The organism is Streptomyces flaveolus (genome assembly GCF_044765825.1).
Taxonomy (GTDB): domain Bacteria; phylum Actinomycetota; class Actinomycetes; order Streptomycetales; family Streptomycetaceae; genus Streptomyces; species Streptomyces flaveolus.
In genome coordinates this window covers 57020-111743 of record NZ_JBIWKU010000014.1, presented here as the reverse complement: position 1 = coordinate 111743, position 54724 = coordinate 57020, and the positions used below count along the sequence as shown (strand labels likewise).

Sequence of the window (54724 nt, the reverse complement as noted above, 5' to 3'; positions counted from 1 at the left end):
CCGACGGCCCGGGCGACGGGCAACGCCGCGCTTCCCGCGCCCGACGCCCCACCGGCGCGCGCCCGGGTCCGCATGCCCCGCTCCGTGCACGCCCTCTACACCTCCCTCGCCCTCCAGGGCGCGATGTTCGGGGCCTGCCAGGCGGGGATCACCGCGTTCACCGAGCGGCTCGGACAGGGCGACCAGGCCGGGCTGGTGTACGCCGCCATGGGGGTGATGAGCGCGGGCGCGGGGCTCGCCATGGCCGCCGTACCCGCCCGTGTCGGCCTGCGGACCCGCCGGCGGGCGGCCACCGCGACGGCGTGCGTGCTGTCGCTGCCGCTGCTGTGGACGGACACCCTGGCCGGCCTGTACGCGGTCGTCACCGTCCTCGGCATCGCCTACGCACCCCACCTGATCACCGTCCTGGCGCTGACCGAGCGGACGGTGCCGCGCGCCCGGCTCGCCGAGGCGATGGCCTACGCGACCAGCGCGATCGTCGGCGGCCAGGCCCTGGCGGTGGCCGTCACCGGCCGCCTCGCCGAGTCCCACGGTCCCGCGGCGGCCTTCACGGCGGCGACCGCGACCGCCGGTCTGGCCTTCGCGATCGCCCTGGCCGCCCGCCCCGCGTCGTACGCCGCGCACAGCGGAGCGGTCCGCCACGCGCGCGTGGCGGACCGTTCCGGCGACACGGCGTCCTAGACGGGCCGCTGCAGGACCGTCAGGCTCCGGTCCACCAGCGTCAGCCGGTCCCCGGCCTGTACCTTCGCCCCCGTCCGGGCCGGTACCCCCTCGGTGCGGGCGGTGTCGACCACCACCTCCCACTGCCGGCCGTGGTCCACGGGCACCACGAAGTCCAGGGACTTCGGCGAGGCGTTGAACATCAGCAGGAACGAGTCGTCGGCGATGCGTTCCCCGCGCGCGCCCGGCTCGGAGATCGCGTTGCCGTTCAGGAACACCGTCAGGGCCGACGCCCGCGCCGAGTTCCAGTCCCGCTGGGTCATCTCCGCGCCCTCCGGGGTGAACCAGGCGATGTCCGACAGATCGTCGTGGGTGCCCTCCACGGGCCGGCCGTGGAAGAAGCGCCGCCTGCGGAAGACCGGGTGGTCCTTGCGGAGCCACACCATCGCGCGCGTGAAGTCCAGCAGTGTGGTGTCGGCGTCCTCGCCCTCGGGCCAGGACACCCACGCCAGCTCGTTGTCCTGGCAGTAGGCGTTGTTGTTGCCCCGCTGGGTGCGGGCGAACTCGTCGCCGTGGCTGATCATCGGCACGCCCTGGGACAGCAGCAGCGTGGCGATGAAGTTCCGCATCTGCCGCGCCCGCAGCTCCCGTACCGCCGGGTCGTCGGTGTCGCCCTCGGCGCCGCAGTTCCAGGACCGGTTGTGGCTCTCGCCGTCCCGGTTGTCCTCGCCGTTGGCCTCGTTGTGCTTGTCGTTGTAGGAGACCAGGTCGTGCAGGGTGAAGCCGTCGTGGCAGGTGACGAAGTTGATGGAGGCCAGCGGGCGGCGCCCGTCGTCCTGGTAGAGGTCGGACGAGCCGGTCAGCCGGGACGCGAACTCCGCCAGGGTGCGCTGCTCGCCGCGCCACAGATCCCGCACCGTGTCCCGGTACTTGCCGTTCCACTCGGTCCACAGCGGCGGGAAGTTGCCCACCTGGTAGCCGCCCTCGCCCACGTCCCACGGCTCGGCGATCAGCTTGACCTGCGAGACCACGGGGTCCTGCTGGACCAGGTCGAAGAAGGACGACAGCCGGTCCACCTCGTGGAACTGCCGCGCCAGGGTCGCCGCGAGGTCGAAGCGGAACCCGTCGACGTGCATCTCGGTGACCCAGTACCGCAGCGAATCCATGATCATCTGGAGGACGTGCGGGGACCGCATGAGCAGCGAGTTCCCGGTGCCCGTGGTGTCCATGTAGTACCGGGGGTCATCGGTCAGCCGGTAGTAGGACGGGTTGTCGATGCCCTTGAAGGACAGCGTCGGGCCCAGGTGGTTGCCCTCGGCGGTGTGGTTGTAGACCACGTCGAGGATGACCTCGATGCCCGCCTCGTGCAGCGCCTTCACCGCCGACTTGAACTCCAGCACCTGCTGGCCGCGGTCGCCCCAGGAGGCGTACGCGTTGTGCGGGGCGAAGAAGCCGATCGTGTTGTAGCCCCAGTAGTTGTTCAGCTCCATGTCGACCAGGCGGTGGTCGTTCACGAACTGGTGCACCGGCATCAGCTCCAGCGCGGTCACCCCCAGCTCGGTCAGGTGCTCGATGACCGCCGGGTGCGCGAGGGCGGCGTAGGTGCCGCGCAGCTCCTCGGGGAGCCCGGGGTGGCGCATGGTGAGGCCCTTCACGTGGGCCTCGTAGATCACCGTGTGGTGGTACTCCGTCCGGGGGCGCCGGTCGTCGCCCCAGTCGAAGTACGGGTTGACCACGACCGACGACATCGTGTGCGGCGCCGAGTCGAGGTCGTTGCGCCGGTCGGGGTCGTCGAAGTGGTAGCCGTACACCTCCTCGCCCCACTGGATCGAGCCGCTGATCGCACGCGCGTACGGGTCGAGGAGCAGTTTCGCGGAGTTGCAGCGCAGCCCGCGCTCCGGCGCGTAGGGGCCGTGGACGCGGTAGCCGTACCGCTGCCCCGGCATCACGCCCGGCACGTACGCGTGCCGGACGAACGCGTCGCTCTCCCGCAGTTCCACCGCCGTCTCCGAGCCGTCGTCGTGCAGCAGACACAGCTCTACTCGGTCCGCGGCCTCCGTGAAGACCGCGAAGTTGGTCCCGGCGCCGTCGTACGTGGCACCGAGTGGATATGCCTCTCCAGGCCAGACCTGCATGGACACGACTCTTTCAGGTGTGCGGCGCCGGTGCGGACGCCTTGGCTCCGAGTCTCCCCGAAAGTGAGGCGACCACCTAGCACTCACGTGCCTCTTACCCACCGCGCGCCGATCCGTTCCCGGTGAGTTCCCGGCCGTCCTGTCCGCACCGTACGACGTCACCGCTATGAATCCGCTCACTCACCCCGGGCCCGGTGCCCGGAACGGGCCCGTGGATCAGGGCCGTTGGGAAAACCGGCCTGCCCATCCGGCTGCACCGCACACCGCTCGCGGAGTACCCTTCCTTGATCGTTGGACGGGGTCTGACCGGGAGTGCTCCCAGGGAGCGGAAGGCGGTGCGCGGGTGGGCTCGGGAGGGCTGGAGCTGCCCCCTGGTGACGAGGGTCACGAGGGGAACTCCACGGACGTCCCGCCCGGTGCGGTGTCCCTGGCGCGGCCCATGAACGCGGGTGCGATCGGTCCGGAACTGGACTGGGACGCCGAGGCCTGGCACGAGGTGCGCACGCGCGCGCAGCGGGCCGGCCGGGCCTACATCTGGCTGAACCTCGTCGAGCAGCGGCTGCGCGCGGTCGTCGCCGCCGTCCTGCGGCCGATCTACGAACCCGTCCACGGCGACGACTGGGTGGTCGCCGCCGCCGGACCCGCCGGGCAGGAGTGGGTGCAGCGCGCCGTCGCCGTCCGCGAGGTCAGCCGCCGCAAGGGCTACCTCCTCGACCCCGCGGACGACAACGTGCTGAGCTTCCTCACACTGCCCCAGTTGCGCGAGCTGATGGTCCAGCACTGGCCGTGCTTCGAGCCCTACGTGGACGAGCGCCGGGACGTGGAACTGGCCCTGGACGAGCTGGAGGTCACCCGCAACGTCGTCTCCCGCAACCGGGCGCTGTCCGAGGCGGTCCTGAACCAGGCCGAACGGGCCTCGGCACGGCTGCTGGAGGTCCTCGGCACGGGCAGCGACCTGCCGTCCACGCGCCGGCTGCCGGTCGACGCGGTGGAGGACCTGGTCGGCGACCGGTACGCCGACGTGGTGGCCGTGCACCCGGACCGGGTCCGGCTGCTGCGCCAGTTCCCGGCGGAGGACATCTTCGGCAGGGCCCGCCGCCTGGACGCCCTCGGCATCGGCCTCAACCTGCTCGTGCAGAACTTCTCCGGCCGCCGGCTGCTCCGGCTGGCCGAGTCCGGCGGCCGGGTGCGGCTGCTGTTCCTGAACCCCGCCTCCAGCGCGATCAAACGCCGCGAGCGCGAACTGGGCATCAAGCGCGGCGAGCTGAGCCGCGCCGTCGAGACGAACATCCTGCACATGCGCCGGGTGCGTTCCCGGCTGCGGGACCCAGGGGCCTTCGAGATCCAGGTCTTCGACGAGACGCCCCGCTTCACGGCCTACCTCGTGGACGGGGACGGCGCCGACGGCATCGCGGTCGTGCAGTCCTACCTGCGCCGGACGCGGGGGATGGAGGCGCCGGTGCTCGTCCTGCGCAACGGGCGCAACGGCGGCAGGGTCGTGAAGTCGGACCAGGTGGACGAAGGTGGACTTTTCCCCACCTACCGTGAGGAGTTCGAGCAGATGTGGGCGGATTCCCGACCGGTGTCCTGAAGGCGGGCCCCGGCCGACCGGCACAAACGGAATGCGATCCTCTGATTGTCAGTGGCCCGTGCGAAGGTGGGAACCACTGGGGGAACGCACCACCGAGGAGGGGGACCGCCCATGGGCTGGCACCGGGAGCTGCTGATCGGCTTCGACCTGGAGACGACGGGCACCGATCCGCGCGAGGCGCGCATCGTCGCCGGCGCCGTGATCGAGGTCAGGGGCGGCGAGCCGCTCGGCCGCCGCGAATGGCTGGCCGACCCCGGCGTGGAGATCCCGGCGGACGCGGTCGCGGTGCACGGCATCAGCAACGAGCGTGCGGTCACCGAGGGCCGCCCCGCCGACCAGGTCGCCGACGCCATCGCCGGAGTCCTCACGGACCACTGGAAGGCGGGCGTCCCGGTCGTCGCCTACAACGCGGCCTTCGACCTCACCCTGCTCAGTGCCGAACTGCGGCGCCACGGGCTGCCGTCCCTGCGGGAGCGCCTGGGCGGCCTGGACCCCGCGCCCGTCATAGACCCGTACACCATCGACCGCTCCGTGGACCGCTACCGGCGCGGCAAGCGCAACCTGGAAGCGGTCTGCCGGGAGTACGGCGTCCCGCTCGACGCCGCCCACGACGCCTCGGCCGACGCCCTCGCCGCGGCCCGGCTGGCCTTCGCGATAGCCGGCCGCCACCCCAAGGTCGCCGCCCTCGGCCCGGCGGAGCTGCACCGCCGACAGATCGAGTGGTACGCGCAGTGGGCGGCGGACTTCCAGGGCTTCCTGCGCCGCAAGGGCGACGCCACGGCCGTCGTCGACGGGACCTGGCCGGTCCGCGAGTTGGCCGGCGAGCCGGTCTGACCCGGTCCCGCCGGGCCCCCGGTCAGAACGGGTACCAGCGCACCGTCGGATCCTCGTCCCGCAGCGACGCCACCCGGCGTTCGAACTCCGCCAGCGCCTTCGGGTTGCTCGGCGCGTGCTGGGCCACCCAGGCGCAGCTGGCCGTCTCGCGGGCCCCGCGCAGCACCGCGCAGCCCTCCCATTCGCGCACGTCCCAGCCGTAGGTCGCCGTGAAGGCGTCGTACGCCTCGGCGGGCAGCCCGTAGCGGTCCCGGCTGAGGGCCATCACCACCAGGTCGTGCTCGCGCAGGTCGGCGGAGAAGGTCTCCAGGTCGACCAGGACCGGACCGTCGGGACCGACGTGCACATTGCGGGGGAGCGCGTCGCCGTGGATCGGGCCCGGCGGCAGATGCGGCGTGAGCGCGGCGGCGGCCGTCGCGAAGCCGTCGCGGCGCCCGCGCAGATACGCCGCGTCCGCCGGGTCGATCGCGTCGCCGGCGAGCCGCAGCCAGCGCTCCACACCGCCCAGCAGCTCGCGGGGCGGCAGCTCGAAGGAGGGGGAGGGCAGCGCGTGGACGAGCCGCAGCAGCCCGGCCACGTCCCGCGGTTCGGTGGGCCGCACGGCGTCGGGCAGCCGGTGCCACACGGTCACGGGATGCCCGTCGACCATCAGCGCCTCCGGCCGGGCCGCCCGCACCGCGGGCACACCGGCCTCCTCCAGCCACACCGCGACGGCCAGTTCCCGGCCGGCCCGCCCGAGGAGCTCGGCGTCGCGGCCCACCTTGACCGCCAGGCCGCCGGCGGCGAAGACCGCGTTCTCGCCGAGGGCGAGCAGCCGCGCCTCCCGCGCCGCACCGGGCAGCACCTCCGCCGCGGCCAGCACCTCCCGCGCCCGTGCCTCGTCCATCGTCCGCCCTCCGTGTCCGTCCTGGTCCGTCGTCACCGCCCCCGCCGTCGCCCGGGCAGGCACGGTGCGCCTGAGCCGGTGCGGTCGCCGGGGACGGGCCCGGGTCTCCGCCGGGGGCCGGCACACGTCAGCCGTGCGCGTCCACCGTCGGGATCCCGCCATCCGTCGGCCAGTGTCGCATTCGCACAGGTGGGAGCGTGTGCGCGGTCTCTTGACGGGGCACAGCGCCTTCACGACCATGACCAGGCCCGTCCGAGCCGCGCGAAGGGGCTGACCACGTGACATCGGTGACCGAGGTGAGGAGACCGGCGCGCCACGCGCCCGGCAGGGACCGGCCACGGCGCGGACCCGGCCACGGCGCCTGGTTCCTGGTGCTGCCCGCGCTGATCCCCATCCTGGTGCTCAGCGTCGGACCGCTGCTCCACGGCATCCTGCTGGCGTTCACCGACGCCCAGTCGGGCCGGACCGAGCCCACCCAGTGGATCGGCACCCTGAACTTCCAGGACCTGCTGCACGACACGCTGTTCTGGGAGTCGTTCCGCATCGGACTGGTGTGGGCGGTCGGCGTCACCGTGCCGCAGTTCCTGCTCGCGCTCGGCCTCGCCCTGCTGCTCGACCAGAACCTGCGGCTGCGCTGGCTCGCCCGCGCCCTGGCGATCATCCCCTGGGCGATGCCCGAGGTCGTCGTCGGCATCATGTGGCGGCTGGTCTACAACCCGGACGCCGGCATCCTCAACGAGACCCTGCGCGACCTCGGTCTCGGCGACGGCCGCGACTGGCTCAGCGGCCTCGCCACGGCCCTGCCCGCCGTGATCGTCGTCGGCGTCTGGGCCGGCATGCCGCAGACCACGGTCGCCCTGCTCGCCGGCCTGCAGAACACCCCGCGCGAGCTGCACGAGGCCGCGGCGGTCGACGGCGCCGGTGCCTGGCGGCGCTTCCGCACGGTCACCTGGCCCGCCCTGAAACCGGTCGCGCTCGCCATCACCGCGCTCAACCTCATCTGGAACTTCAACTCCTTCGCCCTGGTCTACGTGCTGACCAGCGGCGGCCCCGGCGGCCGGACCCGGCTGCCCATGCTCTTCGCCTACGAGGAGGCCTTCCGCTACGGGCAGTTCGGTTACGCGGCGGCGATGGGCTGCGTCATGGTGGCCGTGATCTCGGTCCTGCTGGCCGTCTTCCTCGTCGGCCGGCTCAGGGGAGGTGACGACGCGTGAGGACCTCGACCGGAGCCCGCGTGGGCCAGTACGCCGCGCTGCTCGCCTATCTCGTCTTCCTGGCCTTCCCGTTCCTCTGGCTCCTCTCCACCGCGTTCAAACCGCCCCGCGAGCTGGCGAGCCTCCACCCCACCTGGATCCCGGAGAACCCCACCCTCGACAACTTCCGCCAGGCCTTCGACGAGCAGCCGCTGCTGCGCGCCGCGCTCAACTCCCTGGTCGCCGCCCTCGGCGCCGCCGTGATCGCCGTGCTGATCGCGACGCCGATGGCATACGTCATGGCCCGGCACCGCGGCCGGCTCACCAGGGCGGCCACCGGATGGGTCGTGGTCAGCCAGGCCTTCCCCTTCGTCCTGCTGATCATCCCGCTCTTCCTGGTCCTGAAGAACCTGCGGCTGATCAACTCCGTGGCCGGGCTGGTGATGGTGTACGTCGTGTGGTCGCTGCCGTTCGCGCTGTGGATGCTCGCGGGATACGTCCGCGCCGTACCCGCCGAGCTGGAGGAGGCCGCGGCGGTCGACGGAGCCGGGCGGCTGCGCACCCTCGTCTCGGTGACCGCGCCCCTGCTCGCACCGGGGATCGTGGCGACGGCGCTGTTCGCGTTCATCACCGCGTGGAACGAGTTCTTCTTCGCGCTGGTGCTGCTGAAGACACCGGAGAAACAGACACTGCCGGTCGTGCTCACCCACTTCATCGGCGCCGAGGGCGTCGCGGACCTCGGCCCGCTGGCGGCGGCGGCCTTCCTCGCGACGCTGCCCTCACTGGTCGTCTTCGCGCTCATCCAGCGGCGGATCACGGGCGGCATGCTCGCCGGGGCGGTGAAGAGCTGATGCGCACCAGGACCACCGCCGTGCTCGTCGCGCTCGTCCTGCTGCTCGCGGCCTGCACCGGCGCGGGCGGCGACGCCGACGACGGCCGGATCACCCTGCGGTTCCAGTCCCTGGCCTGGCAGGAGGAGTCCGTGAAGGCCAACAAGGAACTGGTGCGGGAGTGGAACGCGGCCCATCCGGACGTGCGGGTCGAGTACGTCCAGGGCAGCTGGGACAGCGTCCACGACCAGCTCCTCACCTCCTTCGAGGGCGGCGAGGCGCCGGACATCATCCACGACGCCTCCGACGACCTCGCGGACTTCGCCTACGGCGGCTACCTCGCCGACCTCACCGACCTGCTGCCCCAGCGGCTGAAGAACGACATCCCCCGGCCGGGCTGGGAGACGGTCACCTTCGGCGACGGCGTCTACGGCGTGCCGTTCCTCCAGGAACCCCGCGTCCTGATCGCCAACAGGGCCCTGCTGGAGGAGTCCGGCGTCCGGATCCCGACACCTGGACACCCCTGGACCTGGCCGGAGTTCCGGCAGGTGACAAAGCGGCTGAGCGGCGACGGGAAGTACGGCGTGGCCTGGCCGCTCAAGGAGCCCGTGTCCGCCACGCTCAACCTGTCGCTGTCCACCGGCGGGAAGCTGTTCCACCGCGACGCGGACGGCAAGGTCACCGTCCGGTTCGAGGAGGCCGACCAGGTGGTGCCGCGCACCGTCCACGACCAGGTCGGCCGCGACCGCAGCGCCTCCGCGTCCACCCTGGGCAGCGGCGGCTCCGACACCCTGCCCGGCTTCTTCGCGGGCAAGTACGCGATGGTGCCGCTCGGCTTCTCCTACCGTCAGCAGATCGCACAGCAGGCACCCGAGGGCTTCGACTGGCAGGTCCTGCCCGCCCCGGCCGGCGCCGACGGGCTCGCCCAGGGCGTCAGCCCGCAGACGCTGTCCGTCGCCGAGGACAGCCCGCACAAGAAGGAGGCCGCCGCGTTCGTCGACTTCCTCCTCCAGCCGGACAACATGGTCCGTCTCGCCCTCGGCGACTGGATGCTGCCCACCGGCACCCGGGCCCTGGCGGACCCCGCCCTGCACACGCCCGAGAACGGCTGGGCCACCGGCACCGCCCTCGCCGCCCACCTGCGCCCGGCACCCGCGCAGTCCGTCCGCGGCTACGCCGAGTGGAAGGACAAGGTGGCCACCCCCGCGCTCCAGGAGTACTACAGCGGGGCGATCGGCATGGAGGAGCTGCGCGAGAGGCTGGAGGAGGACGGCAACCTCGTACTCGCCCGCTACCAGCGCTGACGCGGCGTACGGGTAAACAGCTTGCACGAGACGTATCGTCTCGCATACGGTCGCGGCATGACCAGTCGCGCCCACATCGCCATGTTCTCCATCGCCGCGCACGGCCACGTGAACCCCAGCCTGGAGGTGATCCGCGAACTCGTCGCGCGGGGGCACCGGGTGACCTACGCGATCCCGCCGCTCTTCGCGGAGAAGGTCGCCGAGACGGGCGCCGAACCGAAACCGTGGAACAGCACGCTGCCCGGCCCCGACGACGACCCCGAGGCGTGGGGCACCACCCTGCTCGACAACGTCGAGCCGTTCCTGAACGACGCCGTCCAGGCGCTGCCCCAGCTCATCGAGGCGTACGAGGGGGACGAGCCGGACCTGGTCCTGCACGACATCACCTCCTACCCGGCCCGTGTCCTCGCCCACCGCTGGGGCGTGCCCGCCGTCTCCCTCTCGCCGAACCTGGTCGCCTGGGAGGGCTACGAGCGGGAGGTCGCCGAGCCGATGTGGGAGGAGCCGCGGAAGACCGAGCGCGGCCGGGCCTACTACGCCCGCTTCCACGCCTGGCTGGAGGAGAACGGGATCACTCAGCACCCCGACCCGTTCGTCGGCCGCCCCGCCCGCTCCCTGGTGCTCATCCCGAAGGCGCTCCAGCCCAACGCCGACCGGGTGGACGAGACGGTGCACACCTTCGTCGGCGCCTGTCAGGGCGACCGTGCCGCCGAGGGCGACTGGCGCCGTCCCGACGGTGCCGAGAAGGTCGTGCTCGTCTCCCTCGGGTCCTCCTTCACCAAGCGGCCCGCGTTCTACCGGGAGTGCGTCGAGGCGTTCGGCGACCTGCCCGGCTGGCACCTGGTGCTCCAGGTCGGCAAGCACGTCGACCGCGCCGAGCTGGGTGACGTACCGGCGAACGTGGACGTGCGGACGTGGGTGCCGCAGCTGGCGGTCCTCAAGGAGGCCGACCTGTTCGTCACCCACGCGGGCGCGGGCGGCAGCCAGGAGGGCCTGGCCACCGCCACACCGATGATCGCCGTACCGCAGGCCGTGGACCAGTTCGGCAACGCGGACATGCTCCAGGCCCTCGGCGTGGCCCGGCACCTGCCCACCGAGGACACCACCGCCGAGGCACTGCGCACCGCCGCCCTCGCCCTGGTCGACGATCCGGAGGTGGCCGCGCGCCTGAAGGAGGTCCAGGAGCAGATGGCCCAGGAGGGCGGCACCCGGCGGGCGGCCGACCTGATCGAGGCGGAGCTGGCGGCGGCGCGGTCCTGACCGCACCGGTGACGGCGAAGGGCCCGTCGGTTCCCCCGGAACCGACGGGCCCTCACCTCTTCCCGGGCCGCTCAGACGCCGACCCGCTCGCCCTCGTCGTCCCGGGCCGGCGGAGCGACCGCCTCGGGTGCCTCGTCGTGGGTGAGATCCGGCAGCCGGTGCAGCCACTTCGGCAGGTACCAGTTCCGCTCGCCGAGCAGGGACATCACGGCCGGCAGCAGCACGCCCCGGATGACGGTCGCGTCGATCAGCACCGCCGCCGCCAGGCCCACGCCCATCTGCTTCATGGACTGCATGGAGAGCGTGCCGAAGATGGCGAACACGGCGACCATGATGACCGCGGCGCTGGTGACGACCCCGGCCGTGGTGACCACGCCGTGCTGGATCGCGTCCCTGGTGGTCCGGCCGCGCAGCCGCGCCTCACGGATCCGCGAGACCACGAACACGTGATAGTCCATCGACAGGCCGAAGAGGATCACGAAGAGGAACAGCGGCAGCCAGGTGACGATGGCGCCGACCCCCTCCGCGCCCACCAGCGAGGCGCCCCAGCCGTGCTGGAAGACGGCGACGAGGATGCCGTACGCCGCGCCCACCGACAGCAGGTTCAGCACGATCGAGGTGATCGCGACTGTCAGGGAGCGGAACGACAGCAGCATCAGCAGGAAGGCGAAGACCACGACGAACACGAAGACCGGCACCACCGAGCCGACGAGCTGGTCGTTGAAGTCCTTGTTGCCGGCCACCTGCCCGGTGATCGGCGCCTCGACGCCGTCGACCGTGCCGAGCGTGGCGGGCCGTACGTCGTCGCGCAGCTTGTCCAGGCTCTCGCCCGCCTTGTCCTGGTCGGAACCGCCGACCAGCGGGACGTACACCAGGGCGACGTTCTGCTCGTCGTGCATGGTGATGTCGACCGGTCCGCGCGAGGCACCCGAACTGACCGCCCGCTCCCGGAAGTCGGCGAGCGCGGCCCGCACCTCGGGCGCGTTGATGTCGTCGGCCTTGACGACCACCTCGGCCGGATCGGAGCCGCCGGGGAAGGCGTCGTTGACCCGGTTGTACGTCTGCACGATGGGCAGCGAGTCGCCGAACTCCTGGTCCAGGGTGAGGTTCTGCGTCTTCATGCCGACGGCGGGGGCGGCGACGGCCAGCAGGGCGCCGACCGCCACGGCGGCGGCGAGCACCGGCTTGGCGAGCACGCGCCGCAGCACGGCGGTCCAGAACCGGCTGCCCTCCTCGGTGCCCCGGCGCTGACGCCGGCGCAGGAACGGGACGCGCCCCTTCTCCACCCGCTCGCCCAGCAGGGACAGCAGCGCCGGCAGCACCGTCACCGAGCCGACCATGGCGACCGCGACGACCATCAGCGAGGCCAGACCCATCGCCTCGAACTCGGCGATGCCGGTGAACAGCATGCCCGCCATCGCCACGCACACCGTCACACCGGAGACGACGATCGCCCGGCCACTGGTGGCGGCGGCGATCCGCAGCGCGGTCTGCGCGTCCCGGCCGGCGGCCCGCTCCTCGCGCTCACGGCGCAGATAGAACAGGCAGTAGTCGACGCCGACGGCAAGACCGACCAGCAGCATCACGGAGTTGGCGGTGTCGCTCATCGGCTGGAAGTGACTGACGAGGCCCATCAGGCCCATCGTCGCCACGATCGCGGTGATCGCCAGCGCCACCGGCACCAGCGCGGCCACCAGCGCGCCGAAGGCGACGAGCAGGATGCCGAGGGCCACCGGCACCGCGGAGTACTCGGCCTTCTGGAAGTCGTCGCCGAACGCGTCGTCGAACGTCTTCATCATGCTGGCGCCGCCGATCTCCTCGATCCGCAGCGACCCGTGGTCCTTCTGGACGCCCTCGACGGCCTTCAGCACCGGCTCGACCCGCTCGCCCGCGGTGTCCGCCTCGCCGCGCATGTCGAACTGCACCAGCGCGCTGCGGCCGTCCTTCGAGATCGTCTTCGCCTCGTACGGGGAGGTCACCCCCGTGACCTCCCCGGTGCCCTCCACCGCCGCGACGACCGCGGTGACGGCGGCGCGGAACTCGGCGTCCGTGGCCGTCAGCTTCCCGTCCTTCGCCTGGATCAGGACGCTCTCACTGGCCGGTTCGTCGATCCCGGCGTCCTCGACGATCCGGGCGGCGGTGTGCGTCTCGCCCCCCATCTGGTCGCTGTCCTTGACGTCGACCCGGCCGGCCGCCGAACCGAGCCCCATCGCCAGGACGACGAACAGTACCCAGATCCCGACGGCAGCCCATCGGTGCCGGGCGCTCCAGCCGCCGGCCCGGGCGGCGATGCCCCGCACCCGTGTGTCTCCGTTCCCCATGACGGGCTTGCCCCCTCGTCTGCGGTGGAGGCCCCCTGCCGCCACCTTCCGATTCGAAGGTATGGCCCGGATAAGTCCGTCTCGTCGTGCTGACCGGTGAAGTGGGGCGGGTCCGGCTCATCCCCTCGTATGCCCGCTCTCACCGCTGGGGAGGACGGTGGCCCCTTACATCTACCGGGGCCTCTCGGGGGCGGTGATCAGGGGGCGCCCGGCGGCAGGGATTCCGCCAGGTTTCCTTCCGCAGGGTTGTTGAACAAGTCACAGGCGCGTGCAGTGGTTGAACCCCGCTCCCGGATCGGCGAGAGTGGCGCGCACGTCCGCGCGGCGGACGCGGCCGTCGCGCCCACCCCCACGGGGCGCGACGGCCGCTCTATGGTGTGCGCATGACGACGACGTATGCGGCGCTGCTGCGCGGGATCAACGTGGGCGGCGCCAGGAAGGTCCCGATGGCCGAGCTGCGCACGCTCCTGGAGGGCCTCGGCCACGATGCCGTACGCACCCATCTGCAGAGCGGGCAGGCCGTGTTCACGTCCGGTCACGGGGACGAGGAGTCCCTGGCCGCCGAGTTGTCGCAGACGATCGAGAAGCACTTCGGCTTCCCTGTGGACGTGATCGTGCGCGACCACGCCTATCTGCGGGCCGTCGCCGAGGCCTGCCCCTTCCCCGCCGCCGACCTGGAGGCGAAACAGCTCCACGTCACCTACTTCTCGGCGCCGGTCGACGAGGAGCGCTTCGCGTCCGTCGACCGGGCCGCCTTCCTCCCCGAGGAGTTCCGGCTCGGCGACCGCGCCCTGTACCTGTACGCGCCGGACGGCCTGGGCCGCTCCAAGCTCGCCGAAACCCTCTCCAAGCCCCGCGTGAACAAGGGCGTGATCGCCACCAGCCGCAACTGGAACACGGTCGTCAAACTGGTGGAACTGACCGCGCCCGGGTCCTGATCGGCATCCGTATTGGACCAGTGACACGGTGCGGAATTGGGCCGCGACGTTGTACCGCCCGGCTCGTAGCGTTGCCGCATGAGCACAGCGAGCCGCACGGACACCACGGCCCCCGCACGCGTCGACTTCTGGTTCGACCCCGCCTGCCCCTTCGCCTGGATCACCTCGCGCTGGCTGCTGGAGGTCGAACGGGAACGCCCCCTCGACCTCCGCTTCCACGTGATGAGCCTGTACCTGCACAACACCGGCAACGACCTGCCGGACTGGTACCGGGACCTCGTCGACCGTTCCCTCGGCCCGGTGCGGGTCGCGGTGGCCGCCGCCGAACGGCACGGGGACGAGGTGCTGCGCGAGCTGTACACCGCGTTCGGCACCCGCATCCACGAGCAGGGCACCGAGGACTTCGACAAGGTGGTCGCCGACTCGCTCGCCGCACTCGGCCTGGCGCCCGGACTGGCCGCCGCCGCGCACGACCCGTCGTACGACGACGCCGTACGCCGCAGCCACGAGGCCGGCGCCGAGCCCGAGTCGGGCGGCTACGTCGGCACCCCGACGCTGCACGTCGACGGGACGGTGTGGTTCGGGCCGGTTCTGCGGGCCGTCCCGCGCGGCACCCGCGCCGCGGAACTCTTCGACAGCTTCCGCGTCCTGGCGGGCGAGCCCGACCTCTTCGAGCTCAAGCGCACCCGCACGGGCACGCTGTCGTTCGGCTGAGCCCGCGTCAGGCGCCGACCGCCACCAGCGCCGGCAGCGGCGTCCGCGCCGCGTCGTACCGCTCCAGCAGCAGCCGCGCCACCTCGGGCGCCGGGCCCAGCACGTCCGCCAGCACGTCCGCCCCGGCCGCGCCCCGCGCGATGCGGTCCGGCAGGAAGCCGGGGGCCAGCACGTACGGGGCGACGGCGACGCGTTCGCAGCCGGCGGCACGCAGTGCGCGGACCGCATCCTCGGTGCGGGGAAGGGATGCGGAGGCGAACGCAGGCCGCACGGCGCACCAACCGGTGTGCCGCCACTCCCGCGCGATTTCTGCGATCACTGCGATCGCCTCCGGGTCGGAGGACCCCGCCGAGGCCAGCACGACCCCGGTCGAGGACTTGTCGGCAGGCGTGAGGCCCGCCTCGTACAGGCGCCGCTCCAGCGCCGACAGCAGCAGCGGGGAGGGGCCGAGCACCTCCGCCTGCCGGATCCTCAGCCGGGCCGGCGCGTCCGCGAGGACGGCCGGGATGTCGGCCTTGGCGTGGAAGGCGCGGGTCAGCAGCAGCGGCAGCGCCACCACGTCCCGCACCCCCTCCGTCGCCAGGGACTCCAGCACGCCCTGCACGGAGGGCACGTTGAAGTCCAGGAAGCCGGTCTCCACCCGTACGTCCGGGCGCTGCGCCCTGACCCGGCGGACCAGGGCGTGCACGGTCGCGGCGTGCCGCGGATCGCGGCTGCCGTGGGCGACGACCAGAAGGACGGGGCGGGCGTGACGGACGGGGCGGACCGGACGGTGCATGGTGTGCCTCAGTTCCTCACCAGCAGACCGCGGCTGCGCAGCACCCACCGCTCCAGCGGGCTGAAGATCAGCAGGTCGATGGCGATGCCGACGATCAGGATCAGCAGGATGGCCTCGAAGACCATGGCCATGTCGCTGGCGTTGCGGCCGTTCTCCAGGAGCTGGCCGAGGCCCACTCCCAGGTCGGGGAAGGACGCGATGATCTCGGCGGCCATCAGCGACCGCCAGGAGAAGGCCCAGCCCTGCTTCAGCCCCGCCACATAGCCGGGCAGCGCGGCCGGCAGCACGATGTGCCAGGTGCCCCTCAGCCCCGTCGCGCCCAGCGTGCGGCCCGCCCGCAGGAACAGCGGGGACACCTGGTCCACGCCGGACACCAGACCGTTGGCGATGGACGGCACCGCGCCCAGCAGGATGACGGCGTACATCATCGTGTTGTTCAGCCCCAGCCAGATCACGGCCGGCGGCACCCAGGCCACCGACGGCAGCGACTGGAGGCCGGACAGGATCGGGCCGATCGCGGCCCGCACGAACTTCACCCGCGCCACCAGCAGCCCCAGCGGGGTGCCGATCAGCAGCGCGAAGCAGAAGCCGAGCAGGCCGCGCGAGACGCTGGTCCAGATGTAGCCGAGCAGCTCGCCCTGGAGCCACGCCTGGTGGACGACGTCCCACACGGCGGACGGGGCGGGCAGCTTGGTCGGGTCGTCGACGACGCCGAACGAGACCAGCCCCTGCCAGACCGCCAGCACCAGGAGCACCGCGACGGTGGGCGGCAGGATCTTCTCGACGAAGGTCTGCCGGAACGGCGTGCGGCCCTGCTGCACCGTCTCCAGTGCGTCCAGGCCCGCCTCCAGACCGGCGAGGTCGCCGCCGTCCTTCGCCGGGCTGGTCGTATCAGTGCTGGCCATGGCGGCGGATCTCCCCACGCAGTTCTTCGGTGATCTCGACGGACAGTTCCGCCACCGCGGTGTCCTCGATGCGGCGCGGGTGCGGGATGCCCACCGTCCACTGGCGCGCGACGCGCCCCGGGCGGGAGGACAGCAGCACCACACGCTCGGCGAGCCGCACGGCCTCGCGCACGTTGTGCGTGACGAACAGGACGGACAGCCGCGTCTCGCGCCAGATCCGGGTCAGTTCGTCGTGCAGCACGTCCCGCGTGATCGCGTCCAGCGCCGCGAACGGCTCGTCCATCAGCAGCAGCTTGCTCTCCTGCGCGAGAGCGCGCGCCATCGCGACACGCTGGCGCATGCCGCCCGACAGCTCGTGCACCCGCTTGCCGTACGCGCCCTTCAGCCGGACGAGTTCGAGCAGTTCCTCGGCCTTGTCGCGGCGCTCGGACTTGGGCACGCCGCGCAGCCTGAGGGCGAGTTCGATGTTCTTGCCCGCGGTCAGCCACGGGAACAGGGCGTGCTCCTGGAACATCAGGGCCGGCCGCCCGTCCGTGGTGATGGCGCCGGCGCTGGGCCTGTCCAGGCCCGCCACCAGGTTCAGCAGCGTGGACTTGCCGCAGCCGGAGGCCCCCAGGAGGGTGACGAACTCGCCGGGCGCGACATCGAGGGTGATGTCGTCCAGCACGAGCTGCTGTCCGGCGGGGCCCGCGAACGACTTCGAGACGTGCTCGATCCGGGCGGCGTGCGTGGCCGCATCGGTGCCGTCGGCGGCCTTGGCGAGGGTCGTGGCCATGGTCGTCACCTCCTGGGATTGGTCGGATCCGGGCTTACTTGACGCCGAGGCCGGCGTCGTCGACCGCGGGCTCACCCTTGGCCGCGAGGACCTTGTTGAGCAGCGTGAGGTCGTAGATGCCCGCGAGGTCGGGCTCCTTCAGCAGACCGGCCTTCACGGCGTGCTCCGCCTGGGCGTCGAGGGTGGCGGCCAGCGGGTCGTCGGTGACCTCGATCGACTTCCACGCCGGGTCCAGGACCTCGGCCGGCAGAGCCTTGCCCGTGTCCTTCTTCAGCTGCTTGTTGGCCGCGGCCTTCGCCTCGTCCGGGTTGGCCTTGATCCACTCGTTGGTGTCGACCGAGGCCTTCAGGACGGCCTCGACGGCCTTCGGGTGCTCCTTCAGGAACTTCTGCGACACGATGATGTTCGTGATCACGAACTTCTTGTCCGGCCACAGCGTCGACTCGTCCAGCAGCACCTTGCCGCCCTCGGCGACCAGCTTGGAGGCGGTCGGCTCCGGCACCCAGGCGCCGTCCAGGGAGCCCGACTTGTAGGCGTCCGGGGTGACCTTGTTGTCGCTGCGGACGACCGTCACATCGCCCTTGCCGCTCTGTGCGTCGACCTTCCAGCCCTGCTCGGCGATCCAGTTGAGGAACGCCACGTCCTGCGTGTTGCCGAGCTGCGGGGTCGCGATGCGCTTGCCCTTGAGGTCCTTCAGGGACTTGATCTTGTCGGGGTTCACCACCAGCTTCACGCCGCCGGAGGCCGAACCGCCGATGATCCGCAGGCTCTTGCCGTCCGACTTCGTGTAGCCGTTGATCGAGGGGGAGGGGCCGATCCAGCCGATGTCGATGGAGCCGGAGTTCAGCGCCTCGATCTCGGACGGGCCGGCGTTGAAGGTCGCGTACTTGGCCTCGGTCGCACCCAGCGCCTTCTGGAAGAAGCCCTTCTGGTTCCCGACCAGGGCGGTGGCGTGCGTGAGGTTGCCGAAGTAGCCGATGCGCACGGAGTCGAGACCGTCGATCTTCTCGGCGCCCGCGGCGACCTTGGCGGTGTCGTCGTCCTTCGCGTCGGAGCCGTACCCGCAGGCGGCGAGGGTCAGGAGCGGCAGGGCGGCTATGACCGCGAGGGTGCGGCGCAGGGCGGTGGTGGCAGGCACGGGAGGCGTTCCTCTCGTTGGCCCGGCGGTCACGCCTGTCGGTTCGTCCGAGGTGTCAGGTCGTGGCCGGGAGGTCGGCAGGTCTTCGGCTGTGCGGGTGGGGGGTGTGGGCGCGCATGCGGTGCGCGTACGTCAGCGCGCACATCGCGCCACTCCGCCCTGCCCGCTGCCGAGAGCACCGCTGCCGACGCGGCCGCCCTCCTTGGCGAACGTGGAGTAGAAGTCGGAGGCGTTCATGCTCAGAAGTCCCACCCGTCTTCGTCGTCGGGGTCCTTGACCGGTTCCGGGGCGGCGAAGGACTCGCCGACCATCCCGGCGGTGAGCGTGGTGCCGTCGCTCGGGTCGATCAGGATGAACGAGCCGGTGCGGCGGGAGTCCGCGTAGGAGTCGGCGGGCAGCGGCTCGGCGGTACGGATCTTCACGCGGCCGATGTCGTTGGCGACGAGCTGCCCGGGGTGCGGGTGCAGGGACAGGTCGTCCAGCGTGAGCCGGGCCGGTATGTCCTTGACGATCGCCTTGACCGTGCGGGTGCCGTGCTTGAGCAGCACGCGGTGGCCCACGGTCAGCGGCGCGTCGGCGACGTGGCAGACGGTGGCCTCGACGTCCTGCGTGGTGGCCGGGGCGTCCTTGCTGGGCACGATCAGGTCGCCGCGGGAGACGTCGATGTCGTCCTCCAGCAGCAGCGTCACCGACTGCGGCGTCCAGGCCGCGTCGACCGGCTCGCCCAGCAGGTCGATGCCGGTCACCTTCGAGGTGCGGCCCGACGGCAGCACGGTGACCGGGTCGCCGATGCGGAAGGTGCCGGCGGCGATCTGGCCCGCGTAACCCCGGTAGTCGGGGTGCTCGGCGGTGCGCGGACGGATCACGTACTGCACGGGCAGCCGGGCGTGGCAGTGCGCCAGGTCGTGGCTGACCGGGACGGTCTCCAGGTGCTCCAGGACGGTCGGGCCGCCGTACCAGTCCATGACCGCGGACGGCTCCACCACGTTGTCGCCGGCGAGCGCCGAGATCGGGATCGCGGTGACCTCGGGGATGCCCAGCTCGGTCGCGTACGCCGTGAACTCCTCGGCGATGGCGGCGAACACGGACTCCTTGTACTCCACCAGGTCCATCTTGTTGACGGCGAGCACGACGTGCGGCACCCGCAGCAGCGCGGCGATCGCGGCGTGCCGGCGGGTCTGCTCGACGACGCCGTTGCGGGCGTCGACCAGGATCACCGTCAGCTCGGCCGTGGAGGCGCCGGTGACCATGTTCCGCGTGTACTGCACGTGCCCCGGGGTGTCGGCCAGGATGAAGCGGCGCCGGGGCGTGGCGAAGTAGCGGTAGGCCACGTCGATGGTGATGCCCTGCTCGCGCTCGGCCCGCAGGCCGTCGGTGAGCAGTGCCAGGTCCGGGGCCTCCTGGCCGCGGCTCGCGGAGGCGCGCTCCACGGCCTCCAGCTGGTCCACGAGGACCGACTTGGAGTCGTGCAGCAGGCGGCCGACCAGGGTGGACTTGCCGTCGTCGACGGACCCGGCGGTGGCGAACCGCAGCAGGGTGGTCTCCGACAGCTGCTCGACCGACAGCGGCTCGGTGGGCTCGGTGGTGCTGGTCATGTCTAGAAGTACCCCTCGCGCTTGCGGTCTTCCATCGCGGCCTCGGAGAGCTTGTCGTCGGCACGCGTCGCGCCGCGCTCGGTGAGCCGGGAGGCGGCGATCTCGGCGATCACCTTCTCGATGGTGTCGGCGTCGGAGTCGACCGCGCCGGTGCAGGACATGTCGCCGACGGTGCGGTAGCGCACGCGCCGCTTGACCACCGTCTCGTCGTCCTTCGGGCCGCCCCACTCGCCGGCGGTCAGCCACATGCCGGCGCGCGCGAAGACCTCGCGCTCGTGGGCGTAGTAGATCTCGGGCAGTTCGATGCCCTCGCGGGCGATGTACTGCCACACGTCCAGCTCGGTCCAGTTGGACAGCGGGAAGACCCGGACGTGCTCGCCGGGGGCGTGCCGGCCGTTGTACAGGTTCCACAGCTCGGGGCGCTGGCGGCGCGGGTCCCACTGGGAGAACTCGTCGCGCAGCGAGAACACCCGCTCCTTGGCGCGGGCCTTCTCCTCGTCGCGGCGCCCGCCGCCGAAGACGGCGTCGAACTTCTCCGCCTGGATCTTCTCGGTCAGCGGCAGCGTCTGCAGCGGGTTGCGCGTGCCGTCCGGGCGCTCCTTGAGCACCCCCCGGTCGATGTAGTCCTGCACGGAGGCGACGTGCAGGCGCAGCCCGTGCTTCTCCACCGTGCGGTCGCGGTAGTCCAGGACCTCGGGGAAGTTGTGCCCGGTGTCGACGTGCAGCAGGGAGAACGGCACGGCCGCGGGGGCGAACGCCTTCAGCGCCAGGTGCAGCATGAGGATGGAGTCCTTGCCGCCGGAGAACAGGATCACCGGCCGCTCGAACTCGCCCGCCACCTCGCGGAAGATGTGCACCGCCTCGGACTCGAGGGCGTCGAGGTGGGAGAGGGCGTACGGGCTGCTCGCGGAGCCCTCGCCCCCCTTGACCGTGGCGACGGTCGTCGTCATGCCAGTCCCCTTTCGCTGAGCAGGGCGTACACCGCCGCGGCGGACTCCTGGACGGTCTGGTCCTGCGACTCGATGCGCAGGTCGGGCGTGACGGGCTCCTCGTACGGGTCGTCGACCCCGGTGAGCCCCGTCAGCTCACCCGCGGCCTGCTTGGCGTACAGGCCCTTCACGTCGCGTACGGAGCACACCTCGACCGGGGTGGCCACGTGCACCTCCACGTACGCCGTCCCGTGGGTCTCGTGGCGCTTGCGCACCGCGTCCCGGCTGTCCGCGTACGGCGCGATCACCGGGACCAGCGCGGTGACGCCGTTGCGGGCGAGCAGTTCGGCGACGAAGCCGATGCGCTGCACGTTGGTGTGCCGGTCCTCGCGGCTGAAGCCGAGGCCCGCCGAGAGGAACTCGCGGATCTCGTCGCCGTCGAGCACCTCGACGCGGTGGCCCTCCTCGCGCAGCCGGCCGGCCAGCTCGTGCGCGATGGTGGTCTTGCCGGCGCTCGGCAGACCCGTGAGCCAGACGGTGGCTCCGGTCGTCACGTGGTTCTCCTGAATCTCGGTGGTCGTCGTCATGTCAGCCGTGCAGTCCGCACTCGGTCTTGGAACGGCCCGCCCAGCGGCCGGCACGCGCGTCCTCGCCCTCCAGCACACGGCGGGTGCAGGGCGCGCAGCCCACGGAGGCATAGCCGTCCATCAGCAACGGGTTGGTGAGGACCCCGTGCTCGGCGACGTACGTTTGCACATCTTCCTGTGACCATCGGGCGATGGGGGAGATCTTCACCTTCCGGCGCTTCTCGTCCCAGCCGACCACGGGGGTGTTGGCCCGGGTCTCGGACTCGTCGCGGCGCAGGCCGGTCGCCCAGGCCTGATAGCTCTTCAGGCCCTCCTCCAGCGGCTTGACCTTGCGCAGCGCGCAGCACAGGTCGGGGTCGCGGTCGTGCAGCTTCGGGCCGTACTCGGCGTCCTGCTCGGCGACCGTCTGCCGCGGGGTGAGCGTGATGACGTTCACGTCCATCACGGCCTCCACCGCGTCCCGGGTGCCGATGGTCTCCGGGAAGTGGTAGCCGGTGTCGAGGAACACCACGTCCACGCCGGGCAGGGCGCGGGAGGCGAGGTGGGCGACCACCGCGTCCTCCATGGACGAGGTGACGCAGAAGCGGCTGCCGAAGGTCTCGGCGGCCCACTGGAGGATCTCCAGTGCCGAGGCGTCCTCCAGCTCGCGGCCCGCCCGCTCGGCCAGCGCCTTCAGCTCGTCTGTCGTCCGCTCTTCCTGAGTGGCCGTCATGTCGGTTCCCCTCCCGTGGAGTTGGGCTGAAGTCCGCGGGCGATCAGCCCGAGGAACTTCAACTGGAATGCGCGGTTGCACCCCGCGCATTCCCAGGCGCCGTGACCCTCTTCGCTCGGGCGCAGGTCCTCGTCGCCGCAGTAGGGGCAGTAGAAGGGCGCGGCGCGCTCGCTCACGACAGCGCCTCCTCCGAGGCACGGGCCGCCCAGGTGGCGAACCTCTCGCCGTCCTCGCGCTCGGCCTGGTAACGCTTCAGTACGCGCTCCACGTAGTCCGGCAGCTCCTCCGCCGTCACCTTCAGGCCGCGCACCTTGCGGCCGAAGCCGGCCTCCAGGCCGAGCGCCCCGCCGAGGTGCACCTGGTAGCCCTCGACCTGCTCGCCGCGCTCGTTCAGGACCAGCTGGCCCTTGAGACCGATGTCCGCGGTCTGGATGCGGGCGCAGGCGTTCGGGCAGCCGTTGAGGTTGATGCTGATGGGCTCGTCGAACTCCGGCAGACGGCGCTCCAGCTCGTCGATGAGCGAGGCGCCGCGCGCCTTGGTCTCGACGATGGCGAGCTTGCAGAACTCGATGCCGGTGCACGCCATGGTGCCCCGCCGGAACGAGGAGGGCTTGGCGCTGAGGTCCAGCGCCTCCAGGGACTCCACCAGGGAGTCGACCTGCCCCTGCTCGACGTCGAGGATGATCATCTTCTGCTCGACGGTGGTGCGGACCCGGCCCGAGCCATGCGCCTCCGCGAGGTCGGCGACCTTCGTCAGGGTGGTGCCGTCGACGCGGCCGACGCGCGGGGCGAAGCCGACGTAGTAGCGGCCGTCCTTCTGCCGGTGCACGCCGACGTGGTCGCGCCAGCGGCTCGCCGGCTCGGCGGGCGCCGGACCGTCGGTCAGCTTGCGCTTCAGGTACTCGTCCTCCAGCACCTGGCGGAACTTCTCCGCGCCCCAGTCGGCGACCAGGAACTTCAGGCGGGCGCGGTTGCGCAGGCGCCGGTAGCCGTAGTCGCGGAAGATCGAGATGACGCCCTCGTAGACGTCCGGCACCTCGTCCAGCGACACCCAGGCGCCCAGACGCACACCGAGCTTCGGGTTGGTGGACAGGCCGCCGCCCACCCACAGGTCGAAGCCCGGCCCGTGCTCGGGGTGGTCCACGCCGACGAACGCCACGTCGTTGATCTCGTGTACGACGTCCTGCACCGGCGAGCCGGAGATCGCGGTCTTGAACTTGCGCGGCAGGTTCGAGTACGCCGGGTTGTTCAGGACCCGGCGCTTCATCTCCTCCAGCGCGGGCGTGCCGTCGATGATCTCGTCCTCGGCGATGCCCGCGACCGGGGAGCCGATCATCACGCGGGGCGTGTCGCCGCAGGCGGTGACGGTGGACAGGCCGACGCCCTCCAGGCGGTTCCAGATCTCGGGCACGTCCTCGATCCGGATCCAGTGGTACTGGATGTTCTGCCGGTCGGTGATGTCGGCCGTTCCGCGCGCGAACTCCTGTGAGATCTCACCGATGACGCGCAGCTGCGCGGTGGTCAGCGCGCCGCCGTCGATGCGCACGCGCAGCATGAAGTAGCTGTCGTCCAGCTCCTCGGGCTCCAGGATCGCGGTCTTGCCGCCGTCGATGCCCTGGCGGCGCTGGGTGTACAGACCCCACCAGCGCATGCGTCCGCGCAGGTCGCCGGGGTCGATGGAGTCGAACCCCCGCTTGGAGTAGATCGTCTCAATACGCGTCCGTACGTTGAGACCGTCGTCGTCCTTCTTGGTCTGCTCGTTGCCGTTGAGCGGGGTGAAATGACCCATAGCCCACTGACCCTCGCCACGGTGACGGCTCACCTTGCGGCGGGGAGTCGTGGCAGCAGGCTTCGGCGGGGTGGCGGCCATGGTTGACACGTCCTTCGGGACTGGCGGAATGCGGCTCTGACCTGCGCGCGCGGGCGCATGGGCATACGTGCGCGTCGTTGCGCGGGAGGAGACGAATGCAGAAATCCGGTGGTGCTGGAGGGGTCTCTCAGCGCATCGGACAGATGGCGCTGGACATGCGGCCGAGGTCGACGTGCCGCCGACTCACCAAGGCAATTCCAGTTCCGGACATGACGGAAGCGTGGCACGGCGATCTGGACAGAGTCCAGCTTCGTCCAAAATGCGGACGCCCCTGTCTCGTCGGGCGAGACGGGGGTGTCGTGGGTCACACAGACCGAAAACGGACGCTTCGGAGCAGGTCAGGACGGGAAGGCCCCGGGCCACGGCCCCGGAGTCTCCACCTCCGGTTCTTCCTCGACCTTGGTGTCGAAGAGGCGGAAGCCGCGGCGCTGGTAGTTGTCCATCGCGAAGTCGCCGTCCTTGCTGCACGTGTGCAGCCACACCCGCTTGGTCGTGGCCAGCCCCGGCCAGCGGTCCGCGAGGTCCCAGGCGCGGGCGGTCCCGTACGACAGCAGGTGCCCGCCGATGCGCCGGCCGCGGAAGGCCGGAATCAGGCCGAAGTACTCGATCTCCACGACACCGTCGTCCCCGGGCGTCAGCTCCAGGTATCCGGCGGGGGTGCCCCGGTCGTAGGCCACCCAGGTCTCCACGCCGGGCCGCCGCAGGTGCTCCTGCCACCGCGCGTAGGTCCAGCCCAGCCGGTCCGTCCAGCGGATGTCGCCGCCGACGGAGGCGTACAGGAAGCGGCTGAACTCGGGCGAGGGCACTTCGGAGCGGACGATCCGTACGTCCCCCTCCGGGGCGGCGGCCGGCAGCAGATCGGTCGGCGCGGTCTGCTCCAGGGACCAGGTGGTCACGGCGATGTTGGTCATGCCGGTCAGGGAATCATCCGGTCGCGAGATCTGTCGATCCCGGTTCCGCGCCCGCGCACCCCCGGCCAGGGGGCCCGCGGGCGCGGAAACCGCCGCCGTCAGCCGAGCGCCTCGTCCACCGAGGTCAGCGGCAGCGCGAAGAGCATGCTGCCCGACTGGGACCAGACCTCACCGGTCCCCGCCCAGTACGACAGGGAGCCCGGCGGCCCGCTCCAGCACTGGCGCGAGCGGTCGGCACCGCACTCCGTGGCCCGCGCGCCCTCCGTGTCCTGCCGCCACAGCGTTCCGCGTCCGTCCTGGTCGCCGGCCGGCCGGGCCAGGTACCAGTCGGAGGGTCCGGCCCCGGCCGGGCGGTGCGCCAGCACGCCCCGGACCTCGGCGGCGCCGGTCTCGTACGCGTCCCGCGCGTCCACGTGCCCGGCGGAGTCGGTGGCGGGCACCCCGGCGTGGTCCGGGTCCGTGCCGAGCGCGTAGCGCCACAGGCGGGTGGGCCGGTCGGCGCCGGAGGGTACGTACTCGCTCGCCACCAGGCCGGCGGGGACCGTGCCGCGGTCCAGGGAGAGCGCGGCGGGCCGCGCGGCGTCCGGCGTGTCGGCCAGGCGGTAGGAGGCGACGGCGGGCAGCACGTACCGGTGGCCGTACGCCGCCCAGCCGCCGGGCACCCGGCCGACCGCGTCGGCGTCGGCGGTGGCGCGCTGGACACGGTCCACGTCGTACACGTAGAGCGCGTTGCGGTCCCCGGCGCCGGTGGTGACCAGCAGTTTGTCCTGGTACCAGACCATGCCGGAGACGGGGGAGGCGAGCGCCCGGTAGTCGCGTCCGCCGTCCACCGGGACGGCGAGCAGCGCCGAGGTGTAGCCGAGACGGCCGGGATCGTCGGCGTTCACGAACGAGACCCGGGCGAGTCCGCCCTGGGGCGTGCCGTCGTCGCGGCTCCAGGCGGACAGGACGACCCGGTGGGAGCCCCAGAGCCCGTTCTCGTCGGCGTCCCCCGAGGTGGTGACCGCTCCCGGTCGCCAGCCCCGCGTGTCCTCGGCGTCCCAGCAGTAGGCGCGCGTGGCCGCGGGGGAGACCGGCAGCGCCTCGCGCTCCCCGGCCGCGCAGTCGGCGGCGTCGCGCAGGGTGTGGTCGGCGGAGCCGAGGACGGCGTCGGCGCCCACCGGCTCGCCCATCGCGGCGGAGAGCCGGTCGAGCCAGGGCGCGGGCACCCGGTGCTCCGTCAGCCGCAGTGCGTCGGTCACGGCGAGCGGCTTCAGTTCGCCCGGGTCGCCGGCGACCGTGGCCTGCGAGGCGCTGATCATCGTGGCGGCGCCGGTCAGCGCGAGGGCGGCCCCGGTCAGGGCCGCGCGCAACGCCCTGCCCCGACTGCGCCGGCGGTGTCTGCCGCGCTGCTTCATAGAACCTCCACGGGCCCCGATCCAACTGCGCCCGTCGTTCCGTGCGTTGACCGAGGAGCAGAGGGGGCGGTCCGTGGAGGATGCTACGGCAGGCGGAGGGGCCCGCGGAGCCGGACGCTGCAAATATGCGGAAACGAACCACCTTTCGGGGGCCGTCCGTGGGCCGTCCGCCGCTCAGGGCGACGGTGCCCGGGCCGGAGGCGGCGTCCGGACCGGGCCCGGCTCCCGGCGCTCCGTCACCGCCGGCGCGGTCGAGTCGGGCAGCAGGTCGCGGGGGTCGTCCGGGAGGACCACCTCGATCTCGGCGTCGTCGCGGAACCGGTACGGCCGGTGTCGCAGATAGGCCCCGAGGTACCGCCGGACCCGGGACATCTCGGCGCGCACCGTCACCGTGCGCGCCGGGTCGCCGAAGACGTCCTCCGCCAGCCCCGCGGCGCTGCGGCCGGTGCGCTGGACGGCCAGCAGATACAGCAACTCGGCGTGCCGCGGACTCAGTTCCCGCTCCCAGGACCCCGCCCCGTCCAGCACCCGGACCGACCAGCGGCGCGGCTGCCCGAGGTCGAGGACGATCCGGGGGGCGCCGTGCGGCACCGGCTCCGCGGCGACCCGCACCAGCCAGCCCTCGGCCAGCGGCTCCACGACGCACGCCCCGAGCGCCGGAAGCCACCTCGGACCCGTCGCCGGGGACCCGGGCAGCACCACCCGCTCCGCGTACGGCATCCCCGTCACCGCGGCCGTCCAGCCGTCCCGGTCCACCACCAGCGCGCGCCCGTCGAGCCGGGCCAGCACCGGCGCCGCCACCGCGCGCAGCCGCTCCAGCGAGCGCGTGTGCAGTTCGCGCAGCCGGGCCTCGGCGAGCTTGGCCACCGAGTCGACCCAGGCGAGCGTGGCCGGATGCATCGTCTCCAGCGGCCCGCTCACGTCGACCACGCCGAGCAGCCGGCCGCTGCGCGGATCGGTGATGGGCGCCCCGGCGCAGGTCCAGGTCGCCTGGGACCGCACGAAGTGCTCGGAGGCGAAGACCTGTACCGGCCGCCGGGTGACCGCCGGCGTGCCCACGCCGTTGGTGCCGACGACGTCCTCCCGCCAGTCCGCGCCCAGTTCGAAGCCGAGCCCGTCGGCCTTCCGCAGCACCGGCGTGCTGCCCTCCCGCCACAGCACCCGGCCCTCGTCGTCGGCGACCACCATGATGTGGTGGGCGACGTCCGCGACCGACAGCAGCCCCTCCCGCAGCACCGGCAGCACGTGCCGCAGCGGCGAGGCCTCCCGCCGCCGCTGCACTTCCTCCCGGGGCAGCAGCCCGGCGCGGAAGTCGTGGTCCGGGTCGACGCCGCTGCGCAGCATCCGCTCCCAGGACTGCTCGATCACCGGACGCGGTGCCGCCGGAGCGCGCCCGCCCGAGAGTCTGGCGGAGCGGACCTCGCTGAGCATCCGCGCCGCACGGGCCGTGTCGACGGCGGCGAGCTGCGTCACGTCCCTCGGCGAGAGCGCCACTGGTCGTCGTCCTCCCGGAAGCAGGGACCGGGACGGGCGCCCGAGCGGCCGGCCGGCGGCGAGCCCGTGATCGTCCCGGATGTTCGTCTCATACTGACCGCTTCCCCATGGCGGACGGACACAGTCCGCACACAGTCGGCAGCAAGTTGCAACCCCTTGCAACCCTGGTGGACGGCCGTGCCGGTGTCCGAAACTTGTGACACGCCGTCCCGAGCGGCGTACGCGGCCTGAACGGGCCTGTGTGGCGGGGGTGGTGCCGTGTCGGCGCAGCACCACCCCCGTGCCGCCCGGCCGCCTTCCGCGCGGCGCAGGGCCGCCCGGAGAGGATCAGGCCACCGGACGGGCCCGCTCCACGACCGACGCCAGATCCAGGGTCGGCGGCAGCGTGCCGAAGGCCGCACCCCCGTCGCCGCCCAGCCGCGAGGCGCAGAACGCGTCGGCCACCTCAGGCGGCGCGTACCGCACCAGCAGCGACCCCTGGAGCACCAGCGCCAGCCGCTCCACCAGCCGCCGTGCCCGTCCCTCGGCGGCCTCCAGGTCGGCGAGTTCGGTCAGCAGGCCCCGGATCGCCGCGTCCAGGCGGTGATCGGCACCCCGGGCGAGGCCCACCTCCGTCAGATACGCGTCCAGGGCCAGCGGCTCCCGCCCGAGCGCCCGCAGCACGTCCAGCGCCTGGACGTTGCCGGCGCCCTCCCAGATCGAGTTCAGCGGCGACTCGCGCACCAGCCGGGGCAGCCCGGACTCCTCGACGTACCCGTTGCCGCCCAGGCACTCGGCGGCCTCCACCGCCACCGGCGCACAGCGCTTGGTCACCCAGTACTTCGCCGCCGGCACCGCCAGCCTGAGCAGCGCCGTCTCCCGCTCGCCCCCGTCGTCGTACGCCGCCGCCAGCCGCAGCGCGAGCGTGGTGGCCGCCTCCGACTCGATCGCGAGGTCGGCCAGGACGTTGCGCATCAGCGGCTTGTCGATCAGCTTCCCGCCGAACGCCTCCCGGTGGGCGCAGTGGTGCACCGCCTGCGCGACGGCCTGCCGCATCAGCCCGGCCGAGCCCAGCACGCAGTCCAGCCGGGTCGCCGCCACCATGCCGATGATGGTGCGCACCCCGCGGCCCTCCTCGCCGACCCGGCGCGCCCAGGTCCCGGCGAACTCGACCTCGGCGGAGGCGTTGGACCGGTTGCCCAGCTTGTCCTTCAGCCGCTGGATCAGGAACACGTTGCGGGTGCCGTCCGCCAGCACGCGCGGCACCAGGAAGCAGGTGAGTCCGCCCGGGGCCTGCGCCAGCACCAGGAAGCCGTCGGACATGGGCGCCGAGCAGAACCACTTGTGCCCGGTCAGCTCGTACGTCCCGTCCTGAGCCAGCGGCCGCGCGGAGGTCGTGGCCGCCCGGACGTCGCTGCCGCCCTGCTTCTCCGTCATGCCCATCCCGAACAGCACGCCGGCCTTGAGGTGCGCCGGCCGCAGCTCACGGTCGTACACCTGCGAGGTCAGCCGCGGCTCCCACTCGGCGGCGAGGTCCGGGTCGGCGCGCAGGGCGGGCACCGCCGCGTGGGTCATCGACAGCGGACAGCCGTTGCCCGCCTCGGCCTGCGTCCACAGGAGGAACCCGGCGGCCCGCCGCACATGCCCGCCCGGCCGGGTCCAGGCCGCGGTGAGGCCGGCCGAGACGCCCTTGCCCAGCAGCCGGTGCCAGGCCGGGTGGAAGTCGACCTCGTCGAGGCGGTGGCCGTAGCGGTCGTGCGTGCGCAGGACCGGCGGGTTCTCGTTGGCCTGCGCGCCCCACTCCAGCACCTGGGCGGAGCCGCAGCTGCGCCCGAGACCGGACAGCTCGCCCAGCGCCTCCTCGCGCAGCTCCGGTGCCAGATGCCGTTCGACCGCCGCCACGAGGGCCCGGTCGGTGGTGAAGACGTCGTAGCCGGCCAGCGGCGGGGCCTGGTTCGTCACGGTGTGGGTGCTGCCTGCCATGACGGCGAACCTACCGCGCCCGGGGACGGGACGGGCGCCGACGGCCTCCACGGAGGTCCGCGGATGAGTGCGGGCACCCGCGGCGGATACCGTTAGGGCGTGCAGCCAGCAAGTGAACCTTCCGAACGGCCCTCGGGCCGGCTCCACCGTGTCCGGGTTCTGTACCGGAACGTCTCCAAACGCAGGACCGCCTGGCTGCTGCTCAAGGACACCGTCAACTCGTGCATGGAGTACCGCATCCTCGGGCTCGCCGCCGAGGCCGCGTTCTTCACGCTGCTGTCGGTGCCGCCGCTGCTGCTGAGCGTCCTCGGCCTGCTCGGCTACGTCGACCTGTGGATCGGCGCCGACACCACCGAGAGCCTGCGCACCAACATCCTGGACGCCTCCCGCGCGGTGCTCTCCGAGCGGGGTGTCAAGCAGATCACCGAGCCGATCCTGGACGACGTGACGAAGGGCGGCCGGCCCGACGTCATCTCCATCGGCTTCCTGTTCGCCCTGTGGTCCGGCTCCCGCGCGGTCAACGTCTTCATCGACACCATCACTGTGATGTACGGCCTCGACGGTGTCCGGGGGATCGTCAAGACCCGCCTGATGGCCTTCCTGCTGTTCATCGTGGCCCTGCTGATCGGGTCGATCGCGCTGCCGCTGATGGTGGCGGGACCGGACGCCGTGGTGCGGGTCGTGCCCTGGTCGACGACCGTCGTGCAGGTCCTGTACTGGCCGGTCGTGATCATCCTGTCCGTGGCCTTCCTGACCACGCTGTACCACGTGTCGGTGCCCGTGCGCTCCCCGTGGATCGAGGACGTGCCCGGCGCGCTGGTCGCCCTCGCCATGTGGGTGCTGGGCAGCTTCCTGCTGCGGATCTACCTCACCAGTACCGTCGAGGGCCCGACCATCTACGGGTCGCTCGCCGCGCCCGTGGCCGTGCTGCTGTGGATCGGTGTGTCCGCGTTCGCCGTGCTCGTCGGGGCCGCGGTCAACGCGGCCATCGACCGGGTCTGGCCGGCCGCCGCCACCGCCGCGGCCCGCGAGGCCAACGAGCGGCTGCGGCAGGCGCAGGTCGCCGAGTACGTGGCCCGGGCGGCCGCGAGCGGCGAGGCGGACCCCGACATGCCGTCCGAGTTCCCGGAACGCTGGTCCCGCTTCCTGCCCCCGGAGGACGTCACGGCCCGCCTCCGCAGCCACACGAAGCACACACCTCCCACGGACCACAACAAGCCCGAGGCTTCGTAACCGGCCCGGCCCTTCTCGGGCCGGGCGCCGAGAGGTCCGGGGCCCACGTCCCCGCCGTCGCGGTCTCCCGGACGAACGCCCCGACGTCCCCCGGCGCACGGTGCGGCACCTGCCGGACACCGTCCGGGAGCCGGGCCGGCGGCCGGCGCCCCCGAGACCGCCGGCACCCGCCCGGCGTACCGGCCGCCCGGGGCCGGCGCCACCACCAGCGCGCCAGGCCGGCTGCGGCCCGCGCGCGCCCTGTCCACCGCCTTCACGCGGGTGTACGGCGTCAGCCCGCGGGGCGGCGTAGCCTGACCGGCGTGTACGCGGAACGTGCCTCCCGGCTGCCCGGCGCGGTGGTGTGGACCAGCACGCCGACCGGAACCGGCCCGGGACGTGTCCTGCCCGACGGCTGCATGGACCTGCTGTGGCACGACGGCCGGCTGCTGGTCGCCGGCCCCGACACCCGCGCCTACGCCACCGACGACGCGCCGGGCCGCTGGGCGGGCGTCCGCTTCTGCCCCGGCACCGCGCCCGCACTCCTCGGCGTCCCCGCGCACGAACTGCGCGACCGGCGCGTCGACCTCGCCGACCTCTGGCCCGCCGCCGAGGCACGGCGCCTGACGGCGCGGGTGAACGCGGCCTCCGACCCGGCGCGGGGCCTGGAGGAGGCGGCGCTGTCCCGGGCGGCCGGCAGCGATCCCCCCGATCCGCTGCTGCGCCGGATCGTGGCCGCCCTCGACGCGGGCCGCCCGGTCGCCGCCACCGCCGACGAACTCGGCATCGGCGCACGCCGGCTGCACCGCCGCTCGCTGGCCGCCTTCGGTTACGGCCCCAAGACCCTGGCCCGTGTACTGCGGCTGCAACGCGCCCTCGCCCTGGCCCGGGCCGGCACGCCCCTCGCGGAGACGGCCGCCCGAGCCGGGTACGCGGACCAGGCGCATCTGACGCGGGACGTGCGGGAGCTGGCGGGCGTGCCCCCGGTCGAGCTACTGGGACGCCGGCGGTAGCGCGGCGAACAGGTCGACGCCGTTGCCGTCCGGGTCGTGCACGACGGCGTACCGCTGCCCCCAGAAGGCGTCCCAGGGCCCCAGCTCACCGTGGTACCCGGCGCCGGTCAGCTCCTCGTACAGCGCGTCCACCTCCGCGGGCGCGTCGCACAGCAGCGCGAGCGAGGCCCGCCCGCCGCCGGCCGGGGGCTGCCACCCGGGGTGGAAGGAGCGGACGGTCTCCTCGGTGTCGAGCAGCAGCCGGATCCCGCCTGGCGGTCCGGCCTCGGCGTGCGGCTCCTTCTCGGCGCCTTCGGGGAAGGCGAAACCGAGCCGGCGGTAGAAGGTCACGGATGCGGCCATGTCGGAGACGACCAGGCCGACGGCGTTGAATCGTGCGGTCATGACGCCACCGTAGGCAGGACGGCAAGGGCCCGTCTTGAAGGAATCGGACACCGCGGCCGCCGGGTGGAACAGCTCAGAAAGGCCTCAAGTTCCTTGATCCGCAAGGCGGGCGGCGCCGACCATGGGGTCATGCTGGGACGCGGAAAAGAGGAATTCGACGTGCTGGTCCTGCGGGACTCGGACGTCGTCGCCGACGGCCTGCGCGAGGCGCTCGCCGAGGCCACCCCGGAGCAGCGGCCCGGGCTGGAACGCGCCGCCGCCCTGGTGGAGCGCGCGGCCGCCGTCCCCGACGCCGCCCTGCGCGCCCGGTGGGTCCACCAGCGCCTCGCCGCCGCCGGGTACGAGGGCCCGGCCGACTCCGTGCGGGCCGTCAAGATCCTGCGCGAGTCGGCACCGGGCCTCAGCCTGCTGTCGGCCGTCCGGCTGTCCAAGGACGCGGCGGCGCACCGTCCCTGACCCGGAGGCCGGGCGCGCGGGGACGTGGCCGCGGTGACCGGACGCGGAGCCGCCGGGAACACCCGTGCGACAGGATGGGCGCATGAACCGTCGCGCGCGCGTCCTGCCGCTGTTACTGCTGCCCCCGCTGCTGCTCACCGCCTGCGGCACGCAGAGGCCGGCCGACGACCCGGCCGCCGCGGCGGCTTCCACCGAGGCCGCCTCGGCCGGGACCGAGGAGCTCGAGAACCGGGCGCAGGCGCTCGGGATCGCCCCCGAACTGGTCTACGTCACCAGGACGCCCGGTCTCACCCTGGCCCAGCAGTCCGTCGGCGTGCTCGGCGACGACGGCTTCTCCGCCACCTACCTGACCGGCTCGGGCGCCCTGGTCCGCCTCTCCGTCGAACGGGGCACGATGACCGAGGACACCTGCCCGAACCGGCCGGTCGGCGACAGCACCGGCGGACGGGCCGTGTGCGAGCGCGACGCGGAGGCCTGGTACCGCGCCGGCGGCGGACAGCACGAGTACGCCCTGCCGGAGGACGGGCACGTGGTCCGGCTGTCCGCCGGGGCGGGCGCCGTACCGCGCGAGGTCCTGCGCGAGGCCGCAGAAGCCGTCCACCGGCCCGACGCGGCCGAGGCCGCGGCCACCCTGCCCTCGCCCCGGCCCGCCGCCGGGACCCCCGTGGAACGCGGCGACCTGCCCCCGGTGGGCGACGGGGCCCCCGACAACAGCGTGGACACGGGCGGCTGAACACGAGCCGGAAATAAATCCGGCGGCGATGTCGAGAAAGCGTGACCTGCTCCGTCCCCGGGGTGAGCGCGGCCACAATGGGCCGCACAGCACCGAGGAGAGTCACCATGGCCAAGTACCTGATGCTCAAGCACTACCGGGGCGCCCCGGCCGCGGTCAACGACGTTCCCATGGACCGGTGGACGCCGGAGGAGATCTCGGCCCACATCCAGTACATGAACGACTTCGCGGCCCGGCTGGAGAAGACCGGCGAGTTCGTCGACGGGCAGGCCCTCGCCCCCGAGGGATCGTGGGTCCGCTACGACGGCGAGGGGCGCCCGCCGGTCACCGACGGGCCGTTCGCCGAGACCAAGGACCTCATCGCCGGGTGGATGGTGATCGACGTCGACAGCCACGAGCGCGCCGTCGAGCTGGCCGGGGAACTGTCGGCAGCGCCCGGGGCCGGCGGGAAGCCGATCCACGAGTGGCTCGAACTGCGCCCCTTCCTGGCGGCGCCGCCCACCGTCCCGGAATGCCCTCACGGATGAACGAGGCACTGCTCCGCAGCCTCACCCCGAGCGTCCTGGCCGTCCTCGTCCGCCGCGGGGCCGACTTCGCGGCGGCCGAGGACGCCGTGCAGGACGCGCTGGTCGAGGCGATCCGCGTCTGGCCTGCCGACCCTCCGCGGGACGCGAAGGGCTGGCTGGTCACCGTGGCCTGGCGCCGGTTCCTCGACGCGACCCGTTCGGACGCCGCCCGCCGCCGGCGCGAGGACCTCGTCGACGAGGAGCCGGTGCCGGGGCCGGCGCCCGCGGTGGACGACACGCTCCAGCTCTACTTCCTGTGCGCCCACCCGTCGCTGACGCCGGCGTCCGCGGTCGCGCTCACCCTGCGCGCCGTCGGCGGGCTGACCACCCGCCAGATCGCCCGGGCCTACCTGGTGCCCGAGGCGACCATGGCGCAGCGCATCAGCCGGGCCAAGCGCACCGTCTCCGGGGTGCGGTTCGACCGGCCCGGCGACGTCGCCACCGTGCTGCGCGTGCTCTATCTGGTCTTCAACGAGGGCTACTCCGGCGACGTGGACCTCGCCGCCGAGGCCATCCGGCTCACCCGGCAGCTCGCCGCCTCCATCGACCACCCCGAGGTGGCGGGGCTGCTCGCCCTCATGCTGCTCCACCACGCCCGGCGCGCCACCCGGACCGCGCCCGACGGCAGCCTGGTGCCGCTGGCGGAGCAGGACCGGTCCCGGTGGGACACCGCGTCCATCGCCGAGGGCGTCGAGATCCTCCAGGCGGCCCTCGCCCGCGACCGCCTCGGCGAATTCCAGGCGCAGGCCGCCGTCGCCGCGCTCCACGCCGACGCGCCCACCGCCGAGGAGACCGACTGGGTGCAGATCGTCGAGTGGTACGACGAGCTCGAGCGCCTGACGGACAGCCCGGTCGTCCGGCTCAACCGCGCGGTGGCCGTCGGTGAGGCCGACGGACCGCGCGCCGGCCTGGCGGCCCTCGCGGCGCTGGACGACTCACTGCCCCGCCACACCGCGGTGGCCGCATACCTCCACGAGCGCGACGGCGACCCGGTGACGGCGGCACGGCTGTACACCGAGGCGGCCCACAAGGCCCCCAACCTCGCCGAACGCGACTACCTGACCCGCCGGGCCGCCCGCCTCAACAGCGGCCGGTGACGCTCGGCGGCGGCTCCTCGCACACGGTGACCCCGCAGGAGGCCGGCGGGCAGGGGCGCCCGGGTGACGGGATCATGGGATCAGGGCCGGAATACATCCGGGCGGTGCGGCGCTCTGATCCGAGCGGTGCGCAGTGCGGCGGTACGACGGTGCGGTAGCGCGGCGAAGGACTGGTGAGCGCATGACGGCAGGCCAGACGGACCCGGTGGTCGGTACGCCTCACGGGGCGGTACGCGGCAGACGCGAGCACGGGATCGCCGTGTTCCGTGGCATCCCGTACGCGGCGCCCCCCTTCGGTCCCCGCCGGTTCCGGCCCCCTGCGCCGCCCGAGCCCTGGGACGGAGTGCGCGACGCGGGGGCGTTCGGCCCGACCGCGCCGAAACCGCCGTACTCCGAGGCGTTCGCCCAGTACCTGTCCGACCCGGCGATCCCCGGCGACGACTGCCTCAACCTCAACGTCTGGACGCCGGAACCGGGCCCGGGAGCCCGCCTGCCGGTCCTGGTGTGGCTGCACGGCGGCGCCCTGACCAGGGGCTCCTCCGCCGTGCCCGTCTACGACGGCCGCACCTTCGCCCGCGACGGCGTGGTCTGCGTGTCGGTCAACTACCGACTGGGCGTCGAGGGCTACGGACTGTTCCCGGACGCCCCCGCCAACGCCGGACTGCGCGACCAGATCGCCGCGCTGGAATGGGTGCGGGACTCGATCGCCGCCTTCGGCGGCGACCCCGACCGGGTGACCGTCGCCGGTCAGTCGGCCGGGGCGATCAGCACCGGCGCCCTCCTCGCCGCGCCGCGGGCCCGGGGCCTGATGCGGCGCGCGGTGCTGCAGAGCGGGGCGCCGGAGGCGTCCGACCGCGACAAGGTGCGCCGGATGGTGCGCCGTATGGCCGCCCGGCTCAAGATCCCGGCGACCGCGGAGGCCTTCGCCGCCGCCGACCGCCAACAGCTGCTGCGCGCCCAGGCCGAGGTGGGCAGGCTCAGCAGCCCCGTGCTCGGCGGCCCCGCCTTCGGCATCGTCGTCGACGGCGACGTGGTGCCGGGCGACCCCCTGGACGCGCTCGTCGACGGCGAGGCGGCACGCGGCGTCGACCTGATGATGGGCTGGACCCGCGACGAGTACCGGCTCTGGCTGGTCCCCGGAGGCCTCCTCGAACGCGTCGACCGGCTCGGCGCCGTCGCCCTGGCGGGCGCGCGGGCCCGCTGCCACTGCGGCAACGAGGTGGTACGCGGCTACCGCGCCCTGCACCCCGACGCCGGCGTCGCCGAGACGGTCGGCCAGCTCGTCACCGACCACCTGCTGCGCCTCCCGCTGCACCGGGTGGCCGACGCGCGGCCGGATTCGTCCCACGTCTACGAGTTCGCCTGGCCGTCCAACCTGCCCGGCCTCGGCGCCTGCCACGCCCTGGAGCTGGGCTTCGTCTTCGACTCCGGGGACGGACCGGACGCGCGCAGGCTCGCCGGCGAGGGGGCTCCGCAGGAGCTGGCCGACGCGATGCACGGGGCGTGGGTCCGGTTCGCCGAGTCCGGGGACCCGGGCTGGCCGGCATGGGACGCCACGCACCCCGTCCAGGTCTTCGGCGACGGCGCCCCGCACATGGTGTACGGCCCGCACGACGCCGAGTTCGACCTGTGGAAGGCCGACGTCTCCACGCGGGCAACGCGGTCCAGGCGTCCGGTGCGACGGTGAGCCGACGCGACGACGCCTGATCAGGCCGGGGCCAGCGTCGCCGCGACCGACGCGATCTCCTCCGGGCCCACCCGGCAGCACCCCCCGATCAGGCGGGCTCCGGCGTCCCGCCAGCCCCGCACCTCCCCGGGGGCGAAGGTGGAGCGGCCGGTCCAGCCGCGGGCACCGGCGTCCCAGGACTCGCCGCTGTTGGGATAGACGACCACGGGTTTGCCGGTGACCCGGGCGGCCGTCTCGATCGCGCCCGCCGCGTCCCCGGGGGCGCAGCAGTTCACACCGACCGCGACCACCTCCTCCGCGTCCGCGGCCAGGGCGAAGGCCTCCTCCAGCAGCTGCCCGGCGCGGGTGCGGTCGCCCGCCACGGTGTACGACAGCCAGGCCGGCACGCCCAGTCCGCGCACCGCCCGCAGCAGCGCCGCGGCCTCGTCGGTGTCGGGGACGGTCTCCAGCGCGAGCACGTCCGGCCGGGCGGCGGCCAGGACCTCCAGGCGGGGCCGGTGGAAGCGCTCCAGGCCGGCGACGGTGAGCCCGTACCGGCCCCGGTACTCGGAGCCGTCCGCGAGCATCGCCCCGTAGGGGCCCGCCGACGCCGCCACCCACAGGCGGCGGTCCGTCTTCGCGCGGCGGGCCGCCTCCCGGGCCGACTCCACACTCGACGCCATGAGTTCGGCGGCGCGCTGCCGGCCGACGCCGCGCCGGGCGAAGCCCTCGAAGGTGGCCTGGTAGCTCGCGGTGATCGCCACGTCCGCGCCCGCCTCGAAGTAGGCGAGGTGCGCCCCGGTGATCGCCTCGGGGTTCTCGGCGAGCAGCCGCGCCGACCACAGGCCGTCGCTCAGGTCGTGGCCCGCCGACTCCAGCTGGTTGGACATGCCGCCGTCGAGCACGAGGGGACGGCCGGAGCCGAGGGCGTCGGCGAAATCGCTGGTCATGGCACGAGGTTAGCCAGTTGCCGGGCACCCGCCGGGCGCTTGTCCCCCGTGCGAGCTACGGCCAGGTGTCCACCCGGGGGTGACGATCTCCGGCTGCCGGATCCGTAGCGTCCGGTGCAGCCGGCGCGGCACTCGGCCGCCGGCCCGACGAGGGGGTCCCCGTGAGGTTTGTCCGGCAGTTCCTGGCCGTCCTGGCGATGTACGCCGTCACCGGCAACGCCGTCAACGCGGTGAAGGAGAACGACGCGCTCACGCTGGTCCTCGGCGTCACCGCGGCGGCGGTGGCGGTGCTGGTGTACGCATGGGTGGTCCGGCGCACCGAGCACCGGCCCGCCACGGACGTGGCGCGGGAGGGCGCCGTGTCCCGGACCGGCTGGGGCGTTCTGATCGGCGCCGGGATGTTCGGCGCCGTCATCGTGAACCTCTGGACCGCCGGGTACTACGAGGTGGAGGGCCTCGGCTCGGTGACGGGCGCGCTGGGGCTGGCCGGCTTCATGGTGGGCGCCGCCGCGACGGAGGAAGTGGTGTACCGCGGTGTGCTGTTCCGCATCGTCGAGGAGCGCATCGGCACCTACCTCGCGCTGGCGCTGACCGGTCTGGTGTTCGGCCTCTCCCACCTGCTCAACGAGCACGCGACCCTGTGGGGCGCCCTCGCCATCGCCATCGAGGCCGGCTTCATGCTCGCCGCCGCCTACGCCGCCACCCGCAGCCTCTGGCTGACGATCGGCGTGCACTTCGGCTGGAACTTCGCCGCGGCCGGCATCTTCAGCACCGAGGTGTCCGGCAACGGCGCCAGCGACGGGCTGCTGGACACCGTGACGTCGGGCCCGACGCTGCTCACCGGCGGTGAGTTCGGGCCGGAGGGCAGCGTGTACTCGGTGGGCTTCGGGGCGCTGCTGACCCTCGTGTTCCTGTGGCTGGCCCACCGGCGCGGCAACGTCGTGCCGTTCGGCTCCCGGAGTGCCGCGGGCGTCGACTCCGCCGCTAGGCTTCCCCGGTGATCGGTCGTCGGCGGGTTCAGGAGCAGTGGCACCGGCTCGATGTCACGGTCCGGGACCTCCCGCTCGGGGTGCTGCTCCTCGTCGCCTCGGCCATGCCGGTGTTCCGGGGCGACGGCACGGAGATCGGCGACCTGCCGACCCGGTCCGCCGACGCGCTCGCGGGCGTGGCGGCCGTCCTGCAGTGCCTTCCGCTGGCGGTGCGCCGGCGGTGGCCACTCGTCTGCCTCGCCCTGGTGTCGCTCGGCTTCGCCGTCGACCAGCTGCGCGGATACCACCTCGTCGCGGGCACCGCGCTGCCCATCGCGCTGCTGAGCACCGGGTCCTTTCTGGAGCGGTACCGGCGCGCCACCCTGATCAGCGCCTCTGTGGCGTACACGGCGCTGGCGGTCGCGCTCCACGAGCGCGGGCCGGGCCAGCCGGCGGCCGAGTTCGTGACCTTCTACCTGGCGCTGGCCCTCGCGTGGGGCATCGGCGCGTGGATGCGCTCCGCCCGGGCCGCGGAGGCCGAGCGCCGCCGCCGCGTCGCCGAGGACGCCCGCGGCGCTGAACGCACCCGGATCGCCCGCGAGCTCCACGACGTCGTCACCCACCACGTGACGGCGATGGTCGTACAGTCCGAGGCGGCCCGCTATCTGACCGCGAAGCCCGACCGCCTCGACCAGGCCCTGACCGCTGTCAGCGACACCGGCCGGCGCGCCATCACCGATCTGCGGCACCTGCTGGACCTGCTCAACCCGGACCACGGCACCGGTCACGGCGGCGAGGACAGGACGCCGCCCGTCGGCAGGCTGCTCACGCTCGTCGAGCAGACGCGGCGGGCCGGGCAGCCGGTGGAGTTCACCGAGGAGGGCACGCCGCCGGCCTCGACGGGCAGCGCCGACCTCGTGGCCTACCGGGTCGTGCAGGAGGCCCTGACGAACGCCCTCAAGTACGACCACGGCGGCCGGACCTCGGTCCTGGTGCGCCATGGCGAAAGGGAGATCACCGTGGAGGTCGGCACGGACGGTTCCGGGTCGCGGGACGCCGCCCCCGGCGGCAGCGGGCGTGGCCTGGAGGGCCTGCGCGAACGGGTCGGCGTCCTGGGCGGCGACTTCAGCGCGGGCCGCGGCGCGGCCGGTGGCTTCCTGGTCCGGGCGCGGATACCCGCGGGGGGACCGGCGTGAGCGCGCCCGTCCGGGTCCTGGTCTGCGACGACCAGGCGCTGATCCGCACCGGACTGGCGACGATCATCGACGCGCAGCCCGACCTGGAGGTGGCGGGCGAGTGCGGGGACGGGCGGAGTGCGGTGGAACTGGCCGGCCGGCTGCGCCCGGACGTCGTCGTGATGGACGTGCGCATGCCGGTCCTCGACGGCATCGAGGCCACCCGGCTGCTGGCCGGCGCCGGCGTGGAGCACCCCGTGAAGGTGCTGGTGGTGACGACGTTCAATCTGGACGAGTACGTCTACGAGGCGCTGCGGGCCGGAGCGAGCGGGTTCCTGCTCAAGGACGCGCCGCCGGACCGGCTGCTGCACGGCATCCGGACCGTGGCCCTGGGCGCGGCCCTGCTGGACCCCGAGGTGACGCGCCGGCTCGTGGGCCGGTACGCCGCCCGCATCCGGCCCGCCGCGGGCCGCGCCCAGGACATCCCGCTGACGCCCCGCGAACTGGAGGTCCTCCGTCTCATCGCGGACGGCCTGTCCAACAGCGAGATCGCCGCGGCCCTCGTGATCAGCCCCGAGACCGTCAAGACCTTCGTGTCCCGCATCCTCACCAAGCTCGGCCTGCGCGACCGCGTCCAGGCCGTCGTCTACGCCTATCGGCACGGCCTGGTCACCTGAGACCCCGCGCCCCGCGGCTCAGCCCTGCAGGCGGCGGCGCATCTGCGTGAGGCGGCGGTCGTAGTGGAAGTGCCACCAGACCATCCACGCCATGGAGACGACCGCGGCCGCCAGCATCCAGCCGCCCGCGACCACCGCCCCGGAGGCGAACCACAGGGCCGCGGTGCCGAAGAAGATCACGGCGAGGAGGGGGAGCGCCCACCAGCGGTGGCGCCGCAGCCGCTGCTGCCGGGAGTCGACCAGCGCCGCCAGCGCCCGCCGTCGCGCGGGCTCCTCGGGCGGCGGCGCGCCCTTGAGGATCTGCCGCTCCATGACGGGTACGTCGTCGGGATCGGTACCGGTGGCGCGGGCGTCGCGGTTGCGGCGCCGGCGTACCAGCCACACGACGTAACAGCTCGTCAGCGCGGCGCTCACAAGGGCCGGCAGCCATCCCGAGGCCCCGTTCAGGGCCATGCGGGTCACGAGCCCGATGACCAGGACCATCAGGCCCATCACCCATAACTTGTCCTGCCACCGCCGCTCGGGGCGGCCGTCCCGTCGCTCGATGCTTGCCATGTCCACCTTCCGGCCGGTCGAAGTAGCCGATGACTCGGGGTGGCCCTCCGGATACCCGCCCGAAGGGCCGGGACACTTCGGCGGGGGCCGAAACAACGGGACCGTAGCGTCGGGGACATGAGCGACACGAACACCGCCACCGCGACCGTCACGCCCGCCGACGCCGTCACCGGCATGGTCGACCACGTCCTCGCCCTGGCCGCCACCTGGACCGGCTGGGACGGGGAACCCGCCCACGTCGATGACCGGGTCTACACCCCGCACAAGGCCGTCCGGCGCGTCGCCGACCACCTGATCGACCATCTCGCCGAGCTGGAGGCGCGGTTGGCGGGGGAGCGGCCGCAGCCCGACCACTGGCACGCCTCGGCGATCACGACGGACGCGGACCGCGCGCCGTTCACCCGGGAGGACCTCGAAGAGGCCCGCAGCCGCCTCACCCGGCTCGCCCGGATCTGGGCCAACCGCCTCGGCGCGCTCACCGGCGAGCAGCTCGACCGGTCGCCGGGCGAGGGCTGGAGCTTCCGCGAACTCGCCCTGCACGTCGCGGAGTCCGCGTACTACGCCGACGCCGTGGGGGACCTGTCGTGACCGCCTTCGCCGGCCTGCACCGCGAGGGCGACCCCCTGCTGCTGCCGTGCGCCTGGGACCACGCCTCCGCCCTCCTCCTCGCCGGCCGGGGTTTCGCGGCGATCGGCACGACCAGCCTGGGTGTCGCGGCGGCGGGCGGGCTGCCCGACGGGGCGGCGGCGACCCGCGAGGAGACGTTCCGGCTGGCCCTCGCCCTGGGCTCGGAGCCGTTCCTCCTCTCCGTCGACGTGGAGGGCGGCTTCAGCGACGATCCCGACGAGGTCGGTGAGTTCGCCCGGCAGCTGGCGGCCGTCGGCGCCGTCGGCATCAACCTGGAGGACGGCCTCGGCCCCGTCGACCGGCACGCGGCGAAGATCGCCGCGGTGAGGTCGGCGGCCCCCGGCCTCTTCGTCAACGCCCGTACCGACACGTACTGGCTCGGTGACGGCGAGGGAACGTCACGGCGCCTCGACGCCTACCGGGAGGCGGGCGCCCACGGCGTCTTCGTGCCCGGCGTGAGCGACCCGCGCACCATCGCCGCCCTGGTCCGGGACCTCGACGTCCCCCTCAACGTCCTCTACACGCCGGCGGGGCCCGCCCTGCCGCACCTCACCGACCTCGGTGTACGCCGGGTGAGTCTGGGTTCGCTGCTGTACCGGCGCGCGCTGGGCGCCGCCCTGGAGGCCGTGGCCGAGATCCGGTCCGGGCGCGCTCCCGGCGGAACGGTGCCGAGCTACGACGACGTGCAAAAGCTGGGTAGTTGACCCCCTGGAACGTCGCTCTGTGTGAAGCTGTCCCCATGGATCACCCGCGTGATGAAGTCAGGGCCAGGCTGCAGACCGATCGCCCGCACTCCGCCCGTGTCTGGAACTACTTGCTGGGCGGCAAGGACAACTACCCCGTCGACAGCCAGGTCGGCGACGTCATCCTGTCGACGTTCCCGGAGTTCGCGGCCGTCGCGCGCCTGCAAAGGAAGTTCCTGGCGCGCGCCGTGCGCTTCCTGGTCGAGGAGGCCGGCATCCGCCAGTTCCTCGACATCGGCACCGGCCTGCCCACCGCGGACAACACGCACGAGCTGGCCCAGCGCATCGCGCCGGAGAGCCGGATCGTCTACGTCGACAACGACCCCCTCGTCCTGACGCACGCGGAGGCGCTGCTCACCAGCAGCGACGAGGGGGCCTGCGCCTACATCGACGCCGATGTGCGCGACCCCGACCGGATCCTCGCCGAGGCCGCCAAGACCCTGGACTTCGACCGGCCGGTCGCCCTGACCATGCTCGGCATCGTGGGCCAGGTCTCCGACGATGACCGGCCCGCCGAGCTGGTCGCCCGGCTGGTGTCGGCACTGCCCCCGGGCAGCTACCTCGCGCTGAGCGACGGCACGAACAGCAACGCCGCCCTCAACACGGCCGTCGAGACCTACAACGCGCAGTCGGCCAACACCTACCACCTCCGGTCCCCGCAGGAGATCGCGGCCTACTTCACCGGCCTCGACCTCGTCGAACCCGGCGTGGTGGCGTCCGCCGCCTGGCGCCCGGACGCCACCGCCTCCGCGGAGCCCACGGCGGAGGTTGCCGTCTGCGGGGTCGCGCGCAAGGCCTGAGCGGACGGCGAGCGCGGGTCAGTCGCCGGCCGGCCAGTGCTCCAGCGCGACGTGCAGCGCGTCCACGGCCCTGTCCCACGACGCCTGGACGTCCCGCGGGGCACCGAAGGCCCCGGCGGCCTCCAGGGCGCAGTAGCCGTGGAACGTGCTGCGCAGCAGGCGTACGGCATCGGTGAGGTCGGGCTCGCCGAGGCCGTACGCGCGCAGCATCCCGTAGGTGATCTCCGCGGTGCGGCGCAGCGCGGGGGAGCCGGCGGCGAGCGAGGGGTCGACACGGATCTGGGTCGCGGCGTACCGGCCGGGATGGCTGAGTGCGTAGGCCCGGTAGGCGCCCGCGAAGGCGGCCAGCGCCTCCTTGCCGGCCCGCCCGGCGACCGCCGCCGCGATCTCCTCGATCAGCTCGCCGCCCGCCAGCAGCGCCATCCGCACGCGCAGGTCGTGCAGGCCGCGGACGTGCGTGTACAGGCTCGCGTCCTTCACCCCCAGGCGCCGGGCCAGCGCGGAGACGGTGACGCTCTCGAACCCCGCCTCGTCGGCGAGGTCGGCGGCGGCCGCGACGACGCGCTCGGTCGTGAGGCCGGCTCGGGGCATGGGTCCACCTCTCCGGCGGGTGCGCCCGCATCGCGGAATGTTCCGCCCGCATCCTAGGACAGGCGCAGGTCCGCGCCCCCGGGTCCGGCCGTCCGCACGGACCGGCCCCGCACCGTCCGTGCGCCGGACGTCCTGCGAAGGCGCGGCGGCTGTGGCAGATTGGCTGCCATGGACCCGTCGACGATGAGCACCGAGCAGCGCAACGAGCTCAACCGCCAGGTCGCCGAGCAGTTCCGCGCGCAGCGGGGCAGCGGCAGGATCGGCGAGATGATGCACGCCGACCGGATGCTCCTGCTGACCCACACCGGGGCCCGCAGCGGCACGCGGCGCACCACCCCGATGGGCTTCTGGCGGCTCGACGGCGACCGTGTGACGGTCGTCGCGTCCAACATGGGGGCGCCCCGGCACCCGGACTGGTTCCACAACATCGTGGCCCACCCCGACGTCACCGTCGAACTCGGCCCGGACAGCTATCCGGCCGTCGCCACCGTCCTGGACGCGTCCGAACACGACCGGCTGTGGCCGCTGCTGCTCGAACAGGCGCCGTTCTTCGCCCAGCACCAGGAGGGGACCGATCGCGTCATCCCGCTGGTGGAGCTCCGCCGCACGACGGACTGACCGCCCGCCGCGCGCGCCTCAGCCGGCCAGCACCCCGCGCACGAACGCGTTGGTGAACTTGCCCTGCGGATCCAGCGACTTCACCAGCGCTCCGAAGTCGCCGAGCCGCGGATACCGCTCGCGCAGCACCGCCGCCGGGGTGGTGAACACCTTTCCCCAGTGCGGACGCGCGTCGAAGGCGTCCAGCGCCTCCTCCAGCCGCCGCACCACCGGCAGCACCGCCGCGGTGTCCTCGACCCAGGTGAAGTGCGCCGCCACCGTGTCCCGCCCGTACGCCGGGCTCAGCCACTGCTCGTCGGCGGCGACCGTGCGCACCTCGCAGGTCTGCAGCACCGGCGCGACGGTCTCCCGGATCGCGTCCAGCGCGCGCAGCGCGTCGAGGGCGTGCTCGCGCGGCATCAGGTACTCCGACTGGAGCTCGGCGCCGCTGCTGGGCACGAACTCCGCACGGAAGTGCGGCAGCCGCTCGTGCCACGGCCCCGGCACCCCGAACTGCTCGGTGCAGTTGACGGCCGGCATGCCCGGCACCGGATGCATCTTCTCGGCGGCCGGTGCGGCGTAGGGGAAGTCGGGCAGCGGCCGGTCGGTGCGCCGCTTGAGCCACACCTGGCGGAAGCCGGGCTCCCGCCAGTCGGTGAACAGGCTCACGCTGTAGGCCGCGGACATCACCGTCTCGAACGCCGCCGTGTCCAGTCCGGCCAGCGGCAGCTCGGTGAAGACGTGCTGCTCGACCTCGTACGCCGGCTCCAGGTCGAGGGTGAGGGCGGTCACGACACCGAGGGCGCCGAGGGAGGTGACCGCGCCGCCGAACCGCTCCTCGCCCCGTGTGACGGTCACCGTCGAACCGTCGGCGGTGACCAGCTCCACCTCGCGCACGACGGACGCCAGCGAACCGTTGCCCACACCGGAGCCGTGCGTGCCGGTCGCCACCGACCCGGCGACCGAGATGTGCGGCAGCGACGCCATGTTCGGCAGCGCCAGCCCCCGCGCGTGCACCAGCCGGGCCAGCTCCGCGTACCGGACACCGCCGCCCACCCGCACGGTACGGGCCGCCGTGTCCACGTCCACCTCGGGCGGCAGCGCGGCCAGGGACAGCAGAACGCCCTCGGAACCGGGCTCGGCGATCTCGTTGAAGGAGTGCCCGCTGCCCAGCACCCGCACCCGGGAGCTGTCCGCCACCAGCGCCCGCAGCGCGGCCGTCGAGTGCGGCCGGAGCAGTTCCTTGGCCGTGTAGGTGATGTTCCCGGCCCAGTTGGTCACGGTGTCGGTCATGCCGTTGAACCTACCTTCCCGCGACAGGGGAGTCATGACCTCCGATCCGCTGCCGCGCACCCTCCCCGAGACCGACCTCACCCGCCACCGCCGCCTCGCGGACGGAGTGCCCGTCTGCGTCACCGTCACCCAGGTGGACGGACTGGTGCCGGCGGCCCGGTCCGTCTTCGAGCACGGGGTGAACCACCGCAGCGCCGTGCTCCACGGTGAGGCCCGCGAGGTCACCGACCCGGACGAGAAACGGGAGGGCCTGCGCCGGCTCACCGAGCACGCCACGCCGGGGCAGTGGTCGTACGCCCGGCACCGAACCGCAGGGAACCCGCCGCCACCACCCCGCGTGCCCTCTCCCTGGACACAGGCCTCCGTCGAGATCCGCACCGGCGACCCCGACGACGGCGACGGGCCCGGCGCCGCGCTCGGCCCCTGGGCCGGAACGCTGCCGCTGACCGCTCCCTGGGGCACCCCCGCCCCGCCCCCGGGCTGCCGCCGGGCGCCGATCCGCCGGCACACCTCGCGCGCCGGAAGGGGACCCGGCACGGATGATGCCGGAGCGGGGGCATACCGTGAGGAGTCGTACGTCCGAACCGGGAGGAGACACGTCGATGGACAGCCGTACCGCGCTGGTCGAGGATCTGATGGAGCGGTTCCCGCACGTGCCGCGCGAGGCCGTCTTCAAGGAGGACCTCCTGCGGGGCGGCGTGGCCTTCGACCCCTCCGCGCTGAGTGACAACGAGGACGGCGAGGTCAAGCCGAAGTCGTACTTCATCTTCTCCTTCGACCACGGCACCCTGCCCGAACTGGGCGAGGCCGCGCTGCGCCGCCCGCCCGAGGAGATCATCCTCACCGGCGGCCCCTACGACCTGCGCCGCACCGTGGTCTCGGTGCGCGTGAACCCGGCCTCGCCCTACCGGGTCGCCGCGAACGACGACGGTGTCCTCGGCCTCTACCTCGACGGCAAGCGGATCGCCGACGTCGGCGTGCCGCCCATGCCCGAGTACTACCGGCACAAGCTCTCCAACGGGAAGTCGGTCATGGAGGTGGCCCCGACCATCCAGTGGGGCTACCTGATCTACCTGACCGCGTTCCGCGTCTGCCAGTACTTCGGCGCCAAGGAGGAGTGCCAGTACTGCGACATCAACCACAACTGGCGCCAGCACAAGGCGGCCGGGCGCCCGTACACCGGCGTGAAGGACGTCGACGAGGTCCTCGAAGCGCTGGAGATCATCAACAAGTACGACACCGCCAAGATCTCCACCGCGTACACGCTCACCGGCGGCGCGATCACGTCGAAGGTCCAGGGCCTGGACGAGGCCGACTTCTACGGGCGGTACGCCAAGGCCATCGAGGACCACTTCCCCGGCCGCTGGATCGGCAAGGTCGTCGCCCAGGCCCTGCCCAAGCCGGACGTCCAGCGCTTCAAGGACTACGGCGTGCAGATCTACCACCCCAACTTCGAGGTGTGGGACGAGTACCTGTTCAAGATGTACTGCCCCGGCAAGGAGCGCTACGTCGGCCGCGACGAGTGGCACAGGCGCATCCTCGACTCCGCCGACGTCTTCGGCGCGCGCAACGTCATCCCGAACTTCGTCGCGGGCGTCGAGATGGCCGAGCCCTTCGGCTTCAAGACGGTCGACGAGGCCATCGCGTCCACCACCGAGGGCCTGCGCTTCTTCATGTCGCACGGCATCACGCCCCGCTTCACCACCTGGTGCCCCGAGCCCACCACCCCGCTCGGCAAGGCCAACCCGCAGGGCGCGCCGCTGGAGTACCACATCCGGCTGCTCCAGGCCTACCGGCAGACGATGGAGGACTTCGGCCTGTCCTCGCCCCCCGGCTACGGCCCGCCCGGGGCCGGCAACGCGGTCTTCTCCGTCAGCTCCTTCATGGACAGCCTGCCGGCGGACGAGCGCGTCGAGGCGTGAGCCCACGCCTCACGAGGTGAGACACTCCGGCCCGGCTCCCGTACGACTCCCGCGGGGCCGGGCCGCGGTCCGCGCACCGGACCCGCGGGCCGTGAACACGGCGCTTGTCAGGTGTGCCGCAGGCATGCGAAGCTCTGCGCCTGCCGTGAGGCCCGTCCCCAACTCCGTCTCCAATACCGCGAGTTGGCCTCGCCCGTGGATGCAGGAGTCCGATGCCCGACCTGCCGAGCCCCCAGGGCGCCCTCGAGGCCGCCCTGTTCGCCGAGTGCTGGGACACGGTGCTCTCCTACGCCGACCTGTGCACCGCCGGATCCGAGGCGGCCGGCCGGCTGGCCGCCGAGGCGTTCACCCACGGCATGCGCGAGGTCCGCGCCGCCGACGCCGCCACGGCCCCCGGCACCGCCCGCAGCCCCTCCCGGCTGCCCCGCATCCCGCTTCTCCTGACCGCCGTACGCACCACCGCGGCGGCCTGGGCGGACGACGGGCGGGGACACGAACTCGACCCCGACCTGCGGCTGTGGCTGGGCTCCGGACAGGCCGCCCGGTACAGCGGGCCGCCGCCGCGGCGCCCCCTCGCACTGCGCGGCCTGAAGGACATGCGGGCCGCGGACGCCGAACTGCTGTGGCTCGCCGACGTGGAGGCGCTGCCGCTGCCCGTGGTGGCCCGCCGGCTCGGCCTCGACCCGGCCACCGCCTCCGACGAACTCGCCCAGGCGCGCGACCTGTTCCGCGACCGCTGCCGGCGCGGCCACCTCGACGCGCCCCTGGACCCGGAGTGCCGCGGCTACGCCCGGATGCTGGACGCCGTGACCCGGCAGCCCGCCGCCGACATGCCCGACGACCTCTCCCGCCACCTCGCGACCTGCGCCGACTGCGCCGGGGCAGCCGCCTGTCTGCGCCCGCACGGCGCCGGACTGCCCGCGGCCCTCGCCGCCGGGGTGATCGGCTGGGGCGGCCTCGCCTACCTGGAGCGCCGCCGCCGGGCCGCCGAGGCACGCCTCGGCGCCGGGCGCCCCGGACCGGACGGCGACGACCGCGCCGACGGGACAGGGGACGGCTCGCCCAGGGCCCGCGCCGTCCGGGGCGGCCTCCTGGCCACGGCCGCCCTGGTGTCCCTGCTGGCGCTCGGGGCCTCCCTGATGCCCGCCGACCGCTCCCCGGACACCGCGGCGCGCGCCGAACGCGCCGACGGCCGGCCGGTGGCCGACCCTCGCCCGTCACCGCCGTACACGACCGAGGCGCCGCCGTCGGACACCCCCCGGCCCTCCACCGACCCCACGGCGAGCACACCGGGCTCGGACCCCGGGAGCGCAGGGCCGAAGACACCCGACCCGGAACCCCAGGGGACGTCCACCCCCACCTCCCGCGCCACCGACGACGCCTCCCCGTCGGCCCCCGGCACGGCCGCGCCGACCGCCTGCCGCGTCCACTACGACCTCGTCCACCAGTGGCCCGACGGCTTCCAGGCCACCGTCACCGTCACCACCGCCGCCGCCCTCGACTCCTGGCACGTCGCCTGGACCTTCCCCGACGGCCAGCGGGTCGGCCAGATGTGGGACGCGACCTACGGACAGAGCGGCCCCCGGGTGACCGCCACCGCCGCCGACTACAACGCGGCCGTCCCCGCGAACGGCCGCCTCGCCTTCGGGTTCCTCGCCTCCTGGCGCGGCAGGAACTCCCCGCCGGACGACTTCACGCTCAACGGCCTGGACTGCGCCCGGGCCTGACGCCGACGTGCCGGAGAAAACCCGTTGACGGGTCACGGTGCCGACCGGCTACTGTGACGGCACGTCGCGCGGAGACCGCCGCGGGACGAGGAAGCAGACGTGAGGAGGTGTCGACCGATGGCTGTCATTGCGACGGGCGCTGCCCGCATCCCGGAAACCATCACGTCCACCTCCGTGGCCGCCGGCTGACACCATCCCTTTCCGCCGCGCATCGCGCGGCAGCCGGGGCCGCCCTGTGAAGGGTCACCCTTGACTTCCCTCTCCGCTTCCTCCGCTTCCTCCGCTCACTGCGCCCTGGCTCCCTACGGCTGGGACGAGAACTGGGCCGACGCGTTCGCCCCCTACGACGCCGAAGGGCTGCTGCCCGGCCGCGTGGTCCGGGTCGACCGCGGCCAGTGCGACGTGGCCACCGCCGACGGCGTGCTGCGCGCCGACACCGCGTTCGTCACCCCGCACGACCCGCTGCGCGTCGTCTGCACCGGTGACTGGGTCGCCGTCGAACCCGACGGCAACCCGCGCTACGTCCGCACGTATCTGCCGCGCCGTACCGCCTTCGTGCGCTCCACCTCCTCCAAGCGGTCCGAGGGGCAGATCCTCGCGGCCAACGTCGACCACGCCGTCGTCGCCGTGTCGCTGGCCGCCGAGCTCGACCTCGCCCGGATCGAACGGTTCCTCGCGCTCGCCTGGGAGTCCGGCGCACAGCCCGTGGTCGTCCTCACCAAGGCCGACCTGGTGACCGATCCGGCGACCCTGGCCCACCTCGTCCAGGACGTGGAAACGGCCGCGCCCGGCGTGCCGGTGCTGTCCGTCAGCGCCGCGCACGGCGAGGGACTCGACGTCCTCGCCGCCGTCGTCGCCGGCGGCACGACGGTGCTGCTCGGACAGTCCGGCGCGGGCAAGTCCACCCTCGCCAACGCACTGCTCGGCGAGGACGTCATGGACGTCCAGGCCATCCGGGACGTCGACGGCAAGGGCCGCCACACCACCACCACCCGCAACCTCCTCGCCCTGCCCGGCGGGGGAGTGCTGATCGACACACCCGGGCTGCGGGGCGTCGGGCTGTGGGACGCCGGCAACGGCGTCGGACAGGTCTTCGCCGAGATCGAGGAGCTGGCGCGGCGGTGCCGGTTCCACGACTGCGCCCACGAGAGCGAGCCGGGCTGCGCCGTCCTCGCCGCCCTGGACAGCGGCGAGCTGCCCGAGCGGCGGCTGGAGAGCTACCGCAAGCTGATGCGGGAGAACCAGCGCATCGTCGCCAAGACCGACGCCCGGCTGCGCGCCGAGATCCGCAAGGAGTGGAAGCGCCGGGGCGCCATCGGGAAGGCGGCGATGGAGGCCAAGCGGGGCCGCGTGCGGTAACCGCCACCCTCAGCTCGATGTCCGATTTCCGCCAGCCCGGTCCGCCGGCCTGGCGGAGACTGGACAGCGTGACCGAGAACGTGAGGGAGACCGCCGAACACGAGGACAGCAGGTACGAGGCCGTCCGCAGCCGGGACGCCCGGTTCGACGGGGTGTTCTTCTTCGCCGTCGAGACCACCGGCATCTACTGCCGGCCCAGCTGCCCGGCGGTCACGCCGAAGCGGAACAACGTGCGCTTCTTCGCGACGGCCGCCGCCGCGCAGGGCTCCGGTTTCCGGGCCTGCCGGCGGTGCCGCCCGGACGCCGTGCCGGGCTCGGCCGACTGGAACGTGCGCGCCGACGTCGTCGGCCGGGCCATGCGGCTCATCGGCGACGGCGTCGTCGACCGCGAGGGCGTCACCGGACTCGCCGGCCGGCTCGGCTACAGCGCCCGCCAGGTGCAGCGCCAGCTCACCGCCGAGCTCGGCGCCGGACCCGTGGCCCTCGCCCGCGCCCAGCGGGCGCACACCGCACGCGTCCTGCTCCAGACCACCGGCCTGCCGGTCACCGAGATCGCGTTCGCGTCCGGGTTCGCCAGCGTCCGGCAGTTCAACGACACGATCAAGGCCGTGTACGCGGCCACCCCGAGCGCCGTCCGGGCCGCCGCCCCGGCCCGCGACCGGGTCTCCCGGCGGGCGGCCACCCCGGCCGCCGGCATCCCCCTGCGGCTCGCCCACCGCGGCCCCTACCGGGCCGGACCCGTCTTCGACCTGCTCCAGCGGGAGGCGGTCGCCGGCATCGAGGAGGTGAGCGGCCCGCCCGGCCGCCGCGTCTACCGGCGCACCCTGCGCCTGCCGTACGGCACCGGGATCGTCGCCGTCGAGGAACGGCCGGGCCGGCCGAGGACCGGCAGCGGCGGCTGGCTCGACGCCCGCCTGCACCTCACCGACCTGCGCGACCTGACCACCTCCGTACAGCGGCTGCGACGCCTGTTCGACCTCGACGCCGACCCGTACGCCGTCGACGAGCGGCTCGGCGCCGACCCCCGGCTCGCCCCGCTGGTCGCCGCCCGCCCAGGGCTGCGGTCACCGGGCACCGCCGACCCCGACGAGCTCGCCGTACGCGCCCTCGTGGGGCGGGCGGAGGCCGAGCGGCTCGTCCAGAGGTACGGCAAGGCACTCGACGCGCCCTGCGGCACCCTGACCCACCTCTTCCCCGAACCGGCCGTCCTCGCCGGGTCCGAGCCCCACGGCACCGCCGGTGCCCTCGCCGCCGCCCTCGCCGACGGCGCCCTGCGCCTGGACCCCGGCGCCGACCGGGACGACGCCGAGCGCGCGCTGCTCGCCCTGCCCGGCCTGGACGCCCGTACGGCCGCCGTCATCCGCACCCGTGCCCTCGGCGACCCCGACGTCGCCCCGCCCGGCCCCGCCGTGCCCGACACCTGGCGCCCCTGGCGCTCGTACGCTTTGAACCACCTGCGCGCAGCAGGAGAGTGGGAGCAGCACCGATGACCATCACGACCACCGCCTCCGTGACCTACTGGAGCGAGCTCGACAGCCCCGTCGGCACGCTCCTCCTCACCGCCGGCCCGGACGGGGCGCTCACCTCCCTGTCCGTGCCCGGGCAGAAGGGCGGCCGCAGCGTCCAGGACGGCTGGCGGCACGACCCCGGACCGTTCCGGGAGGCCGAGGCGCAGCTCGCCGCCTACTTCGCCGGGGAGCTGTCGGAGTTCCGGCTGCCGCTGCGCGCCGAGGGCACCCCCTTCCGGGAGCGCGTGTGGGCCGCCCTGGACGCCGTGCCCTACGGGGCGACCACGACGTACGGCGAGATCGCCGCGCGCATCGGAGCCTCCCGCCCCGCGGTACGCGCCGTCGGCGGCGCGATCGGCGCCAACCCGCTGCTGATCCTGCGCCCCTGCCACCGCGTGATCGGGTCCGACGGCTCCCTGACCGGCTACGCGGGCGGCCTGGAACGCAAGACGCGGCTGCTCACCCTGGAGGGCGTCCGGCTCTAGCCGGCCAGCACCGCCCCGAGCCACGCCGCGGTCACCAGCAGGCAGGCGAACAGCTCCGTCAGGACGCTCGCGCCGCCCGAGCGCATCGCGGTCCGCAGGGACGCCATCGCCTCGCCGTGCCGGCCGAGACGCAGCCGTTCGGCCAGGTAGATGCCGCCCATGAAGCCCGGGACCGCCCCGACCACCGGGATCAGCACGAAGCCGAGGAACGCCCCGGCGCCCGCGTACGCCGCCATGCGGTGGGTGACCTCGTCCGAGCGCGGCGACCGGGGCGGCAGCGTCCAGCGCACCGCCCGGGACACGAGCAGCACGGCCGTCGATCCCACCAGGACGAACCACGAGACGGGCTGCGGATCCTTCAGCGACCACCACGCGACCCCGGCCCACACCAGCCACGACCCCGGCATGCCCGGCAGCAGCACGCCGCACAGCCCGAGCAGGATGACCAGGCCGGACAGCAGGAGGTCCCACGCTCCCATCTGTCCAGGGTGCAGGACGCCCGCGCGGTCCGCAGATCTCCGCGGGGAGGGCTCTTCACCGGGTTCGTCAGCCGGCCCGGGACACCCAGCCCCGTTCGTAGGTGTGCCAGCCAAGCTGAAGCCGGGTCGTCACCCCGGTCAGCTCCATCAGCCGCTTGACCCGGCGCTGCACCGTCCGCAGACCCAGGTCGAGCTGCTTGGCGACGCTCGCGTCCGTCAGGCCGGCCAGCAGGAGCGAGAGTATTTCCAGATCGGTGCCGTCGGGCCCGTCCGGACCCTGCTCCGTCACACCCGACGCTCCGAGCCGCAGCGGCAGCGCATCCCGCCACACCGTGTCGAACAGGCCCGACAACAGCTCCAGCAGCCCGCTGGCGTGCACGACCAGCGCGGCCGGCTCCGCGGAGTGCGCGGTGAGCGGCACCAGGGCGAGCGTCCGGTCGGCGATCACCAGCTTGGTCGGCACCCGGTCCACCACCCGCACCTGCTCGTCACGGCCCAGCGCGGCGGTCAGCTCGGTGATGCCGGTCGGCAGGTCCAGCACCGACCGCTCGACCACCACCCGGTAGCGGACCCCGCGTTCGGCGGCCTGCTCCTCCGCGTCGTTCTCCATGCCGGTGACGGCGACCGGGTTGCCGGTGACCAGCGCGCACACCTCCTCGGCGGCGCCGAGCTGGAGCTGCAGGAAGCGGCGCGCCACCGCCGCCGCGCCGATCACCACCTCCACCAGGTCGTGCACCGCGGGTTCGCCCGCCGCCGCCCGGTACTCCTCGGCCAGCAGCGCCGCCGCCAGCTCCGCCTTCTCCAGCTCGTGCCGCTGCTGGGTGAGCAAAGCGCCCAGCGCCACGCCCGGCGGCGCGGCGACCCAGCGGCCGGGCCGGGCCGACGACTGGGCCGCCAGACCGTTCTGTTCCAGCCGCCGCAGCGCACGCTCCGTGTCCTGCTCGCCGAGCGCCAGCCTCCGCGCCAGATCGGACACGTCGGCCGCCCCCACGGACACCAGCGCCCGGTAGGCCGACTCGTGTGTCTCCTCCAGCCCCAGCACTCCCAGCATCAGGCGCCGTCCCTCCCCGAAGATCGCCAGCATTCCGCGGTGCCCGCGCGTGGCGGAAAACAGCCACGGCACAAACCCGCCTCGGAACATCATCGCCGTACCGCCGGTCACTCTGCCAAGGTGGCGTCGCCGGGCGGCCCTCCCGTGGGGGGTGGGGCCGCCCGGCCACCCCACTCGCACCACCGTTCGACCCCGTCACCCGAGACGCCGTCCGGATGCCCGACGGCCCGGCGGATTTTCCGGATGCCCCGTTTTCATCCGGCCCCCGCGGTGGACAATCAGGAACATGAGCCAGCAGGGGGGAAGGCCCACCGGTCCCGAGGACGACTGGTGGGGGCAGCTGTACGACGACTCCACCGGCGACACCGGCC

55 protein-coding genes (2 of these 55 cut by a window edge) are annotated in these 54724 nt (G+C 73.3%); 30 read left to right on the top strand and 25 right to left on the bottom strand.

What is annotated here, in order from left to right; genetic code table 11:
- On the top strand, positions 1-681 hold the 3' portion of the coding sequence (locus ACIRG6_RS32950; protein WP_403325307.1) for an MFS transporter. It extends 627 nt beyond the left edge of the window; only the last 681 of its 1308 coding nucleotides appear in the window; its start codon lies beyond the left edge, outside the window; its stop codon occupies positions 679-681.
- On the opposite strand, the gene glgX is transcribed toward ACIRG6_RS32950, so the two are convergent.
- Entirely contained in the window at positions 678-2795 is a 2118-nt protein-coding gene (gene glgX / locus ACIRG6_RS32945; RefSeq protein ID WP_239764084.1) for a glycogen debranching protein GlgX, read from the bottom strand. The two genes, ACIRG6_RS32950 and glgX, sit on opposite strands and share 4 nt — an antisense overlap.
- 343 nt (positions 2796-3138) lie before the next feature.
- Between glgX and ACIRG6_RS32940 the strand changes: the two genes are divergently transcribed.
- Positions 3139-4386: an SAV2148 family HEPN domain-containing protein gene (locus tag ACIRG6_RS32940; protein WP_364821054.1), complete on the top strand. Its 1248-nt coding sequence runs from the start codon at positions 3139-3141 to the stop codon at positions 4384-4386.
- A gap of 111 nt (positions 4387-4497) precedes the next feature.
- Positions 4498-5220, top strand: coding sequence for a 3'-5' exonuclease (locus ACIRG6_RS32935; RefSeq protein ID WP_403325304.1), 723 nt, complete (start codon positions 4498-4500; stop codon positions 5218-5220).
- 22 nt (positions 5221-5242) lie between these two features.
- Here ACIRG6_RS32935 and ACIRG6_RS32930 read toward each other — a convergent pair whose 3' ends face one another.
- Entirely contained in the window at positions 5243-6106 is an 864-nt protein-coding gene (locus ACIRG6_RS32930; protein WP_364821051.1) for a phosphotransferase enzyme family protein, read from the bottom strand.
- A gap of 278 nt (positions 6107-6384) precedes the next feature.
- Between ACIRG6_RS32930 and ACIRG6_RS32925 the strand changes: the two genes are divergently transcribed.
- The 4 genes from ACIRG6_RS32925 to mgt are packed head-to-tail and all read left to right on the top strand — an operon-like array spanning position 6385 to position 10693.
- Positions 6385-7320, top strand: a complete 936-nt coding sequence (locus tag ACIRG6_RS32925; RefSeq protein ID WP_403325302.1) for a carbohydrate ABC transporter permease — start codon at positions 6385-6387, stop codon at positions 7318-7320.
- Positions 7317-8150, top strand: a complete 834-nt coding sequence (locus tag ACIRG6_RS32920; protein ID WP_403325300.1) for a carbohydrate ABC transporter permease — start codon at positions 7317-7319, stop codon at positions 8148-8150. The genes ACIRG6_RS32925 and ACIRG6_RS32920 overlap by 4 nt, the downstream gene beginning before the upstream one ends.
- The gene (locus ACIRG6_RS32915; protein WP_364678773.1) at positions 8150-9433 is read left to right on the top strand and encodes an ABC transporter substrate-binding protein; all 1284 of its coding nucleotides are present in this window, start codon (positions 8150-8152) and stop codon (positions 9431-9433) included. Before ACIRG6_RS32920 ends, ACIRG6_RS32915 begins: the two co-directional genes overlap by 1 nt.
- A 57-nt stretch (positions 9434-9490) precedes the next feature.
- Positions 9491-10693: a macrolide-inactivating glycosyltransferase gene (gene mgt, locus ACIRG6_RS32910; RefSeq protein ID WP_403325297.1), complete on the top strand. Its 1203-nt coding sequence runs from the start codon at positions 9491-9493 to the stop codon at positions 10691-10693.
- 71 nt (positions 10694-10764) lie between these two features.
- Here mgt and ACIRG6_RS32905 read toward each other — a convergent pair whose 3' ends face one another.
- Positions 10765-13014, bottom strand: a complete 2250-nt coding sequence (locus ACIRG6_RS32905) for an MMPL family transporter (protein WP_364678779.1) — start codon at positions 13012-13014, stop codon at positions 10765-10767.
- A 383-nt stretch (positions 13015-13397) separates the two neighbouring features.
- Here ACIRG6_RS32905 and ACIRG6_RS32900 point away from each other — a divergent pair, with 383 nt between their 5' ends.
- A complete protein-coding gene (locus ACIRG6_RS32900; RefSeq protein ID WP_364678782.1) occupies positions 13398-13952 on the top strand; it encodes a DUF1697 domain-containing protein in 555 nt (184 codons plus the stop codon).
- 78 nt (positions 13953-14030) lie between these two features.
- Positions 14031-14666, top strand: a complete 636-nt coding sequence (locus ACIRG6_RS32895; protein WP_318214928.1) for a mycothiol-dependent nitroreductase Rv2466c family protein — start codon at positions 14031-14033, stop codon at positions 14664-14666.
- 7 nt (positions 14667-14673) lie between these two features.
- Here ACIRG6_RS32895 and ACIRG6_RS32890 read toward each other — a convergent pair whose 3' ends face one another.
- The 15 genes from ACIRG6_RS32890 to ACIRG6_RS32820 all read right to left on the bottom strand — a co-directional run bounded on the left by ACIRG6_RS32890 (position 14674) and on the right by ACIRG6_RS32820 (position 29719).
- Positions 14674-15444, bottom strand: a complete 771-nt coding sequence (locus tag ACIRG6_RS32890; RefSeq protein ID WP_364678788.1) for a sirohydrochlorin chelatase — start codon at positions 15442-15444, stop codon at positions 14674-14676.
- 8 nt (positions 15445-15452) lie between these two features.
- On the bottom strand, positions 15453-16349 hold the full coding sequence (locus tag ACIRG6_RS32885) for an ABC transporter permease (RefSeq protein WP_403325294.1): 897 nt from the start codon (positions 16347-16349) through the stop codon (positions 15453-15455).
- A complete protein-coding gene (locus tag ACIRG6_RS32880; RefSeq protein WP_364678794.1) occupies positions 16336-17124 on the bottom strand; it encodes an ABC transporter ATP-binding protein in 789 nt (262 codons plus the stop codon). Before ACIRG6_RS32880 ends, ACIRG6_RS32885 begins: the two co-directional genes overlap by 14 nt.
- 34 nt (positions 17125-17158) lie before the next feature.
- Positions 17159-18262, bottom strand: coding sequence for an aliphatic sulfonate ABC transporter substrate-binding protein (locus ACIRG6_RS32875; RefSeq protein ID WP_364678797.1), 1104 nt, complete (start codon positions 18260-18262; stop codon positions 17159-17161).
- A 239-nt stretch (positions 18263-18501) separates the two neighbouring features.
- Positions 18502-19857, bottom strand: coding sequence for a sulfate adenylyltransferase subunit 1 (locus ACIRG6_RS32870; RefSeq protein ID WP_318214933.1), 1356 nt, complete (start codon positions 19855-19857; stop codon positions 18502-18504).
- A 2-nt stretch (positions 19858-19859) separates the two neighbouring features.
- Positions 19860-20807 carry a sulfate adenylyltransferase subunit CysD gene (gene cysD / locus ACIRG6_RS32865; protein WP_364678801.1) on the bottom strand — a complete coding sequence of 316 codons (948 nt, stop codon included), beginning with the start codon at positions 20805-20807 and terminating at the stop codon, positions 19860-19862.
- Positions 20804-21373, bottom strand: coding sequence for an adenylyl-sulfate kinase (gene cysC, locus ACIRG6_RS32860; RefSeq protein ID WP_362495997.1), 570 nt, complete (start codon positions 21371-21373; stop codon positions 20804-20806). Before cysC ends, cysD begins: the two co-directional genes overlap by 4 nt.
- Position 21374: 1 nt before the next feature.
- Positions 21375-22085: a phosphoadenylyl-sulfate reductase gene (locus tag ACIRG6_RS32855; protein ID WP_364821039.1), complete on the bottom strand. Its 711-nt coding sequence runs from the start codon at positions 22083-22085 to the stop codon at positions 21375-21377.
- Positions 22082-22261: a hypothetical protein gene (locus ACIRG6_RS32850; RefSeq protein WP_350715681.1), complete on the bottom strand. Its 180-nt coding sequence runs from the start codon at positions 22259-22261 to the stop codon at positions 22082-22084. The genes ACIRG6_RS32855 and ACIRG6_RS32850 overlap by 4 nt, the downstream gene beginning before the upstream one ends.
- A complete protein-coding gene (sirA, locus tag ACIRG6_RS32845) occupies positions 22258-23955 on the bottom strand; it encodes a sulfite reductase SirA (RefSeq protein ID WP_364678808.1) in 1698 nt (565 codons plus the stop codon). The genes ACIRG6_RS32850 and sirA overlap by 4 nt, the downstream gene beginning before the upstream one ends.
- A 127-nt stretch (positions 23956-24082) precedes the next feature.
- Positions 24083-24166: a putative leader peptide gene (locus ACIRG6_RS32840; protein WP_343234115.1), complete on the bottom strand. Its 84-nt coding sequence runs from the start codon at positions 24164-24166 to the stop codon at positions 24083-24085.
- A gap of 127 nt (positions 24167-24293) precedes the next feature.
- Positions 24294-24866, bottom strand: coding sequence for a GNAT family N-acetyltransferase (locus ACIRG6_RS32835; RefSeq protein WP_350715677.1), 573 nt, complete (start codon positions 24864-24866; stop codon positions 24294-24296).
- A gap of 98 nt (positions 24867-24964) precedes the next feature.
- The gene (locus ACIRG6_RS32830) at positions 24965-26263 is read right to left on the bottom strand and encodes a hypothetical protein (RefSeq protein ID WP_403325290.1); all 1299 of its coding nucleotides are present in this window, start codon (positions 26261-26263) and stop codon (positions 24965-24967) included.
- 174 nt (positions 26264-26437) lie between these two features.
- A complete protein-coding gene (locus tag ACIRG6_RS32825) occupies positions 26438-27757 on the bottom strand; it encodes a GAF domain-containing protein (protein WP_364821034.1) in 1320 nt (439 codons plus the stop codon).
- A 327-nt stretch (positions 27758-28084) separates the two neighbouring features.
- Positions 28085-29719 carry an acyl-CoA dehydrogenase family protein gene (locus ACIRG6_RS32820; RefSeq protein ID WP_364821032.1) on the bottom strand — a complete coding sequence of 545 codons (1635 nt, stop codon included), beginning with the start codon at positions 29717-29719 and terminating at the stop codon, positions 28085-28087.
- A 99-nt stretch (positions 29720-29818) separates the two neighbouring features.
- On the opposite strand from ACIRG6_RS32820, the gene ACIRG6_RS32815 reads away from it, so the two are divergent.
- Together ACIRG6_RS32815 and ACIRG6_RS32810 are read left to right on the top strand one after the other, a co-directional pair.
- A complete protein-coding gene (locus ACIRG6_RS32815; protein ID WP_350715668.1) occupies positions 29819-30952 on the top strand; it encodes a YihY/virulence factor BrkB family protein in 1134 nt (377 codons plus the stop codon).
- Between the two features lie 302 nt (positions 30953-31254).
- Positions 31255-31944, top strand: a complete 690-nt coding sequence (locus ACIRG6_RS32810) for a helix-turn-helix transcriptional regulator (RefSeq protein ID WP_364821029.1) — start codon at positions 31255-31257, stop codon at positions 31942-31944.
- On the opposite strand, the gene ACIRG6_RS32805 is transcribed toward ACIRG6_RS32810, so the two are convergent.
- Positions 31924-32328: a VOC family protein gene (locus ACIRG6_RS32805; protein WP_364678824.1), complete on the bottom strand. Its 405-nt coding sequence runs from the start codon at positions 32326-32328 to the stop codon at positions 31924-31926. The two genes, ACIRG6_RS32810 and ACIRG6_RS32805, sit on opposite strands and share 21 nt — an antisense overlap.
- A 129-nt stretch (positions 32329-32457) precedes the next feature.
- On the opposite strand from ACIRG6_RS32805, the gene ACIRG6_RS32800 reads away from it, so the two are divergent.
- The 5 genes from ACIRG6_RS32800 (at position 32458) to ACIRG6_RS32780 (ending at position 36867) form a co-directional block, all read left to right on the top strand.
- The gene (locus ACIRG6_RS32800; protein WP_364821025.1) at positions 32458-32784 is read left to right on the top strand and encodes a hypothetical protein; all 327 of its coding nucleotides are present in this window, start codon (positions 32458-32460) and stop codon (positions 32782-32784) included.
- Between the two features lie 82 nt (positions 32785-32866).
- A complete protein-coding gene (locus tag ACIRG6_RS32795; RefSeq protein ID WP_364678830.1) occupies positions 32867-33517 on the top strand; it encodes a hypothetical protein in 651 nt (216 codons plus the stop codon).
- A gap of 107 nt (positions 33518-33624) precedes the next feature.
- Positions 33625-34044, top strand: coding sequence for a YciI family protein (locus tag ACIRG6_RS32790; RefSeq protein WP_365022521.1), 420 nt, complete (start codon positions 33625-33627; stop codon positions 34042-34044).
- On the top strand, positions 34041-35180 hold the full coding sequence (locus ACIRG6_RS32785) for an RNA polymerase sigma factor (RefSeq protein WP_364679108.1): 1140 nt from the start codon (positions 34041-34043) through the stop codon (positions 35178-35180). Before ACIRG6_RS32790 ends, ACIRG6_RS32785 begins: the two co-directional genes overlap by 4 nt.
- A 181-nt stretch (positions 35181-35361) precedes the next feature.
- Complete coding sequence (locus ACIRG6_RS32780) at positions 35362-36867, top strand: carboxylesterase/lipase family protein (protein ID WP_403325286.1); 1506 nt, start codon at positions 35362-35364, stop codon at positions 36865-36867.
- A 20-nt stretch (positions 36868-36887) separates the two neighbouring features.
- Here the strand turns inward: ACIRG6_RS32780 and mmuM are convergent, their stop codons facing one another.
- Entirely contained in the window at positions 36888-37796 is a 909-nt protein-coding gene (gene mmuM, locus ACIRG6_RS32775) for a homocysteine S-methyltransferase (protein WP_403325284.1), read from the bottom strand.
- A 161-nt stretch (positions 37797-37957) separates the two neighbouring features.
- Between mmuM and ACIRG6_RS32770 the strand changes: the two genes are divergently transcribed.
- From ACIRG6_RS32770 to ACIRG6_RS32760, 3 genes are read left to right on the top strand one after another with little or no spacing between them, the layout of a single operon-like run.
- Entirely contained in the window at positions 37958-38797 is an 840-nt protein-coding gene (locus ACIRG6_RS32770) for a CPBP family intramembrane glutamic endopeptidase (protein ID WP_403325282.1), read from the top strand.
- Positions 38794-39960 (top strand): sensor histidine kinase, encoded by a 1167-nt coding sequence (locus ACIRG6_RS32765; protein WP_364821020.1) that lies wholly within the window; start codon positions 38794-38796, stop codon positions 39958-39960. Before ACIRG6_RS32770 ends, ACIRG6_RS32765 begins: the two co-directional genes overlap by 4 nt.
- Positions 39957-40616 (top strand): response regulator transcription factor, encoded by a 660-nt coding sequence (locus ACIRG6_RS32760; RefSeq protein ID WP_318214947.1) that lies wholly within the window; start codon positions 39957-39959, stop codon positions 40614-40616. Before ACIRG6_RS32765 ends, ACIRG6_RS32760 begins: the two co-directional genes overlap by 4 nt.
- An 18-nt stretch (positions 40617-40634) precedes the next feature.
- Here the strand turns inward: ACIRG6_RS32760 and ACIRG6_RS32755 are convergent, their stop codons facing one another.
- Positions 40635-41171 carry a hypothetical protein gene (locus tag ACIRG6_RS32755; protein WP_350715646.1) on the bottom strand — a complete coding sequence of 179 codons (537 nt, stop codon included), beginning with the start codon at positions 41169-41171 and terminating at the stop codon, positions 40635-40637.
- 117 nt (positions 41172-41288) lie between these two features.
- On the opposite strand from ACIRG6_RS32755, the gene ACIRG6_RS32750 reads away from it, so the two are divergent.
- From ACIRG6_RS32750 to ACIRG6_RS32740, 3 genes are read left to right on the top strand one after another with little or no spacing between them, the layout of a single operon-like run.
- A complete protein-coding gene (locus ACIRG6_RS32750; protein WP_350715644.1) occupies positions 41289-41759 on the top strand; it encodes a hypothetical protein in 471 nt (156 codons plus the stop codon).
- Positions 41756-42502: an isocitrate lyase/PEP mutase family protein gene (locus tag ACIRG6_RS32745; protein WP_318214950.1), complete on the top strand. Its 747-nt coding sequence runs from the start codon at positions 41756-41758 to the stop codon at positions 42500-42502. The genes ACIRG6_RS32750 and ACIRG6_RS32745 overlap by 4 nt, the downstream gene beginning before the upstream one ends.
- 35 nt (positions 42503-42537) lie before the next feature.
- Positions 42538-43341 carry an SAM-dependent methyltransferase gene (locus ACIRG6_RS32740; protein ID WP_350715639.1) on the top strand — a complete coding sequence of 268 codons (804 nt, stop codon included), beginning with the start codon at positions 42538-42540 and terminating at the stop codon, positions 43339-43341.
- A gap of 18 nt (positions 43342-43359) precedes the next feature.
- Here ACIRG6_RS32740 and ACIRG6_RS32735 read toward each other — a convergent pair whose 3' ends face one another.
- The gene (locus ACIRG6_RS32735) at positions 43360-43932 is read right to left on the bottom strand and encodes a TetR/AcrR family transcriptional regulator (protein ID WP_364678848.1); all 573 of its coding nucleotides are present in this window, start codon (positions 43930-43932) and stop codon (positions 43360-43362) included.
- Between the two features lie 168 nt (positions 43933-44100).
- Between ACIRG6_RS32735 and ACIRG6_RS32730 the strand changes: the two genes are divergently transcribed.
- The gene (locus ACIRG6_RS32730) at positions 44101-44550 is read left to right on the top strand and encodes a nitroreductase/quinone reductase family protein (protein ID WP_350715634.1); all 450 of its coding nucleotides are present in this window, start codon (positions 44101-44103) and stop codon (positions 44548-44550) included.
- Positions 44551-44568: 18 nt separating this feature from the next.
- Here the strand turns inward: ACIRG6_RS32730 and ACIRG6_RS32725 are convergent, their stop codons facing one another.
- On the bottom strand, positions 44569-45822 hold the full coding sequence (locus ACIRG6_RS32725; RefSeq protein ID WP_364678851.1) for a D-arabinono-1,4-lactone oxidase: 1254 nt from the start codon (positions 45820-45822) through the stop codon (positions 44569-44571).
- Here ACIRG6_RS32725 and ACIRG6_RS32720 point away from each other — a divergent pair.
- From ACIRG6_RS32720 to ACIRG6_RS32695, 6 genes are all read left to right on the top strand, one after another.
- Positions 45788-46549 carry a pyridoxamine 5'-phosphate oxidase family protein gene (locus ACIRG6_RS32720; protein WP_364821067.1) on the top strand — a complete coding sequence of 254 codons (762 nt, stop codon included), beginning with the start codon at positions 45788-45790 and terminating at the stop codon, positions 46547-46549. The two genes, ACIRG6_RS32725 and ACIRG6_RS32720, sit on opposite strands and share 35 nt — an antisense overlap.
- Positions 46458-47744 carry a radical SAM protein gene (locus tag ACIRG6_RS32715; protein ID WP_364679111.1) on the top strand — a complete coding sequence of 429 codons (1287 nt, stop codon included), beginning with the start codon at positions 46458-46460 and terminating at the stop codon, positions 47742-47744. The genes ACIRG6_RS32720 and ACIRG6_RS32715 overlap by 92 nt, the downstream gene beginning before the upstream one ends.
- Positions 47745-47956: 212 nt before the next feature.
- Positions 47957-49471 (top strand): cellulose binding domain-containing protein, encoded by a 1515-nt coding sequence (locus ACIRG6_RS32710; RefSeq protein ID WP_364821015.1) that lies wholly within the window; start codon positions 47957-47959, stop codon positions 49469-49471.
- A gap of 249 nt (positions 49472-49720) precedes the next feature.
- Complete coding sequence (rsgA, locus tag ACIRG6_RS32705) at positions 49721-50830, top strand: ribosome small subunit-dependent GTPase A (protein ID WP_364678859.1); 1110 nt, start codon at positions 49721-49723, stop codon at positions 50828-50830.
- Between the two features lie 17 nt (positions 50831-50847).
- Complete coding sequence (locus ACIRG6_RS32700) at positions 50848-52320, top strand: bifunctional transcriptional activator/DNA repair enzyme AdaA (protein ID WP_364821010.1); 1473 nt, start codon at positions 50848-50850, stop codon at positions 52318-52320.
- Positions 52317-52823 carry a methylated-DNA--[protein]-cysteine S-methyltransferase gene (locus tag ACIRG6_RS32695; protein ID WP_318214960.1) on the top strand — a complete coding sequence of 169 codons (507 nt, stop codon included), beginning with the start codon at positions 52317-52319 and terminating at the stop codon, positions 52821-52823. The genes ACIRG6_RS32700 and ACIRG6_RS32695 overlap by 4 nt, the downstream gene beginning before the upstream one ends.
- Here ACIRG6_RS32695 and ACIRG6_RS32690 read toward each other — a convergent pair.
- On the bottom strand, positions 52820-53302 hold the full coding sequence (locus ACIRG6_RS32690; protein WP_318214961.1) for a DUF456 domain-containing protein: 483 nt from the start codon (positions 53300-53302) through the stop codon (positions 52820-52822). The genes ACIRG6_RS32695 and ACIRG6_RS32690 overlap by 4 nt on opposite strands.
- Before the next feature lie 67 nt (positions 53303-53369).
- The gene (locus ACIRG6_RS32685; protein WP_403325276.1) at positions 53370-54353 is read right to left on the bottom strand and encodes a helix-turn-helix domain-containing protein; all 984 of its coding nucleotides are present in this window, start codon (positions 54351-54353) and stop codon (positions 53370-53372) included.
- Between the two features lie 286 nt (positions 54354-54639).
- On the opposite strand from ACIRG6_RS32685, the gene ACIRG6_RS32680 reads away from it, so the two are divergent.
- Positions 54640-54724 carry the 5' end (the start) of a protein phosphatase 2C domain-containing protein gene (locus ACIRG6_RS32680; protein ID WP_403325274.1) on the top strand. The gene runs 1838 nt beyond the window's last position, so the window shows 85 of its 1923 coding nt (coding positions 1-85); its start codon is at positions 54640-54642; the stop codon falls past the right edge of the window.

What these genes read in the sequence shown, in the direction of transcription:
- ACIRG6_RS32740 (WP_350715639.1), top strand. Translation starts at nt 42,538, where the DNA reads ATGGATCACCCGCGTGATGAAGTCAGGGCCAGGCTGCAGACCGATCGC.
- ACIRG6_RS32820 (WP_364821032.1), bottom strand. Translation starts at nt 29,719, where the DNA reads ATGGCAGGCAGCACCCACACCGTGACGAACCAGGCCCCGCCGCTGGCC.
- ACIRG6_RS32710 (WP_364821015.1), top strand. Translation starts at nt 47,957, where the DNA reads ATGCCCGACCTGCCGAGCCCCCAGGGCGCCCTCGAGGCCGCCCTGTTC.
- ACIRG6_RS32930 (WP_364821051.1), bottom strand. Translation starts at nt 6,106, where the DNA reads ATGGACGAGGCACGGGCGCGGGAGGTGCTGGCCGCGGCGGAGGTGCTG.
- ACIRG6_RS32885 (WP_403325294.1), bottom strand. Translation starts at nt 16,349, where the DNA reads ATGGCCAGCACTGATACGACCAGCCCGGCGAAGGACGGCGGCGACCTC.
- ACIRG6_RS32835 (WP_350715677.1), bottom strand. Translation starts at nt 24,866, where the DNA reads ATGACCAACATCGCCGTGACCACCTGGTCCCTGGAGCAGACCGCGCCG.
- ACIRG6_RS32785 (WP_364679108.1), top strand. Translation starts at nt 34,041, where the DNA reads ATGAACGAGGCACTGCTCCGCAGCCTCACCCCGAGCGTCCTGGCCGTC.
- ACIRG6_RS32915 (WP_364678773.1), top strand. Translation starts at nt 8,150, where the DNA reads ATGCGCACCAGGACCACCGCCGTGCTCGTCGCGCTCGTCCTGCTGCTC.
- ACIRG6_RS32720 (WP_364821067.1), top strand. Translation starts at nt 45,788, where the DNA reads ATGTTCCCGGCCCAGTTGGTCACGGTGTCGGTCATGCCGTTGAACCTA.
- ACIRG6_RS32805 (WP_364678824.1), bottom strand. Translation starts at nt 32,328, where the DNA reads ATGACCGCACGATTCAACGCCGTCGGCCTGGTCGTCTCCGACATGGCC.
- ACIRG6_RS32700 (WP_364821010.1), top strand. Translation starts at nt 50,848, where the DNA reads ATGTCCGATTTCCGCCAGCCCGGTCCGCCGGCCTGGCGGAGACTGGAC.
- ACIRG6_RS32800 (WP_364821025.1), top strand. Translation starts at nt 32,458, where the DNA reads ATGCTGGGACGCGGAAAAGAGGAATTCGACGTGCTGGTCCTGCGGGAC.
- ACIRG6_RS32795 (WP_364678830.1), top strand. Translation starts at nt 32,867, where the DNA reads ATGAACCGTCGCGCGCGCGTCCTGCCGCTGTTACTGCTGCCCCCGCTG.
- ACIRG6_RS32755 (WP_350715646.1), bottom strand. Translation starts at nt 41,171, where the DNA reads ATGGCAAGCATCGAGCGACGGGACGGCCGCCCCGAGCGGCGGTGGCAG.
- ACIRG6_RS32890 (WP_364678788.1), bottom strand. Translation starts at nt 15,444, where the DNA reads ATGCACCGTCCGGTCCGCCCCGTCCGTCACGCCCGCCCCGTCCTTCTG.
- mmuM (WP_403325284.1), bottom strand. Translation starts at nt 37,796, where the DNA reads ATGACCAGCGATTTCGCCGACGCCCTCGGCTCCGGCCGTCCCCTCGTG.
- ACIRG6_RS32725 (WP_364678851.1), bottom strand. Translation starts at nt 45,822, where the DNA reads ATGACCGACACCGTGACCAACTGGGCCGGGAACATCACCTACACGGCC.
- cysD (WP_364678801.1), bottom strand. Translation starts at nt 20,807, where the DNA reads ATGACGACGACCGTCGCCACGGTCAAGGGGGGCGAGGGCTCCGCGAGC.
- mgt (WP_403325297.1), top strand. Translation starts at nt 9,491, where the DNA reads ATGACCAGTCGCGCCCACATCGCCATGTTCTCCATCGCCGCGCACGGC.
- ACIRG6_RS32685 (WP_403325276.1), bottom strand. Translation starts at nt 54,353, where the DNA reads ATGCTGGGAGTGCTGGGGCTGGAGGAGACACACGAGTCGGCCTACCGG.
- glgX (WP_239764084.1), bottom strand. Translation starts at nt 2,795, where the DNA reads ATGCAGGTCTGGCCTGGAGAGGCATATCCACTCGGTGCCACGTACGAC.
- ACIRG6_RS32880 (WP_364678794.1), bottom strand. Translation starts at nt 17,124, where the DNA reads ATGGCCACGACCCTCGCCAAGGCCGCCGACGGCACCGATGCGGCCACG.
- ACIRG6_RS32735 (WP_364678848.1), bottom strand. Translation starts at nt 43,932, where the DNA reads ATGCCCCGAGCCGGCCTCACGACCGAGCGCGTCGTCGCGGCCGCCGCC.
- ACIRG6_RS32690 (WP_318214961.1), bottom strand. Translation starts at nt 53,302, where the DNA reads ATGGGAGCGTGGGACCTCCTGCTGTCCGGCCTGGTCATCCTGCTCGGG.
- cysC (WP_362495997.1), bottom strand. Translation starts at nt 21,373, where the DNA reads ATGACGACGACCACCGAGATTCAGGAGAACCACGTGACGACCGGAGCC.
- ACIRG6_RS32695 (WP_318214960.1), top strand. Translation starts at nt 52,317, where the DNA reads ATGACCATCACGACCACCGCCTCCGTGACCTACTGGAGCGAGCTCGAC.
- ACIRG6_RS32870 (WP_318214933.1), bottom strand. Translation starts at nt 19,857, where the DNA reads ATGACCAGCACCACCGAGCCCACCGAGCCGCTGTCGGTCGAGCAGCTG.
- ACIRG6_RS32900 (WP_364678782.1), top strand. Translation starts at nt 13,398, where the DNA reads ATGACGACGACGTATGCGGCGCTGCTGCGCGGGATCAACGTGGGCGGC.
- ACIRG6_RS32840 (WP_343234115.1), bottom strand. Translation starts at nt 24,166, where the DNA reads ATGTCCGGAACTGGAATTGCCTTGGTGAGTCGGCGGCACGTCGACCTC.
- ACIRG6_RS32715 (WP_364679111.1), top strand. Translation starts at nt 46,458, where the DNA reads ATGGAGCGGTTCCCGCACGTGCCGCGCGAGGCCGTCTTCAAGGAGGAC.
- ACIRG6_RS32905 (WP_364678779.1), bottom strand. Translation starts at nt 13,014, where the DNA reads ATGGGGAACGGAGACACACGGGTGCGGGGCATCGCCGCCCGGGCCGGC.
- ACIRG6_RS32830 (WP_403325290.1), bottom strand. Translation starts at nt 26,263, where the DNA reads ATGAAGCAGCGCGGCAGACACCGCCGGCGCAGTCGGGGCAGGGCGTTG.
- ACIRG6_RS32895 (WP_318214928.1), top strand. Translation starts at nt 14,031, where the DNA reads ATGAGCACAGCGAGCCGCACGGACACCACGGCCCCCGCACGCGTCGAC.
- ACIRG6_RS32790 (WP_365022521.1), top strand. Translation starts at nt 33,625, where the DNA reads ATGGCCAAGTACCTGATGCTCAAGCACTACCGGGGCGCCCCGGCCGCG.
- ACIRG6_RS32730 (WP_350715634.1), top strand. Translation starts at nt 44,101, where the DNA reads ATGGACCCGTCGACGATGAGCACCGAGCAGCGCAACGAGCTCAACCGC.
- ACIRG6_RS32855 (WP_364821039.1), bottom strand. Translation starts at nt 22,085, where the DNA reads ATGACGGCCACTCAGGAAGAGCGGACGACAGACGAGCTGAAGGCGCTG.
- ACIRG6_RS32780 (WP_403325286.1), top strand. Translation starts at nt 35,362, where the DNA reads ATGACGGCAGGCCAGACGGACCCGGTGGTCGGTACGCCTCACGGGGCG.
- ACIRG6_RS32935 (WP_403325304.1), top strand. Translation starts at nt 4,498, where the DNA reads ATGGGCTGGCACCGGGAGCTGCTGATCGGCTTCGACCTGGAGACGACG.
- sirA (WP_364678808.1), bottom strand. Translation starts at nt 23,955, where the DNA reads ATGGCCGCCACCCCGCCGAAGCCTGCTGCCACGACTCCCCGCCGCAAG.
- ACIRG6_RS32750 (WP_350715644.1), top strand. Translation starts at nt 41,289, where the DNA reads ATGAGCGACACGAACACCGCCACCGCGACCGTCACGCCCGCCGACGCC.